Below are 57,671 nucleotides of genomic sequence, written 5' to 3' on the forward strand. Positions count from 1 at the left end.
TTTGACGACGAACTGAAACAAACGGCGCTGGAAGCGGCAAAAGCGGTTACAGAAAAAATGAACGAGTTTAAAACAGCCGACGCACTGGAAGAAATTATTTCCTTAGCGCGCAGGTCGAATAAATATATCGACGAAACTATGCCCTGGGCATTGGCAAAGGATGAAAGCAAAAAGGAACGTTTGGGCGGCGTTTTGTATAATTTGTTAGAGAGCATTCGTTTTATCGGCGTGCTGCTGACGCCCTTTATGCCCGCCACGGCGGACAGCATTTTCGGGCAAATCTGTGCAGAAACTACCGCATGGGACAGCTTAAGCGCCTTTGGCGCCACCGCAGCTGGTAAAACAATTGGCCAGGGGAAACCGCTGTTTAACAGAATTGACGAGGCAAAAAAGCTGAAAGAAATTGAAGCAAGCTTGGCAAAACAGACGGCGCCGGAGCAGGAAAAGAAGCAGGAACCGGAAAAGGGCGAACGCAGCTATATTTCCATTGACGATTTTGCAAAGCTGGAACTGAAAGTGGGCCTGGTGCTCGAGTCGAAACGGGTTGAGGGGGCAGACAAGCTGCTGGTTTCAAAAATTAAGGTGGGCGGCGAGGTGCGCCAAATTGTTTCGGGCATTGCAAAGTTCCGTACCCCTGAGGAGTTTGTTGGCAAAAAGGTCGCTGTGGTAATGAACTTAAAGCCTGTGAAATTCCGTGGCGTTCTGTCTGAGGGAATGATTCTGGCGGCAGGCGGCAGAAACGGCGAGCCGTTTGCGCTGCTAACGCCCGATATGGACATTGAAGACGGAACAGAAATTGGTTAATGAAAAACGTAAGCGGGAAGCCGTTATGATGGCTTCCCCCGATTTTGTTTTTTAATTTTTATTACATATTAAGGGAGGAAACATCTGTTATGAGTAAGTTCTTGGATAGAATCAAAGAACGTGCAAAACAGGACAAAAAAACAATTGTATTGGCAGAAGGGGAAGACATAAGAACCGTCAAAGCTGCCGATATGATTCTGAAAGAAGGCATTGCGGACATTATTCTGTTGGGGGACAAGAAAAAAATTGCAGAATTGGCCACAGGATTAGACCTTTCAAAGGCGCAGATTTTAGATCCCGCCACAGACGAAAGACGGCAGGAATTTGCCGACAAGTTTTATGAAATGAGAAAAGCCAAAGGCATGACGCCGGAAAAGGCGTTCGAAACAATGGCAAACCCGCTTTATTTCGGCGTAATGATGGTAAAGCTCGGCTTAGCAGACGGACAGGTGGCAGGCGCGGTGAACTCTACGTCTAACGTGCTCCGCCCGTGCCTGCAAATTTTAAAAACCGCGCCGGGAACAAAGCTGGTCAGCGCATTTTTTGTTATGGTTGTTCCTGACTGCGAATATGGCCACCATGGAACGTTTATCTATGCAGACAGCGGCCTGAACGAAAACCCAGACGCCGAGGCTGTTTCAGAAATTGCAATTTCATCGGCTGAATCGTTCCAAACATTAATCGAAGCAGACCCGTGCATTGCCATGCTTTCTTATTCTTCTTACGGCAGCGCAAAGAGCGAATTGGTAGATAAAATGCAGCTTGCCACCAAGCTTGCAAAGGAAAAACGCCCAGATTTGGTTTTAGACGGCGAATTACAGGCGGATGCTGCAATTGTGCCGTCGGTGGGCGCCTCGAAAGCACCCGGCTCCCCGGTTGCTGGAAAAGCAAATGTCTTGGTGTTCCCTGACTTAAACGTTGGAAACATTGCATATAAATTAACCCAGAGGCTGGCAAAGGCCGAGGCCTATGGCCCAATTACCCAGGGAATTGCTAAACCGTGCAACGACTTGTCAAGAGGATGCTCGGCTGAAGACATTGTGGGGGTATGTGCCATCACCTGTGTACAGGCTCAGGAGCAGGACAAAAAACAACAAAAATAACACATAATTTTAGTCAGAAAGGTTTGAAATTTAAGAAAATGAAAGTTTTAGTAATCAACGCAGGAAGCTCGTCTTTAAAGTACAAGCTGATTGATATGGATAACGAAAACGTAATGGCAAAGGGCCTGTGCGAGCGCATCGGCTTAGACCAGTCCCGGCTGAAACACACCCCTGGGGATAAAGACACGGTAATCATTGAAAAGGACATGCCGAACCACGGCGTTGCAATTAAACTGGTTTTAGGCGCGCTGACAGACAAAAATCACGGAGTTATCAGCGACATGAGTGAAATTTCGGCAGTAGGTCACAGGGTGGTGCATGGCGGCGAATTTTTCAGCTCAAGCGTTTTAATTACCGATGAGGTGAAAAAGGCTGTTACGGAATGTAACCCCTTGGCGCCTCTGCACAATCCGGCAAACTTAACGGGAATTGCAGCTTGTGAGGAAGCGATGCCCGGCGTACCCAATGTCGGAGTTTTCGACACGGCGTTCCATCAGACCATGCCGCCGGCTTCTTTTATGTACGGAATTCCTTATGAATACTATGAGAAATATAAAATCAGAAAATATGGGTTCCACGGAACCTCCCACAACTATGTTGCCCACAGGGCGGCAGAGCTTTGTGGAAAAACCATCGAGGAACTGAAAATTATTACCTGCCACTTAGGCAACGGCTCGTCCATTGCCGCTGTGAAAAACGGCAAGGTGGTCGACACCTCCATGGGCTTCACACCGTTAGACGGCTTGGTTATGGGTACCCGTTCCGGCTCTATCGACCCGGCCATCATTCCCTTTTTAATGAACAATGAGGGATTGACCATTGAAGAAGTGGACGCCATTTTAAACAAAAAGTCGGGCGTTTTGGGAATTTCCGGCGTAAGCAGCGATTTTCGTGATTTAGACGCCGCAGCGGCAGAGGGCAACAAACGCGCACAGCTCGCTTTAAAAATGTTCCGTCACAGCGTGCAAGGTTATATCGGAAGATATGCGTCTATCATGGGTGGTGTTGACGTTGTTACTTTTGCAGGGGGCGTTGGCGAAAACGGGCCTGATGTTCGTGCAGACGTTTTGGCTGGCCAGGAGTTTATGGGAATTCGAATTGATGCGGAAAAGAACAATGTGAAAGGCGTTGAGGCCGAGATTTCAGCTGACAACGCAAGGGTTAAGGTGTTCGTAATTCCTACAGACGAAGAACTCACTATTGCAAGAGATACAAAGAAAATTATTGAAAACAAATAAGAATAAAAAAACGGCGCCAATTTTTTGGCGTCGGTTTTTTTATCGCAGTTCAATTACTGCACACATGCGGCCGGTTATTCCACCGTCCCCGCGGTGAGAATAGAACACGTCGTTATGACAAAAGGTACAGAGAGGACAGACGGAAATATTATCTAACGGCACGCCGCAAGCCGCCAATGCGTCAACATTCAGTGCATCGGTGTTCACATAATACTTTCCGTTTTTCTGAATGGTGTTGTCTGCCGCAGGCTGGCCGAAAACATTTACAAATTGGTCATATACTTCTTTCCCCACCTCAAAGTGGCACTGTTTAATCGAAGGACCAATGGCGCAAACCATATCTTTCGGGTCGCACCCAAATTCTCTGGTCATTTTTAAAACGGTCTTCTGCGTAATTTTTAAAAGCGTTCCCCGCCAGCCGGAATGGACAGAAGCAATTACTTTTTTTTGTAAATCGACAATTAAAACCGGAGTGCAGTCGGCGTAAAACGTTGCAAGGGCAACGCCGGACTCTGCGGTAATCAGAGCGTCAATCCCCTTTATGTCCGAATTTAGCAAAACGCCCTTGCCGCAGTCAGCTTTTGTAACAATTCGAATTTTGTCGTCATGCACCTGGTTCGACAGCACCATTTTTTCAGTTTGAATGCCAATTGCCTCTGAAAACAGCTGAAAATTACTTAAAACGTTTTGTTTTTCATCTTTTGAGTTAACGCCGAGGTTTAAAGAGGAGTAAGCGCCTTCGCTTACTCCTCCGATTCTCGTACTGAATGCATGGTTTACAAGTCCCGTACGTTCCAGTATTTCATTTTTATAAAACCAGGCGCCGTTTGCAGCACATATTTTATAAAAATTATTTGTCATAAGTATACCCCAAATTCACAGCCTCAATGTTCTTTTCAATGAGCCAGGCCTTCGATTTCGGAACGCTTTTTTCAATGCCGATTTTAATTTCGTCGGTGGTGAACAGCTCGGTTGCTTTCAGCATTCTACCCAAAATCACCATGTTTGCAAGGGTTTCTAAGTGATGTTCCATAGTAAGCTCGGTTGCGGGGATTTTAATCACGTTCACATCGGTGCGCTCAACGTCGCGGTCCACCAAAGAGTCGTCATAAATAATAAAGCCGCCGGGGGCAACTGCGTTTTCAAATTTATCCAGTGAGGGACGGTTTAATGCGATTAACACATCAGGATTGGAAATAACCGGCGAGCCAACAGCTTTCCCGTCTGAAACCACAATGCTGCAGTTACATGTGCCGCCGCGCATTTCAGGTCCGTAGGAGGGGAGCCAAGTCACGTTGCGCTCGGTTTCCAGGCTTGTATAGGCCAAAACCTTGCCGGCAAACAAAATTCCCTGTCCGCCAAATCCTGCTAAAATAATCTGACTGCTTTTCATAGTATATGCATCTCCTTAAAAGTGTAATTTACTCATCAACACGGCTAATATCGGCCCCAAGAGCCTTAAACTTTTCTTCCATTTTTTCATAGCCACGGTCAATATATTGAATGTCTGTAATTTCGGTAACGCCGCTAGCCATCAGGCCTGCTATAACCATTCCAGCGCCGCCGCGAAGATCAGTTGATCTTACAATGGCACCGCTTAAAGCGGGAATGCCCTTAATTACAGCAGTTCTAGCGTTAATGGTTATATCGGCCCCCATGCGAATTAGTTCATCCACATATTGAAACCGGGATTCCCAAACGCTTTCCGTCACAATGCTCGTTCCCTTTGCTGCGGAAAGCAGTGCCACGAACTGGGGCTGCATGTCGGTTGGAAAACCGGGGTAGGGAAGCGTTTTAATATTTACCTGTTTTACGACCTCCGCCCCGCGTACGCGAATGCTGTCGTCATATTCAATTACCTCAGCACCGGTCTCAATGAGTTTCGCGCTGATGGAGTCCATATGCTTCGGAATTACATTTTTCACTAAAATGTCGCCGTTTGTAGCGGCAGCAGCTACCATAAAGGTTCCCGCTTCAATCTGGTCGGGAATAATGGAGTATGTACCGCCGTGAAGCCGTTCTGCACCGTAAACCTTAATCACATCGGTGCCGGCGCCTTTAATTTTAGCGCCCATGGCGTTTAAAAAGTTTGCCACGTCAACAATGTGAGGCTCTTTGGCAACGTTTTCAATAATCGTAACGCCCTTTGCCAGAGTCGCTGCCAGCATAATGTTGATGGTTGCGCCAACGCTTACGACATCAAGATAAATATTGGTGCCCACCAAGCCGTCAGTCTCGGCCAAAATTGCATCGCTGTCAGAGGATTCAAACACCGTAGCGCCCAAAGCCCGAAATCCTTTCAAATGCTGGTCAATGGGGCGGCAGCCAAAATTACACCCGCCGGGCATTGCCACGTCGGCCTTTTTCAGCCTTCCCAAAAGTGCACCCAAAAGGTAATAAGATGCACGCATCCGCCGTACCATTTCGTATGGCGCTGTATATTTATCCACTTTCGAGCAATCAATTCTTATGGTATATTTATCTAAAAATTCTACCGTTGCGCCAAGTTCTTCTAAAATTCCGCAGATAACAGTAACATCTTTAATTGCCGGCACATTTTCAATGGTACAGGGGCCGTCGACCAAAATAGCCGCCGGAATAATCGCGACGGCCGCGTTTTTTGCGCCGCCGATAGTGACCTCGCCGCAAAGCCGCTTGCCCCCTTTTATCACCAGTTTTTCCAAACTTATCAAACCTCCGAAAAAATATTCGATAGAGTCTTTTTTCATTTAAAACTACAGTTTTTATCCCAATTTACCATCATAAAAAAAACCACATAAATACATTATACCATTTTCTGCGCAAAAATCAATGATAATTTCGAATTTATTTTCTAAAAGCAGAATATATATGAAAAAATTGTGCTTTTTTGATTGACAAAATTTGAAAGTAATGATATAATTAAAAAGATTTTTAGGAGGGGTTTATGCACGAAAATGTAAGTTTATGCATTTACCTGTTAACACATGGCTCACGTGTGTGCACTGTTAAAATATTATGTGAGCGGAAAGGTAAAGAGTATTTATGAAAAAATTATTAGCACTGACGGTTGCCGTAATTACGGCATTTTCACTGGTAGCATGCGGAGGAAACAATGCAGGAAATAGCGCCGCAGGCGGCAGTAACGGTAAGGTTTCTTTAAAAATCCTTGACACGGAATATGCTGTTGAAGATTATGCAGTATGCGTGGCAAAAGAAAACACGGCGCTTTTAGAAAGCATTAACAAAGCTCTTGAGGAACTTACAGCCGACGGAACAGCCCAGGCCATTGTTGACAAATATATTTCAGACAAACAGCATGACCTTGTTTTTCAGGCTGATGCTGAAGGAAAAGAAGAAATTCATATGGCTACAAACGCACAGTTCCCGCCTTATGAGTTCTACGACGGTGAGAAAATCGTCGGCATTGATGCTGAAATGGCTAGTGCAATTGCCGACAAGCTGGATAAAAAGCTTGTAATTGACGATATGGAATTTGACGCGATTATTACATCGGTTCAAACGGGTAAATCTGACTTTGGTATGGCTGGCATGACCGTTACAGAGGAAAGACTTGCAAACATCAGTTTTTCTTCCAGTTATGCAACCGGCATCCAGTCGGTCATCGTTCCGGAGAACAGCGAAATTACATCTGTCGACGACCTTTATGCAGAAGGGAAAAACTACCTCGTAGGTACACAGAAGGGTACAACAGGTGATATTTATGCGGAAGATGATTTCGGCGCGGACAGAGTTATGAAATACGCTTCTGGTAACGAAGCGGTTCAGGCGCTGATTACGGGTAAGGTTGACTGCGTAATTATTGACAACGAGCCTGCCAAGGCTTATGTTGCGGCAAACAATAAATAATTTTAGAAGAAATCATGGGGGCGGAGCATCTCCGTCCCCATTTTTCTACCTTTACAAGTTGGGGTGAAAATATGGATCGTTTTATGGCGTGGTTTGCTGATTTTAAAGCAGATTTTATTCTTAATTTTGTAGAAAAACAAAGATGGACGTTTATTACAAGCGGCCTTAAAAATACCCTTATCATTACGTTTTTTTCGCTTATTTTAGGTCTTTTTCTTGGTGCTGTTGTAGCGATTGTAAGATCGAGCTACGACAAGACGTATTCCGAAATGAACAAGGGCATAAAAAAAATACTTTTCTCGATTCTGAACGGAATTTGTAAGATTTACCTTACCGTAATTCGGGGAACGCCTGTGGTTGTTCAGCTGATGATTATGTATTACATAATTTTTGCGTCCTCCAGAAACAGCCTGTTGGTTGCAATTATTGCCTTTGGAATCAATTCCGGTGCTTATGTTGCCGAAATTGTTCGTTCGGGCATAATGTCAATTGACTTGGGGCAGTTTGAGGCTGGGAGAAGCCTTGGATTTAATTACAGAAGCACCATGATTTATATTATCATTCCTCAGGCATTTAAAAATGTGCTTCCTGCACTTGCAAATGAATTTATTGTTTTGCTGAAAGAGACGTCTGTTGCGGGCTATGTTACAATTAGGGATTTGACAATGGGCGGAAATATTATCCGTGCCACAACCTATTCGCCGTTTCTGCCGCTTATTGCCGTAGCCCTAATTTATCTTGTTATGGTTATGTTCTTTACAAAGCTTGTAAGTATCTTAGAGAGGAGGCTGCGTAAGAATGAACGATAATGTCATTATTAAAACGGTAGGACTGTGTAAATATTACGGCGAACATATACATGCTTTAGACGGTGTTTCAACAGAAATCAAGCGGGGCGAGGTTGTGGTAATCATCGGCCCTTCAGGCAGCGGAAAGTCTACCTTTTTAAGGTCATTGAATCTTTTGGAATCTGCCACAGCCGGAAATGTTTATTTTGAAGGAGTCGATATAACAGACCCCAAAGTGAACATTAATATCCATCGTCGGAAAATGGGTATGGTGTTTCAGCAGTTTAACCTGTTTCCCCACATGACTGTTTTAAAAAACCTCACGCTGGCTCCTATAAAGCTTTTGAAAAAAAGCAAAGAGGAAGCGGAAAAAAGGGCAATGGAGCTGTTGGGGCGCGTTGGGCTTTCCGATCGGGCAGAGGCGTTTCCTTCCCAGCTTTCCGGCGGTCAGAAGCAGCGTGTTGCCATTGTCCGCGCCCTGTGTATGGATCCGGACGTAATGCTGTTTGACGAGCCCACATCGGCCTTAGACCCTGAAATGGTAGGCGAGGTGTTAGACGTTATGAAAAAACTCGCCAACGACGGCATGACCATGGCGGTGGTCACGCACGAGATGGGCTTTGCACGGGACGTGGCAGACAGGGTCATCTTCATGTGCGACGGTAAAATTTTAGAAGAAAACACGCCGGACGAATTTTTTACCAACCCGAAAGACGAACGCGCAAGACAGTTTTTAAAAAGCATTTTATAACAAATGTGCATCGGGAAAGGAGAGAGGACCAATGCACAACAGCCAGTTTACTTATTATCCAATGCATATGCATATTCATACCTGTTTTCAGCCTGGATCTTCAATGGCAAACCATTTTTATAACGCAAACAAGCTTGGAATGAAATATATTTGGTTTACAGACCACGACGTTCGCACAGGTATTAAAAAAGCGCCGGTTACAGGATTTTCTTTTGACACCGGCAGCTTAATGAAGGACGAGGGGAACGGCCTTTTTTGCGGCTTTGAAATCACATCGTTCGAAAACACCGCAAAATTTACCCACAATATTTGCACAGAAACCAAAACTTTATTTATGAACGCCTGCGCTGAAAAAAGCCAAAACTGGCAGAGCGCAGGAATTCATTTTGTATCCAGCGGAGCGCGGCATACAGCCGCGCTTTTAATGGATGTGTGCCTAAATTTAAATGTCACAGCAGAAAAAATCAGCCCCGATAGCAGGCTGATTTTTGATATCCGTCTGTCACAGCGGCCGCCTTCGTTAAAACCTGCACATCTTTTATATGTAGCAGGAAGCGCAGATGGGCTATCCGCTCCCCATACCCAGATTCTGCCCCTTAAAATTGCCGGCGGAGAAATTCGCCTGCCAATTTCGGAAGACGTTTCAGACGATGCGGACATTGGCGGAAGGGACAATGTATTCGACACCATTGCCATTGTCTTGCAGGTGAGAAACGGTGCGTGCCTCTCGGTAGCGCTAAAGGATTTTGAAATTAAGGTAAGAAAGTTTTTTGAAGCAGCTCATCAGGAGCAAAAAAGGCTCGCGGCTAAGGTGGGAAATCGCTACGGCGTTACGCCCTTTGTTTCTTTTGAAATCTCCGACGCGGGGGAACATAAAAATTGCTTTTCCACCTGCGTTCCTACCATTGATTATGCAGAACAAAACTTTCAGGTTTCCAACATGGACGCAGTAAAGCATGTAAAGAAGCATGGCGGCATTTTTGCCATCAACCATCCGCTGGCCATTCAAGTGCTGAAACAGCAAAATTTTTCAGAAACACAGAGAAGTAAAACAGTAGCAAAAATGGCGTCGTGCCTTTTGGCAAACCATGCCTATGGGGCACATTTAATTGAAGTAGGCTTTCCCTGCGGGCGAAACGGGTTTTCTTTAGAGGAATATGTCATGCTGTGGGATTTGCTCTCCATGGGCGGGCTGTTTCTTTGCGGATATGGCAGCAGCGATAGCCACAGAAACAACGATGGCTGGTTTAATGGCAACAATTTTGCAACATACCTTGCGGCGCCGCAGAATTTGCCCCATCCTATCGGCGAGGAGGTGTTCACCCGTTCTATGAAACAGGGGATGGCCTATACGGGGAACCCGGTGAAGATAAACGGCGAAGTTCGGTTTGAAACCACAGACGGCTATCAAATGGGAACAATCTTTAAAGCGGAAGAAAGCAGCGAGGTAGAAATAGAATTCTTCATGGAACACACCGAACCCGGCTGGCAGTTCCAGCTCATTGAAAACGGAAAAACTTGTGCGTCTGTAACGCTTGACGGAGGCACATTTACAACAAGGTCTGTTCTGCGGACTGGTCTTACCACCGTGAGCTTTCAGCGGGTGGAAGTTTACGATGAAACCGGAATGTGCATTTTGCTGACAAATCCAATTTACATTGTGAAATCAGACGAAGCGGCGTTTGAAATTCCAAACTGCCGCCTTGCAGAAAGGGAGGGCAGGCAATGAAGTTTTATATCACCCGGCACGGTCAGGTGGCGCCGAAAGAAAACTACGGGGACGCGCAGTTCCCGGCAGGCGATCCTCCACTGACGGAACTGGGCCGCGCGCAGGCGTCGCGGCTGGGAGACTATATGCGCCACATTGGGTTTCACGGCCCGCTTTACACCTCACCCTATGCCAGAACAATGGAAACCGCAGAAATCATTGCGGACAAAACAGGCTCAAAAATTATTCCCACTGCGTTCATGCGGGAAATTTTGAAGTCAGAGTGGGTTCCGGGAACATTTCATGGCATGCGGTTGGAGCAAATTCAAAAACGGTTTCGCCATGTGGACGCAAGCGCAGGTCTTCCTTATCCGTGGTGGAGTCCTCATTCCGATACTGAGGAAGACGTTTTTGTGCGGGTAAGCAAGGGTTTTTTGGAATTGAATCCCCAGGAGGATGCAATGTTCGTGGGACACGGCGCTTCGGCAGGGCATTTAATTCATTTTTTGAACATTCCGAAAAAAAGCGGACGCAATTTGTGCAATTGCAGTCTTTCTATTTTAGACACGGAAGACCCAAAAAACTCTCTGTATTTTGACACGGCGCACCTGCCGTATAAAATGGTGGGCATGAACACCGTTATGCTGTCAGACTTGGACGGGGAGAAAATGAAAATAATTATGAAGCGCGGAATCAATGTGCCAAAAGAGCTTTCCGCTTCCAACTCCTTAAAGCTGCTCCACATTGGGGATACATCGTCCTTTACATATCCATATTATCAAGAACTGATTTTAAAAGTGAAGCCCGACATCATTCTACACACAGGCGATATGGTGGACGAGGTAAAAGCGGGCAGAATGATTGGCACAAGGGAGGAGTATGAAGCCGGATTGATTCAAATTTCAGACATATTAAAAAATTCCGGCGCAAAAGAAATTTACGTTGTGCCCGGAAATAACGATTTGCCGGAACTTATTAAAAAACATGCGCCCTTTGCGAAAGTGCTGGCACCGGACACGCAGCTGAAAATCGGTGGCATTACCTGCACCGTGGCCCACGCCTGGTATGAGGTAAAAATCAAAAGTGAGTGGTATTTTTATGGCCACGGAACGAGCGGAGAGCCGTGGAAGCCGGAACAAAACGACAAAAACGGCGTTTGCCATTTCAACGCAGTTTGGGGACCAAAGGCATTTTTGCTGCCGGAGAGAAAATTATATGAATTCAGCCGTCCGGAGGACTTGGAGCTGTAAAAAAAAAGAAGCCTGCTAGACAGCAGGCTTCTTTTTAATAAAACGTTGCGACCTGTTCTTTTGGCTGAGGCGCGTGCACCAGGCTTTCTGCATAAAGCACCGGCCCTTTCCCCTCATATAGCTTGTGATATTCATACCGCAAAGTGGCGGTAACCAGCATCCAGTCCCGGCTTTTAAACATGGTGCCCTTTGGCACAATGCACAGCATGCCGCCATAGGAAATGTCGTCTGCACAACAGGTCATAATGTGCCGGCCAATGAGGCAAACGTCCTTGGGCAAGGTGTTGTTGTGGGCGATAATGCCCTTAAACTTAACAGTTTTACCCACATATTTTTTTACGTCCTCTGAAACATCGCGGTACCACAGGGCAAAATCCTCGTCTTTAATGGCGATAACCGGTGCGTCCACGTCAAAGGGGAGCGGATCTTCAATCTCGTCATATTCCACATGCCCGTCAGCATATTCAAACGCAATGTTGGCGCGGCGGGAGGTGGCGCGGACAATTTTGTGAAACATCTCTTTATCGGTTTCCTCTGTAGTGCGGTTAAAAATTACGACCTCGCAGCTTTTTAGCTTGTCCACCACGAGAGAGCGCATGTTACTGTTGTAGTTTAAAAACGTTCCAGCGTCTGCAAAAAACATTTCCTGTACAACCGTGCAGGTTTTCGGCAGGTTGTTGTAAAGGGAGTCTAACTGCCACATGCCGTTAAACTCCACGATTACGCGCTCTGGCTTGTGCTTTTTAAACAGGGAAGAAATCCATTTTCCCGTAAGGTCTGATTCATTTTCCACGGATTCAATAAACACGTTTTTCCCTGTAAAGCGGGAGAGGTCAAATTCTTCAATCCCTTCCTCGCAAAGTAAAAGCAGAGTGCGCTCGCCGTCGTTAAACCGTGCGTCCTCCAGTGTTTCCTGAATAAATTTTGTTTTGCCAGCCTCTAAAAAGCCTGTAAAGATATAAACCGGAATTTCCATTGTTACAACACCCTTCTTATTCGTCTAACCCAAAAAGCTTGCGGATTTCGCCGTCTTTTATGCCGGCGCCGATTACGCAAATCCGCCCGGTGATGTCGGCCGCGCCTTCGCGCACATCGGGCGTGCCGGGGACATAATCAAAGTGCAGCCAGTTTCCGTCTTTCTCTGGCACAATGCCTTTTGCACGCAGAATAACGCCAAATTTTTCTTCGTTGTTAAATTGCGACAGCATAGAAACAAGCTCGTCTTTGGAGAACTGTTTTGTAGTTTCTGTTCCAAAGCTTTGGAACACCTCGTCTGCATGATGGTGTCCGTGATGGTGATGCCCATGGCAGTGCTCGTGCTCCTGTTCGTGACCATGACAGCATTCATGCTTCTGCTCCCCGTCGTGGCGGCAATGCTCATGGTGATGTTCATGACTATGCTCGTGGCAATGATCATGTTCGTGGTCATGCTTGTGCGAATGACCGCAAACCGGGCAGGCGTCTTCTTCCTTGAGCTCCTCTAAAACCCGGTTTATGGTTGACGCGCCCTCAATCGCTTCTAAAAACTGTGTGCCGGAAAGCTGGTCCCACGGCGTGGAAACAATTACCGCTTCTGCGTTTTGCTCCCGCAGCAGCTTTACGCACTCGGCAATTTTTTCTTCCTTTGCGCCGCCCGTATGGCTTAAAACAATGCACTTGGCATAACGAATCTGGTCGCAGAAAAATTCACCGAAGTTTTTCATATACATCTTACACCGGTTTACGTCAACAACAGCAGTGTAGCTGTTTAATGCAAGCGCGTGCTCGTGAACGTTTTCAACCGCTTTCATTACGTCGCTGAGCTTGCCCACGCCGGAAGGCTCAATTAAAATTCTGTCCGGCCCATAATCGCGGAGCACTTTTTTCAAAGCCGCGCCAAAGTCACCCACCAGACTGCAGCAAATACATCCGGAGTTCATTTCGGTAATGTTAATTCCAGCGTCTTTTAAAAATCCTCCATCTATTCCAATTTCACCAAATTCATTTTCAATTAAAACTAACTTTTCGCCCTTAAAGCTTTCATCAATCAATTTTTTTATCAGAGTTGTCTTGCCGGCACCTAAAAATCCGGAAAAAATATCGATTTTTGTCATTTTAATAGCTCCTTATCACAATCGTTTTGTTTATTATACCACTTTTTTTTCTTTCTGTAAATAAAATCAAAAAAAGTTATTACTTTTGTAAAATATAATTGTGTAGTTTGTGAATAAACTAATAGAAAGCTTGAAAATGGAAAAAGTTTATGCTAAAATCATATCAAACATATAAAGGAGAGGATTTTATGACAATTTGTGTATATGGAGCGGCAAGCAACAATATAGATCCTTCGTATATAGAAGCGGTGGAAACGCTGGGGGAAAAAATGGCGGAGCGCGGCCACTCTCTGGTTTACGGCGCCGGTGCCGGCGGCTTAATGGGCGCAGTGGCCCGCGGCGTGTATGCCGGCGGTGGCAAAATTATTGGTGTTGCCCCTACTTTTTTTAACGTAGACGGCGTGCTGTTCGAAAACTGCACAGAGCTGATAAGAACGGAAACTATGCGTGAGCGTAAAAAAATTATGGAGGAGACAGCCGACGCATTTATAATGGTGCCCGGCGGCGTGGGAACCTTTGACGAGTTTTTCGAAATTTTAACGCTGAAGCAGCTGAAGCGTCACAACAAGGCAATGGTGGTGTTTAATTTCAGAAAATATTATAATGCAATGGCGGAAATGATGGAAAAAGCAGTTGATGAAGGGTTTGTTGCGCCCGGATGTTTAAAGCTTTATGAAGTTCTTTCAAACCCGGACGAGGTGTTAGATTATATTGAAGGCTACAAGCCGGAAGATTTGGACATTCAGAATTTAAGACATATATAATGGAGGTTAGAAAAATGAACGACTGTTTAAATGTTTTACAAACAAGAAGAAGTGTAAAGAGCTATAAAAGTGATCCGGTGCCTGAGAATATGCTGAAAGAGGTTTTAAAGGCGGGCATTAATGCACCTACTGGAATGAACAGACAGTCGCCGGTAATGGTGGCTGTAACCGATCCTGAAACGGTTCGCTATATCGGGAACCTGAACGCAAAAATCATGGGCGCTTCGACCGACGCGTTTTATGGCGCGCCGGTGGTTATTATTGTGTTTTCCGACACCACCGTGTCCACCTTTAAAGAGGACGGGTGCCTGGTGATGGGTAACTTGTTGAATGCGGCTGCCTCCTTGGGGCTTGGAGCCTGCTGGATCCACCGGGCACGCGAGGTGTTTGAAACGCCGGAGGGCAAAAAGCTAAAAGAAAAGTGGGGGCTGGGCAGCCAGTATATTGGAATTGGCAATTGTATTTTAGGCTATGCAGCGCAAATTCCGGAGGAAAAAACGCATAAGGCAAATTATGTTATATACGATAAATAAGAAAAAAAGGGGTTAGACAGCATGGATTTTAAAGGAAAAAAAGCGGTATTTTTAGGAGACAGCATCACAGAGGGACACGGCACAAGCGGAGCGGAGCACATTTATGTTAATTTGATGAAGCAGCGGTTGGGTCTTTCAGATGTTGTAAACTACGGAATTGGCGGCACGAGAATTGCAAAACAGCAAACACCGTCAGCCGTAGCGCGGCACGATTTAGATTTTGTGTCCCGGGTGGATGAGATGGACGACAATGCAGATTTGGTTGTAGTGTTTGGCGGCACAAACGATTTTGGCCACGGTGACGCGCCGTTCGGAAAACTGTCAGACAAGACGGCAGACACCTTTTGCGGCGCGTGCCATGAGCTGTTTGAAAAGCTGATGAACAAATATCCCCAGGCGCAGATTGTGGTGATGACGCCTCTGCACAGGTCAAATGAAGACAATCCTCGGGGTGGAAACAAACCGGAAGATGTTGCAACGCTTTCTGAATATGTTGATGCCATAAAGGTCATTGCAAAACGTTTTTCCATTCCGGTGCTGGATCTTTTTGCAGTCAGCGGAATTCAGCCGAAGCTTGAAATTATGCGGGAGCACTTCTGTCCTGACGGACTGCACCCCAACGACGCAGGGCACATTCGCATTGCAGACCGGTTAGAGGGCTTTTTGAAAACCTTATAAAAATGCAAAAAAACAACCCGGACCCGCCGGGTTGTTTTTTCCGTTTGGGGCAGTGCTAAGGCCCCAATTAATAGGAGATGAAGTGGAGAATGTTATTATGAATATATAAACAGCGTGCCCTGTGATATACGCCAATTAACTTTAAATTTAAAATTAAAACAGTTGGCGTTTGGCGGCGCTGATATCTTCCTATTACTTATTTTCTATTAACTTATACGAAGCGGGACAAAATAAGTTCCCATTTTTTTTAAACTTTTTTGTAATATTTAATTTTTTTCCTATGTATAATACAGCATGACCAATTTTGGAGGTTTTAACATGGAATATGCTGTGGAAAACAAATTTAAAACCGAAGATGAGCGTACGAGGCAGGAAAAGGTTCAGCAAATTGCGGAGGAAATTATAAAAAAAAGCATTAAGGAGCGTGAATCAAATTGATTCGCGCCGCAGTTTACTGCCGTCTGTCGGACGAAGACCGGAACAAAAAAAGCCGGATGGACGAAAGTGAAAGCATTCAAAACCAAAAATCCCTGCTGCTTACTTATTGCCGGGAGCAGAATTGGGAGGTGGCCGGTGTTTACTGCGACGAGGACATGTCTGGCGCAGACCGGGACCGCCCGCAGTTTAATCAGATGATTTTAGACTGCGAAAAGGGATATATCGACATTGTGCTGTGCAAAACCCAGTCGCGCTTCAGCCGCGACATTGAGGTGGTGGAGCACTACATTCATAACCGCTTTCGCGAGTGGGGCGTGCGGTTTATCGGGTTGTTAGACCATGCGGACACAGAGGACTTCGCCAACAAAAAGTCCCGCCAGATTAACGGGTTGGTAAATGAGTGGTATTTGGAGGATTTGTCGGAAAACATTAAAAAGACCCTACGGCACAAAAAGGAGAACGGTATTTTTACCGGTGCCTTTGCACCCTATGGCTACAAGCTGAACAAAGATGTAAAAGGAAAGCTTTTTGTGGACGAGCCGGCGGCAGAAACAGTGCGGGAGATTTACCGGATGTATGCAGGCGGACACGGATATGTGAAAATTGCTCAGGAGTTAAACCGGCAGGGAATTCCCTGCCCGTCGGAATATAAGCGCCTTTGCGGGAGCAAATTTCAGACCCATGGGGGAAAGCCCACGTCGAAAATCTGGACGGAGTCTGTTATCCGAGAAATTTTAACAAACGAGGTGTATGTCGGGAATCTGGTGCAGGGAAAAACCGCTACCATAAGCTATAAAAACAAGAAACGGAAACGCGTGAACGAACAGGATTTTATCAGAACAAAAAACGCCCACGAGCCGGTAGTGGATATGAACTTGTGGAACGAAGTGAACAAAAAAATCGGTTCCCACAGACGAATGCAGAAGGCAGACGGTAAGCGCCACGTTTTTGCAGGCAGAATTTTCTGCGCCGTCTGCGGCAGCAGTATGTGGAAAATGAGCTACCAGCTAAAAAACGGCAGGTATGAATATTTAAAATGCAAGGCCACAAAATGCGGCGTTTCGGTTTGCACAAACACAAACAGTATCCGGTTCGACGCGGTGTTTGAGGCGGTGGAGATGGAAGTGAAAAAGCTATTTTTAAACAATTATAATCCTGCTAAAATCAACAAAAACAGCCTGATTTGCAATGACAAAAAAACGGAAATGAAAGAAGAAACGCTGATAAAAGAGAATATTTTGAAACAAAATCTTAACATAAAACAGCTTTACAAAGATAAATTAGATGGTATAATAGATAATAAAGTATTCTGCGATATATATGGAGATATAAAAGCCGATATTGTGGCTTTGGAAAAGCGGCTCTCTGTCTTAGAGCAGAAAAAAGACAAAACAGAAGATTTCAACTTTCAGGAATATATTGACAGCTTTCCACGCACAATAACCTTGGATGAATTTGCCGTTTCAAAATTGATTGACAAAGTTTTCATTGGCGAGCCGGAAAATGGCAGCCGAAAGATTACGATTTGTTGGAATTTTTAATTATTCATGGTATTAACACTGTGCAGGACATGGTGCACCAGATGGCGGTGCGGTGGGCAGCGCAGGCGTTTTGGAAAAGGACTTAAACCTTGCTATTGCCCAAAAGCTTCAGCAGTTTTTAGAGCAAGGCGGAACAAACGTAATTGTAACCCGCTCAGACGATAACGGCATTTACGATGTTTCGGGCAACATCAGAAGCAAAAAGAACTCCGACTTGAAAAACCGGGAAAAGCTGATGAAAGAGTCCAGCGCAGATGCGTTTGTCAGCGTACATATGAATAAATTTCCGGACGGACAGTACAGCGGGCCCCAGGTGTTCTTTTCCGGAAACAATGAAAAAAGCGAGGGGCTTGCAAAACAGGTGCAGTCGGCTTTAATTGAGGCGCTTGCGCCGCCGTCTTCTCGGGAAGTGAAAAAGGCAGACGGGAGTATTTACCTTTTAAAGCAGGCAAAACTGCCCGCAATTTTAGTGGAGTGCGGGTTCTTGTCAAACGAAGAAGAACAGAAAAAATTGTTGGACGATTCTTACCAAAAGCAGGTCGCGTGGGCGATTTACTGCGGGATTTTAAAATACTTTAACGAAGAATAAGGAGCTGGTAAAGTTGAAAAACTGGAAAATACGCTATTTAAACGTTTTGCCTGTTTTAGTAATTGCGTTTTTGTTGTGCAAACTGATTTTTACGACCAATATATCCTTGTCAAGCTTGTTTTCCATGCTGTACTCCTGTATTGCATATTTTGTTTACGGGCTGGCATTTGCGTATTTTCTAAATCCTTTGCTGGTGTTTATTGAACGCAATATCGTGAAAAAAACAGACAATCAGAAAAAGAAAAATATTAAGCGCGGCATTTCTATAGCGGTAATTTACGCAGTGGTACTGGGCTTCATCTCCATTTTTGTTATGAATATCGTGCCTACCATAGTCAGCGGTCTGAACGATTTTATTAACGGCCTGCCGGAATATTTAAACAATTTTCAGATTTGGGTGACAGACAGCCTGCGGTCGATTAATCCTGACCTTGCAAAAAACTTTGAGGGCTATATGTCGAATTTTGCAACCAACATTTATAGCTGGGTTGAACGGGAAATGGATATGGCCCATGTGGGCAAAACCGTAACTACCGCAGTTAGCGGTTCGGCGAAAACAGTCATCCGCGTGGTGTTCGGCATTGTCATATCAATTTATTTTCTGTTTGGCAAGGAGGAGCTTACCAAACACTTTAAGCGGTTTATCTATGCGGTGTTCAGCCGCGAGCGGGCTGAAACCATTATGAATTACGGAAAGGCAATTAATAAAATATTTTTTGATTTCATTATCAGCAAGCTCTTGCAGGCGTTTGTCATTTTCATTTTAGGCCTGATTATCTTAGTGCCGTTCGACATCCCGCTGGCACCGCTCATCAGTCTGCTTCTGGCGCTTACCAATATGATACCTTACATTGGCCCGTGGCTGGGCGGAATTCCCAGCGTTCTTCTGGCGCTGGTGTTTAATCCCATAAAGGGTTTAATTGTGCTGTTGTTTATCATTGGAATGCAGATTGTCGACAACTTATTTATCGGCCCGAAAATCATGTCCGACAGGGTGGGCATCAGCCCGCTTCTGGTTATTGCCGGGGTAGCAATCGGCGGCACTTTCGGCGGAATTATCGGCATGTTTATCGGCGTACCCCTGGTTGCGGTGATTAAGCTTGTCTTTTATGACAGCTTTATTGAACAGCGGCTGGGAACGAAGAATATTAACCTGTAAATATAAAAGCGGCAGGCTGTCTGCCGCTTTTGCGCATTGGCGGAGGGGTTATGGAATCAGAATATACAGCAATTCAAATCTGTTGTGACTATATTTTAAATAAATGCGGCGAACGGCCGGAGCTGGCGGTGGTGCTTGGCTCGGGCCTGGGCGGCCTGGCGGATAGGATGGACGGCGTGCAAATTGCATATCAAAACATTCCTGGTATGCCTGTTTCCACTGTTTCCGGTCATGCGGGTAGGTTTGTTTTTGGAACGCTGGGAGGCAAGAAAACGGTTGCAATGCAGGGCAGGGTGCATTTTTATGAGGGATATTCCATGGCCGAGGTGGTTCGCCCAATCAGAGTGATGCGCACCTTAGGTGCGGACAAGCTGATTTTAACCAACGCGGCGGGAGCAGTGAACGAATGCTTTTCACCCGGCGATTTGGTAATGATTTCAGACCATATTTTAAGCTTTGTCCCGTCGCCGTTGATTGGGGAAAACGTAAGCCAGTTAGGAGCGCGGTTTCCTGATATGAGCGCGGTTTATAGCCCGCGGATGAGAAACATAGCTGCAAACTGCGCCGCGGATTTGAAAATTTCATTAAAATCCGGTGTATATGTGCAAACCACCGGCCCCAACTATGAAACGCCTGCCGAAATTAATATGATGAAACAAATGGGGGCAGACATGGTGGGCATGAGTACCGCCTGTGAGGCCGCTGCGGCAAAACACGCCGGAATGGAGGTTTGTGCTGTTTCTGTCATTTCCAATATGGCGGCGGGAATATCGAAGACTGCCCTTTCCCACAGCGAAGTTCAAATGATTACAAACAAAGCGTCAAAGCCATTTCAGGCGCTGATATGCAAGCTTGCGGAGATGATTTAAATGTTAAAGGAACTGATTGATACGTACCAAAATATTGTTTTTTTCGGCGGCGCGGGCGTGTCCACAGAAAGCGGAATTCCAGACTTTCGCAGCGTAGATGGGCTTTATAATGAAATTTATGATTATCCGCCGGAAACCATTATTTCACACTCCTTTTTTGTGAAGAATCCGAAAGAGTTTTTTCGGTTTTATAAAAACAAAATGATTTATCCAAACGCCGTGCCCAATGTAACGCACAAAGCACTGGCGCACTTAGAGCAGCAGGGTAAGGTGAAAGCGGTGGTTACGCAGAACATTGACGGTTTGCACCAAATGGCCGGCAGCAAGTGCGTTTATGAGCTACACGGTTCCGTGCACAGAAATTATTGCATGAACTGCGGCAAATTTTTCGGCTTAGACGCCGTTTTAGAAGCAGACGGCGTGCCCAAATGCAGCTGCGGCGGAACGATTAAGCCTGACGTTGTGCTGTATGAGGAGGGGTTAGACGGCAAAACAGTGTCCGGTGCGATTGCGGCTATACAAAATGCGGATTTATTGGTGGTGGGCGGCACGTCCCTTACGGTATATCCTGCGGCAGGCATGAACGATTATTTTCGCGGAGACAAGCTGATTTTAATTAATAAAACTGTAACGCCCTTTGACAGCAGGGCAGACATTGTGATCAACGAGAGTTTAGGCTCTGTTTTTAAAGAAATTTTGGAGGGAGACAAATGACAAAGATTTTTGTAGTGGGAGACAGCATTTCTATGCACTACAACGACGATTTAAAACGGTTCTTGTCGGGTTATGCCATGCTAAAGAGAAAGGGCGAGGGCGAAAAACCAGGTGATTTGGACTATGAATCGAAGGTAAATGGCGGCGACAGCGCCTGCGTTTTGGGATATTTACAGGCAACGCCGGACATTGACGCAGACATTTTTATTGTAAACTGCGGCCTGCATGACATTAAATTTTATCATGAGGTTGGACACCTCCAGGTAGAGCCGGAGGACTACAGAAAAAACTTAAAACAAATTGTGGCGCATATCCAAAAGCTGGGAAAACAAATGGTTTGGGTCATGTCCACCACAGTAGATGATGAAATACATAAAAAGAACTGTTCCGTTTTCTTTCGGAAAAATGAGGACATTAAGCAATACAACCACATTGCAAAAGAGGTTATGGAGCAGATGGGCGTTCCGATTATCGACCTTTACGATTTTACCGAAAAGTTAGGGGACGGCGTGTTCTGTGACCATGTACACTTTAAACCCCATGTCCGCACACTTCATGCGGCGTTTATTGCAGGTCAGGTAATTGGCCTGTTCGGCCTTAAAAAGACCAATGAACTATCATAATATTACAGAGGGAATTTTTATTTCCCGCCCAAACCGGTTTATTGCAAAGGTTGAAATAAACGGACAAACCGAAACCGTTCATGTGAAGAACACCGGCAGGTGCAAGGAGCTTTTAATAGAAGGCGCTAAAGTGTTTTTGGAACGAAGCGGCAACCCCAACCGCAAAACGCAGTTCGATTTGGTAGCGGTGCAGAAAGGCGATTTGCTCATTAACATGGACGCACAGGCCCCAAACAAAATTTTTGCAGAGTGGGCCGAAACGCACATTGACGGTCTGACGCTGGTGAAGCCTGAGGTAACACATGGCGACTCCAGATTCGATTTTTACATGGAAGCCGGACTGAAGCGCACATTTGTGGAAGTAAAGGGCGTAACGCTGGAACAAGACGGTGTGGTGATGTTTCCCGATGCGCCCACAGAGCGTGGGCTAAAGCATTTGCGCGGCCTTGAAAAATGTGTTGCAGAAGGATTTGACGCGCTTGTTGTGTTTATTGTTCAGATGGAGCGGGCAGCCTATTTTTGTGCCAACGCAAAAACCCACCTGGCCTTTGCCGAGGAGCTTTCGCGGGCAAAGCAGGCAGGCGTTCGTGTTCTGGCGCTGAACTGTTGTGTAAAACCCGACGAAATTATGGCGTTGGGGGAAATTGAGACCAAAATTTGAGAAGAAAATGATTTTTTGTGAAATTTTTGAAAAAAACAGTTGCAAATGAAAAAGAAATGTGCTATAATCATAGCGTTGTATTTCAAAATGAGATTCGTATGATTAGCATTTTGAAATGATGATTTGGTTTATTTACTTGGTTGAAAGAGGTGAAATACATGAAAGAGGGAATCCATCCGGAATATAAGCAGACCACAATTAAATGTGCCTGCGGCGAAGTGATTGAAACAGGCTCGACAAAAGAGAACATCACCGTCGAAATTTGTTCAAAATGCCATCCGTTCTTTACAGGAAAACAGAAGCTTGTTGATACGGGCGGCCGTGTTGAAAAGTTTAGAAAGAGATTTGGTATGAAATCCGAATAATTGGTAGAATTTCAGCTTGTTTGGAGGTGTGGTAGGCTATGTGGCTTACGATTGTTCGTATAATCCATTTGATATTGTCATTAATTTTAATCGTGGTTGTCTTGCTGCAGTCGGGAAAAGCACAGGGGCTTTCCGGTGCGATTGCAGGCGGTTCTGAAACGTTTTTTGGTAAGAACAAAGGCAGAACGATTGATGCGATATTAGAAAAGTGGACATCGGTTGTTGCTATCGCGTTTTTAGTAACCTCTGTTGCGCTGTTTTTCTTATCTTAAAGACCGATGTGCAAATTGTGATATGCGCGATTGATTTAAGCCATTTCCCTCGGAAATGGCTTTTATTTTTTTTGATTAGAAACGTTACATTTAACAAATTATAAATAGAGGAGGTGAACGGTTTGACACAAAAAGAAAAGATTTTAGGCTTTATGAAAGAAAATATGAAAATTCCCATGACTGCGGAAGAAATGGCGGTAATGCTCAGTGTTCCGAAACAGAACATGACGGAATTTTTCAATATCATGGAGGAATTAGAACGGGAAGGCAGAATCGTGAAAACAAAGAAAAAGCGGTATGCCACCGGCGCGCTTTTAGGACTTGTAACCGGTAAATTTATTGGTAACGAGCGGGGTTTCGGCTTTGTTGAGCCTGAGGAAAACGGTGGGGCGGACAACTTTGGCGACGTGTTCATCGGCGCCGAAAACACCGACGGCGCGCTTCACGGCGACATCGTCATGGCGAAAATTATTACAAAGCCGGACGGAGACAGGCGGCGCGAAGGTGAAATTGTAAAAATCGTTCAGTCGGCAGAACATAAAATTGTCGGCAGATTTACAAGAAACGGAACCACTGGATTTGTGGTTCCTGTTTACAGAAGATACGCCACGGACTTTTATATTGAACCGGGCAACCGGAATGGCGCACAAGACGGAGACATGGTTGTGGCGGAACTTTTAAAGCGGGGGAGCGGAAAGAAAAACCCCGAGGCAAAAATCATTTCTGTGATTGGAAACATCAACACGCCGGGCATAGACATTCTGTCTGTCATTGAAAGCCGCAGCGTTCCCTACGAGTTTGACGAAGATATTTTAAACGCCGCAAAGCATGCGGCAAAAACGGTCTCGCCGAAAGACACAGAGGGAAGGCTCGATTTAAGGTCGGAACAAATTATCACCATTGACGGCGACGATGCAAAGGATTTAGACGATGCAGTCCACGTAAAGAAACTGGAAAACGGCAGGTTTGAGCTTGGCGTTCATATTGCGGACGTAGGAAACTATGTGCCGGTCGGCGGCAAAATCGACCGCGAAGCTTATCTGCGCGGCACCAGCGTCTACCTTGCAGATCGGGTGATTCCCATGCTGCCAGAGGTGCTGTCAAACGGCATTTGCAGCCTAAATGAAGGGGAAGACCGACTGACGCTGTCCGTCATTATGGAGATTGACAAAAACGGCGTGGTGGTGGACCACAAAATTTACGAAAGCGTGATTTGCTCAAGCAAGCGCATGACCTACACAGATGTTACGGCAATTGTGGAAGGTGATGAGGAAAAGCGGGAACGGTCTTCTGACTTGGTAGAGATGATCGGCCGCATGGCGGAGCTTCGGGCCATCCTGCGCAAAAAGCGCGTGTCGAGAGGCAGCATCGACTTTAATTTCGACGAAGCACGAATTGTATTGGACGAAAACGGTAAACCCATTGACATTGTAAAACGAGAGCGGGGCGTTTCGAACAGCATGATTGAGGAGTTTATGCTCGTCTGCAACGAAACGGTGGCAGAGCACATGTTTTGGCTGAATATCCCCTTTGTTTACCGGGTGCATGAAGAACCCGATCCGGATACGATGAAAGAATTTGCAAAGTTTATTGCGCCGCTGGGATATAGCATTAAACATTCCAATGGAAAGGTTCACCCCAGGGAGCTGGCCGCGCTGATCCGCAGCCTTACGGGTAAACGGGAAGAAATGATTATCAGCAGCGTTGCCCTGCGTTCTTTAATGAAAGCGCGCTACAGCAATGAAAACTTAGGGCATTTTGGTCTTGCGGCGAAATATTACTGCCACTTTACATCCCCGATCCGGCGGTATCCTGATCTCTGCATTCACAGGATTATAAAAGATCACTTAAATGGCAGGCTAAACGTTAAAAAGCTTGCGGCGTTCACGGCAGAGGCTGCAAAACAGTCCAGCGACCGCGAGCTTGAGGCGGTTGATTTAGAGCGCACCATTGAGGATATGAAAAAGGCGGAATTTATGCACGACCGCGTTGGCGACGTTTATCCCGCAGTTATCACCAGCATTACACCCTTTGGCATGTTTGCCGCATTGGAAAACACCATTGAAGGCTTAATCCGCCTGGCAGACTTAAACGACGACTATTATATCTATGACGAAAAAAGCAGATCAATTTCCGGTGAGCATAATGGAAAAACCTTTCTGGTGGGCGAAACAATTGAAATCCGTGTGGCCCGGGCAGATCCGCAGTCGGGCAAAATTGATTTTGTATTAAATACTCAGGAAACCAACCAGAACAGCCGTCGGAAAGCGTTTTTAAAAAAGCACCGGGAACAGGTAAAAACGAAAAAGAATACGAAAATAAAGACCGCAAAATATTTAAAAAAGCGACAGAAAAAACACTAATGTGAACTTTCTTTTAATGTTTTCGGGCTTTCTAAAATAAAACTTGCATAAATCGCGGGTCTGGTGTATAATTATAGTATCAAGAACTTAGAAGGCAGGTGTATATTCATGGATTTAGACACAACACAGATGTTTCAGTTCGGAGCAAACCGAGACGATTTTATTAAAAACATCGTAATGGAAGTTTACTCTGCGCTTTTAGAAAAAGGATACAACCCAATCAGCCAAATGGTGGGATATATTCTGTCAGGTGATCCGACGTATATTACCGGCCATAAAAACGCCCGCGCGTTGGTTATGAAGGTTGAGCGGGACGAAATTTTAGAAGCGCTTGTAAAATATTACGTGGAAAACAATTAACGAACTCATAGGGCTGTGCCAACTGGCACAGCCCTTTTCGCACAGGTGAATTTAAATGAAAGAAAAAATTAAGGCGTTTGCCAAAACGCTGCAAATAGAATTTACTGGCATTGCCCCGGCAGAACCGATGAATGAGCTAAGAGAAATTCTGCAGGATAGGCGGCGCACCTTTGGCCTGCCCGCCTTTGAAGAACCGGATTTGGAGAAGCGCACGGTGCCGGAGCGAACGCTGCCCGGAGCAAAGAGCATTGTTGTGTGCCTGTTTCCTTATCACAGCGAACATTGCGCAGTGCAAAACCTCGCAAAATTTGCCCAAATTCCAGACTACCACACGGTAGTTATGGAGCGGCTGAAAAAATTGTGCGGATTTATCAAAGGGCTGTTCCCAAAAGCCAATCTTGCTCCCTTTGTGGACACCGGACCGTTGGCGGACAAGTATTTGGCATTTCAGGCCGGGCTGGGCTTTTTTGGGAAAAACACGCTCTTGATAAACGAAATATACGGCTCTTATGTGTTTGTCGGTTATATCGTTACCAATTTACCCCTTGAACCCGACACTCCGTCTGACAAAACCTGTATGGGCTGCGGCAAATGCTTAGCGCTTTGCCCGGGGCGCGCACTTTCCGGCGGCGGACTAAACACGTTTCGGTGCGTTTCTTATATCACCCAGCTAAAAGAAGCAGATGCGAAGCAAAAAAAGATTCTATCCGCACAGCAATCCGTCTATGGCTGTGACGTTTGTCAGGAAGTTTGCCCCCATAATCAGGACATACCGCAAACGCCCATTGACGAATGGAAGCAGCCGAAACTGACCAGCCTGGAACAGGAGAAAATTTCGGCCATGAGCAAACGGGAATTTAAACGTATTTACAAAGAATATCCCTTTTCATGGCGCGGGAAAGACGCCCTTTTGAAGAATTTTGAGAAATAAGCTTGACAAGCCCATCTGTTTTAATATAATATATTATATTATTGAAACAAATATGGGTTGAAATTTTTGGAGGTTTCTAAATGAAGAACATTGACAAAACGATGGAAAAAATCGTGGCGCTGTGTAAGGGCAGAGGATTTGTATATCCCGGCTCGGATATTTACGGCGGCCTTGCAAACGCGTGGGACTATGGTCCTTTAGGCGTGGAGCTGAAAAACAACGTAAAACGTGCCTGGTGGAAAAAGTTTATTCAGGAAAGCCCTTATAATGTGGGACTGGACGCGGCTATTTTAATGAACCCTAAAACCTGGGTGGCTTCCGGCCATGTGGGCGGTTTCTCTGACCCGCTGATGGACTGCAAGGAGTGCAAAGCGCGCTATCGTGCCGATAAACTGATTGAAGACTTTATGTTTGAAAAAGGCGAACCGCAAGTGGTGGACGGCTGGTCAGACGAAAAGATGCTTTCCTTTATCACTGAAAACAACATCGTTTGTCCCAAATGCGGAAAGAAAAATTTTACCGATATCCGCAAATTTAATCTGATGTTCAAAACCTTTCAGGGTGTTACAGAAGACAGTTCTTCTGAAATATTCCTGCGTCCCGAAACTGCGCAGGGTATTTTTGTAAACTTTAAAAATGTGCAGCGCACAACCAGAAAAAAAGTTCCTTTCGGAATCGGACAGGTGGGCAAGTCGTTCCGCAACGAAATTACACCCGGCAACTTTATTTTCAGAACAAGGGAATTTGAGCAGATGGAGCTGGAATTCTTCTGCAAGCCCGGCGAGGATTTAGAGTGGTTTGCCTATTGGAAAGACTTTTGTAAAAACTGGCTGATGTCTTTAGGCGTAAAGGAAGAAAATATTAAAATGCGCGACCACAGCCCTGAAGAGCTTTCCCACTACAGCAACGCCACCACCGACATTGAGTTTATGTTCCCCTTTGGCTGGGGCGAGCTGTGGGGCATTGCAGACAGAACCGATTTTGACTTAAAGCAGCATGCAACCCATTCCGGCGAAAACTTTGAGTATACCGACCCTGTTACAAACGAAAAATATGTTCCATACTGTATTGAACCCTCGTTGGGAGCAGACCGCGTGACGCTGGCCTTTTTGGTTGACGCCTATGACGAGGAAGAGGGCGAGAAGGAAACAAGAACCGTGCTTCGGCTTCATCCGGCTCTCTCTCCTGTGAAAATTGCAGTTCTTCCGCTTTCGAAAAAGCTGTCCGACGGCGCTATGGAGCTTTATGGAATGCTTTCTAAAAAGTATATGTGCGACTATGACGATGCTGGAAGCATCGGCAAGCGTTACAGAAGACAGGACGAAATTGGAACACCTTTCTGTGTGACATATGATTTTGATTCCTTAGAAAAGGGCACCGTTACCGTTCGCGATCGGGACACTATGGAACAGGTAACGCTTCCGATTGACGGAATTGACGCTTATTTTGCGGATAAATTTGACTTTTAAGTATCTATTATTGATAAAAATACAGTATATAATATAAGAAAATATACAAATTATTCACAAAATTTGTTTTTATTTATTGACATTGGGTAAAATATTTAGTATTCTAAATATTAGATAGTCTCAGGGAATATCTTTTAAGGAGCTGGAATTTTTATGTTATCAAAAACAATTGTTGTACAAAACCAGGTAGGTCTGCACGCAAGACCGGCTACATTTTTTATACAAAAATCCAACGAGTTTAAATCGAGCATTTGGGTGGAAAAAGACGACCGCCGCGTAAATGCGAAAAGCCTTTTGGGCGTTTTGTCCTTAGGCATTACCAAGGGTATGGAAATAACGATTATTACAGACGGTACAGACGAAAAAGAAGCGATTGAAGCACTTGAGAAATTGATAGAATCGAATTTCAGCGACTAAAAAAAGAGCTTGCAATCAAGGGATATGTGATTTTATCGCATATCCCTTCCTTTTTTTCATAAAACTATATACAGCGCACAGACCGGCGTTAAGGGGGCTTAATATGGTTGACAAGGAACTGCTGAAAAATTTACCGGGCGACCCGGGCGTTTATATTATGAAAGACAAAACCGGCAAGGTTATTTATGTGGGCAAGGCAAAGGTATTGAAAAACCGCGTTCGGCAATATTTTCAAAACACAGAGCGGCACGCGCCCAAGGTGGCGGCTATGGTTTCTCATGTGGACACGTTTGAATATATTTTAACCGACAGCGAATTGGAAGCCCTGATTTTAGAATGTAACCTGATTAAAAAATACCGCCCCTATTACAACATTTTGTTGAAGGATGACAAGAACTACCCCTATATTAAAGTTACCACAAATGAGGAGTATCCGCGCATTCGGTTTGTGCGTCGGATGCAAAAGGACGGGGCAAAATATTTTGGGCCATATTCCGGCGGGACAGCCGTCCGCGAGGCCATGGATTTAGCCTGCAAGCTGTTTCAAATTCCTACCTGTGAAATTAATTTGCCGAAAGATTTGGGGAAAAAGCGGGCGTGTATCAACGCGCAGATTGGAAGATGCTGTGCACCCTGCGAAATTCCCATCAGCAAAGAGGAATATAACGAACGGATTAAGGAGGCCTGTTTATTTTTAGGCGGCGGCGCAACAGAGCTTTTGGAAAAACTGACGGAGGAGATGAACGCCGCGGCGGAGAACCTGGAATTTGAGCGCGCGGCCTCGCTGCGTGACAAAATTGGCGGCATCCGTCAGATGGAGAAAAAACAGAAAATTGTTTCAGACCGGCATGCCGACGAGGACGTAATTGGGTTTTATAGTCAGGAAAACAGGACGTTTGTAGAGGTGTTTTTCATTCGTTCCGGCCGGCTCATGGGACGGCGTGACACGGTGATGACCAACACCGCAGGAATGACAGAGGGGGAAACCGCCTCCAGCTTTTTAAAGCAGTTTTACCAGGATGCAGATTTTGTGCCGCAGAATATTTATGTTCAATATGAATGTGAAGACGAAGAACTTCTGTCCTCATGGCTTTCCGAGATTTCCGGCCGCAGTGTAAAAATTCACACACCTCAGCGGGGAGAAAAAAAGGCGTTGGTGGAAATGGCCAACAAAAACGCCAAGCAGGCGGCCTTGAATTTTATGCTGAAAAATGCCGAGGGCAGGAAGGGTGTAAAACGGCTGATCTTAGATTTAAAGGAAGAACTGGGGCTTACGTCCCCGCCTTACCGAATTGAGTCTTACGACATCTCCAACACTGCCGGGGAAGATAATGTAGGCTCCATGGTTGTTTTTGTAAACGGGGAGCCTGCAAAACGCTATTACAGAAGATTTAAAATTGAAACCGCCATGGGAGGAGACGATTATCACAGCATGGCGGAAATGATTTTGCGCCGCTTAAAACATGCCCGTGAGGAAGAAAAACAAATTGAAACGGGGGAGCTTTTGAAAGAAAAAGCAAAATTTCTGCCGCTGCCCGACTGCATCTTTTTAGACGGCGGAAAAGGGCACCTTTCTGTTATTTCAGAACTTTTGGAACTGACGGACACCGACATTCCGCTTTTTGCAATGGTGAAAGATGACAAGCACCGAACCGCTGCCCTCTTAAAATCTGACGGCAGCCGTGTGGGCCTAAAACCACGGTCAGAGGAGTTTCGTCTGGTGTCGGCAATACAGGAGGAGGTGCACCGCTTTGCCATTGAATATCACCGCAATTTGCGGGGCAAACGCATGAAGGGCTCCGCGCTGGAAGCAATAGACGGGGTGGGGCGTAAAACGGCGGAAAAGCTGCTTATGCATTTTAAATCTATTGCCGCCGTAAAAAAAGCTGAAATTGAGGAGCTTAAAAAAGCAGGTGTCAGCCGAACAACGGCGGAGAATATTTACAGCCACTTCAGAAAATAAAACTTGCTATTTTTTTTTAGACAGTATATAATATTTTTAATAACTGTGTATAGGAGCTGATTGGTATGCGAATCGCTGTAGACGCCTTTGGCGGCGACAATGCGCCCGACGAGATTGTAAAAGGCAGCGTTCAGGCGGTTTTAAACTTAAACTGTGAAATTATTTTGGTTGGAGACGAAACCATTTTAAAAAATAAACTGGCACAAGCCGGATATAGCGGCAGCAAAATTACCATTCAACATGCGTCTGAAGTGATTGACGGGGAGGACGCTCCCGTAGATGCAGTACGGCATAAGAAAGATTCTTCCATGATGGTAGCGCTTTCGCTTTGCAAAAACGGTGAAGCCGACGCTGTGGTGAGCGCGGGGAACACCGGTGCATATTTTGCCGGGGCGTTTCGTGTGCTTGGGCGCATTAAGGGCATTCGCCGCCCAGCACTGACAGCCTTTATACCTACGGTTAATAGCACCAAAAACGTTATGATGGACGTGGGGGCAAATGCGGACTGCAAGCCTGAAAATTTAGAGCAGTTCGCCCAGATGGGCTCGTTGTATGCGGAAAAAATTCTGGGAATTCAAAATCCAAAAGTATATCTGGTGAATATCGGCACCGAGGAGCATAAGGGCAATGAGCTTTCACAGAAAGCCCATGCTCTGATGAAAGAAAACAAAAACATTAACTTTTGTGGCAATATTGAGTCGAGGGAACTGACAGCGGGCTTTGCCGACGTAATTATCTGTGACGGGTTCACGGGCAACATTATCCTAAAGGCAATTGAGGGCACCGCCTCGGCGCTGTTTGGTCTGATTAAAAAAAGCTTTATGAAAACGCTGGCCACAAAAATTTCTGCACTGATGATGAAACCGCATATTAAGGAACTGAAGTCCATGCTGGACTATTCGGAATATGGCGGCGTGCCGCTTTTGGGAATTGACGGCGTTGTGATTAAGGCTCACGGAAGCTCAGACGCAAAGGCCTTTGAAAACGCAGTCAGAAGCGCGGTTGTTTTTTCAGAAACCGGTTTAAACGCCGATTTAAAGGCGCTTTACGCACAACAGCAAGATCAGGATGCAGCAAAAATGTGAACTTATCCTACTTTTCTACATATTATATAATTGGACCAACCATAAATTTTTAAAATTTTATAAAAATCCTATTGACAACTTCATAGGTTTGATATATAAATAACTAAGAGGAATCATATGTCACGGCTTGGAGGTGAAAGCAATGGAATTTGAAAAGGTGCGCGATATTATTGTGGAACAGCTGGGCGTTGATGCCAGCGCTGTAAAGCCTGATACGGCATTTATTGACGATTTGGGAGCCGACTCGTTAGACGTTGTTGAACTGATTATGGCGCTTGAGGAAGCTTTTGATATGGAAATCCCTGATACGGAAGCAGAGAAAATTATCACTGTAAACGATGCAGTTGATTATATTAAAAACAACCAGTAAGAAGATGGGAGGGGCTGTTTTGCAGTCTCTCCCCCAAAAAGCATGGAACGTATAAATCTGTTTCCTACAGCTTTGTAAGAAGCGAATTTATGCGTTTATTTTCGTTTTAGACAAAAAAGTGCTTTTATTTTAGCACAAAACGCCATTCGGGCGGCACGGCAGGCTATGCCTGCTTTTTGTTTTGAAAGGAAGGGAATATGAACGCTTTAAAAGAATTTCAGGAAATTATCGGTTATAAATTTACCAATTGCGAATACTTAAAGGTTGCGCTGACGCACAGCTCCTACGCCAACGAAAACAGGTCAAAACACATTCCGTTTAACGAGCGGCTGGAGTTTTTGGGCGACTCGGTGCTGGGACTTGTCGTCAGCCGCTATATATTTGAGAACTTTCCCAAGCTGCCGGAGGGAAAACTGACAAAAATGCGGGCCGCCGTGGTTTGCGAACGTTCCCTGTGGGAGTGCGCCGTGAACATTGATTTGGGCAATTACCTGATTTTAGGACACGGCGAGGAACACACAGGCGGAAGAACGCGCATGTCTATTTTGGCCGACGCGTTTGAAGCGCTCATTGCTGCAATTTATTTGGACAGCAGCTTAGAAACCGTGCGGGAATGGATTTTGGGCCAGCTTTATGAAACCATTTTAGACGCGTCGAGAGGCAAGATGTTTAAAGATTATAAAACCGATTTTCAGGAGGTCGTTCAGAAAAACGGCGACGTAGAAATTAAATATGAGGTGCAGAGCGAGTCTGGGCCGGACCATGACAAACTGTTTGTGGTGAACGTCTATTTAAACGGGACGCTAATGGGCACGGGCGAGGGCACCAGCAAGAAAAAAGCGGAGCAAAAGGCGGCACAGAACGCGTTAATTAAAACAAGAGCGGACAAGCAAAAGTGATGAAGCATAAAACAATCCCGATTTTTGTGCCGCACATGGGCTGCCCTAACGACTGCTCTTTCTGCAACCAGCGGAAAATTACCGGGCACAGCGAAACGGTAACGCCCCAAAAAGCGGACGAAATTATTAACGACTCTTTAAAAACTGTGCCGAAAGGGGCAAATGTTGAAATTGGCTTTTTCGGCGGAAGCTTCACAGGAATTGAAAAGGAGCTGCAGCGGCAGCTGCTTTCGGTGGCATACGGTTATGTGAAAGAGGGCAGCGTAACGTCTGTCAGGCTGTCTACCCGGCCGGATTATATTGATGCAGAAACCGTTTCCATGCTAAAAGCCTACGGTGTGACAACGGTTGAGCTGGGCGCCCAGTCTATGGACAACAGGGTGCTTGCAGCAAACCACAGGGGGCACACCAGTCAAGACACCGTCCGTGCTTCTGAGCTTATCATTTCGGGCGGCTTAAAGCTGGGACTTCAAATGATGACGGGGCTTTTTGAAGACACGGTGGAAAAAAGCCGCGAAACGGCAAAACAAATCATTGACCTTACCCCCTCCTGCGTGCGGATATATCCCACTTTGGTGTTAAAGGGTACCTATCTTGCAAAGCTCTATGAAGCGGGGAAGTATGTGCCCCAGAGCCTGGAGGAGGCGGTTGTGCTCTGCGCCGGTTTAAAGCAGATGTTTGACCAAAATAACATTGCAGTGATCCGTATGGGGCTCATGTCGTCAGACAATATCCGTCCCGAAAACGACGTGATTGCCGGGCCTTATCACCCGGCATTCGGCGAGCTGGTGCAAAGCGAACTTAATTTTTGCAGATTAAAGGAAGCGGTGCACCAGGACTGCTTAATTGCCGTAAATCCTCGTTCGCTTTCTGCATTTGTGGGGAACAACAAAGCAAATATAAAAAAAATGAAGCAATTGGGCTATACCATAAAATTTGTGCAGGACGAAACCGTCTTGCCGCAGGAATTTAAACTAGTCACAGGAAAGGCGGCGGAACATGCGTCTTAAAGGAATAAAAATCAACGGCTTTAAATCGTTTGCCGATAAAATATCGCTGAGCTTCTCAAACGGAATTACCGCAATTGTCGGTCCCAACGGCAGCGGAAAAAGCAATATTTCTGACGCGGTTCGCTGGGTTTTGGGCGAACAGAGCGCAAAAATGCTTCGCGGAGCAAAAATGGAAGATGTTATTTTCAGCGGCACGCAAAAGAGAAACCCCATGGGATTTGCGGAGGTTACGCTGATTTTGGACAATTCAGACAGAACTTTCCACATTGAATTCGACGAGGTAGAGGTCACCAGAAAGGTGTTTTTGTCCGGCGAAAGTCAATACATGATTAACAAGTCTGCCTGCCGTTTAAAAGACATTCACGAAATTTTTATGGACACAGGTCTGGGCCGCGACGGCTATTCCATGGTGGGACAGGGAAAAATTGAGGAAATTTTATCCTCAAAATCGGACGACAGAAGACAGATTTTTGAAGAGGCCGCCGGCATTTCAAAATATCGGTACAGAAAGGAAGAGGCGCAGCGCAAGCTCGTCCGCACCAACGAAAATTTAGACCGCGTTTACGACATTATTGCGGAGCTTGAGGGCCGGGTGGAGCCTTTAAAAATTCAGTCGGAAAAGGCAAAAAAATATTTGACCTTTAAAGAGGAACTGAAAACCTATGAGGTTAACGACGCGCTTCGGATTATTGAGGGCGCGAACGATGTAATCGGCGGGCTGGACGAAAAGCTGGGCGTTGTTACAAAACAGCTGGAGGAAGCAAAAAATGCGGCTGACAATGCGGAGCGCACCCAGGCAGAATTCTACCAGGCGGCGCGGGACAGAGAGGAGTCGGCCCAGGAAACATCCCGTAAAACCCGGGAGCTTTCTGAGAGCATCTCTATTAAAAAAGGCGAAATTGATATTTTAAAAAACACCATTGCAGGAAATGAGACGCTGACGGAGCGCATTCAAAACGAACTGAAAGAAATTATGGGAAAAAAAGAAGCGTTTTTAACCCAGAGAAGCGGCACAGAGCAGGAAGCCGGAGAAAAAGGAAAAACGCTTTTACAAATTGAGGAAGAAATCGACCGATTAACAGAGCTGAGTGTCTTAGCTGAAGGCGGCGCCGGGGAACAAAACAGTGAAATTGAAGAACTGAACAGCTTTGTAGCCGTGCAGATTGAGCGGCTGAGCGAGCTGAAAATAGCCCTTTCCAATCAGAAAATTACACGGGAAAGCTATCTTGCACGGAAAGAAACCATAGAGAGCGAGGCGAGCGACCGCAGCGGCGAGCGCCAGAGCATTTTTGATAAAAACAAAGAGATTGAAGCAGAAATTCAGCGCAAAGCAGCCTTTGGGGAAAAAACTGAACAGGAGCTGGAAATGCTGCGCGAAACACGGCAACGGCAAGAAAACAACATGAGCCTGATGCGGCAGGAGCGCAGCAGCCTGACCATTTCCTTGAGCGAAAAACGGTCTCGCAGAAAGCTTTTGGAAACCATGGAACAGAGCTTCGAGGGGTATGCAAAATCGGTTAAAACCGTTTTGCGGGAGCATGAAAACGGTGTGCTTCGTACGGCTCAAATCTACGGCCCTGTTTCAAAACTGATAAAAGTGCCTGCAAACTATAACACCGCCATTGAAATTGCCTTGGGCGGCGCGGTTCAAAACATCGTGGTGAAATCAGAAAACGACGCAAAGCAGGCCATTGCGTGCTTAAAATCAAAAAACGCAGGCCGGGCAACGTTTTTGCCCCTGTCTTCGTTAAAATATAAGGAGCCGGAAACAAAGCTTGCAGGAGAAGACGGCTTTTTGGGCATGGCCTGCGACCTTGTAACCTGCGAAAAACAGTTTTTGCCCGTGGTGAAATTTTTGTTGGCAAAAACGGCGGTTATCGACAATATTGACCATGCCATTGCCATATCTAAAAAGTTTAAGAACACCCACCGCTTAGTAACCTTAGAGGGCGAATTGCTAAATGTGGGCGGTTCCTTGTCCGGCGGAAGCTTTTATCGCCAGGCGTCGCTGATGGGGCGCGAAAATGAAATAAAATCCTTAGCCGAAGAGATTCCAAAGCTTGCACGGCAAATTGAAACGCTTGAAGACGAGGAAAAGGCACTTAATGCCGCCATTGCAAAAACTGCGGAGGAGATGAAAAAAACCGCAGAGGCGATTTCCGACAACAGCGGTGGGATTTTAATTTTAGAGCGTGATAAATCTCACAACGAGCTTTTGTTGAACCAAATTGACACGGCAAGGCGGCGTGTGGAAGAAGAGCTGCAGAGCTTAGATGCAAAAATTGCAGAAACCGTTTCGCATCAGGCAGAAATTGAACAGGAAATTGTCGAAAAAGAACAGTTAATTTCTGAAAAACACGATGAGATTCAGCAAAAAGAGTCCGGCGTGGCCGAGGCCATTGCAAAAAAACAGGAGATTTCGGAACAGATTACCCAGCAAAATATTTTGCGGTCTGGCGTAGCGAAGGATTTAGAGGTCATTTCTGCAAGGCTGTCTCAGCTTGCTGAGGAGATTTCCTCCTGTGAAACCAATGCGGCTTTGCACGAAAGCGAAATTGAAGATATTAACAAGAAGAACAAAAGCTTACTTTTGGAAATTGAGCAGAAGCAGCAAGAAACAGAGGCTGGCGCGGCAGAGGTTGCACGTTTGGACGAAGAAAACACAAAGCTTCAAACGGAGAAAAAGGATTTTGACGAAAAAGACAGGGCGCTGCTTGCCGAAATAAAAGCGTTAAGGGAAGATGTGTTTACCCTAACAGACGAGCAGGGCAGACTTTCGCAAAGAAAGGTAAAAGCGGAAACAGAGCTGGAAAACACCATTAACAACCTTTGGGAGGAATATGAGCTTACATACTCTGATGCGTTGCCATATAAAAAGGAACTCGGCACACCTCAGGAGGTTTCAAAGGAAATTTCGTCTTTAAAGCGCAAAATCAGCGGCCTAGGCAACGTAAATGTGGATGCAATTGAAGAATATAAAGCCGTTTCTGAACGGTATGAATTTTTAAGCGGACAGCGGGATGATTTGCTGAAAGCACAAAAAGACCTGACTGGCATTATCACCGACATGACAAAGGTGATGCGGACAGAGTTTGAAGAAAAGTTTCGTGAAATTGCAGGTTATTTTAAAGGGACGTTTACAGAGTTGTTTGGCGGCGGAACTGCGGCGCTCACCTTAGAAGACCCGGATAATATTTTAGAAAGCGGCATTAACATTGACGTGCAGCCTCCGGGGAAAAAGCTGCAAAGCCTTTCCCTTTTGTCCGGCGGGGAGCGGGCGCTTTCTGCCATTGCGCTGTTGTTTGCCATTCTGAAAACCCGCCCTACGCCCTTTTGCTTTTTAGACGAAATTGAGGCGGCTTTAGACGATGTAAATGTTTATCGCTTTGCAGACTATATTAAGCGCTACAGCGGCAACACGCAGTTTATTGTTGTAACCCACAGGCGCGGCACCATGGAAGCCGCCGATGTAATTTACGGTGTTACCATGCAGGAAAAAGGCGTTTCAAAGTTGCTTACGCTTCATTTAGATGAAATTGCAGAGTAAAATATTTGCATTTTGGGAAAAATTGTGATATAATAATTAAAATTGTTTGTATTTTTGTCCCCTGTGAAAGGTTGTGAAAAACATGATTATTGCACCCCGCGGCACACACGATATTTTGCCGTCTGAAAGCTACCGATGGCATTTGATAGAAGATAAAATTAAAGAGATTTGTTTGGAGTTTGGCTATAAGGAAATCAGAACGCCCATGTTTGAAAGCACCGAGCTATTCGAGCGCGGCGTGGGCGACACCACAGATGTGGTGCAAAAAGAGATGTATACGTTTTTGGACAAGGGCGGCCGGAGCGTAACGCTGCGGCCCGAAGGCACCTCGCCCATTGTAAGGAGCTTTGTGGAAAGCTCGCTGTATGCACAGCCCCAGCCTACGAAGCTGTATTATCTCTACCCCTGTTTCCGCTATGAAAAGCCACAGGCCGGCCGCCTGCGGGAGTTTCACCAGTTTGGCGTGGAAGTGATGGGGGCGGACACCGCAGCGGTGGACGCTGAGGTCATTTCCCTTGCAATGCAGGTGTTTTCCCGTTTAAACGTTACGGGAATTGAACTGAACATTAACAGTATTGGCTGTCCCAAGTGCAGAGCAGCCTATAACGAGAAGCTAAAAGCGTTTTTTAAACCCCATTTAGGCGAGCTGTGCGAAACCTGCCGCCAGCGGTATGAAAAAAACCCGCTTCGCATTTTAGATTGCAAGGTGAAATCGTGCAAAGCAATTTACAACCACGCGCCGGTTCTTTTGGACAACATTTGTGAGGACTGTGCGGCACATTTCGAGCAGTTAAAGCGCTATCTTGAAGTGATGGAAATTCCATATCAGATTGACGCCACAATTGTGCGTGGGCTGGATTACTACACAAAAACCGTGTTTGAAATTATCTCGAAAAACAAGGGTTCCGAGGGCACCATCTGCGGAGGCGGACGGTATAACGGGCTGATTGCCGAAATCGGCGGCCCTGAAATGACGGGCGTTGGCTTTGCCATGGGCTTAGAGCGGCTCTTGCTGGTTTTAGAAAGCCTTGACCTGATTCCGGAGAACCTGGAACGGCCGGATATTTTTATTGCAAACGTTGGGGACCAGGCAGATTTGTTTGTGCAAAAACTGGTTTACGGCCTGCGAAACGCCGGCATCAGTGCCGAGCGGGACTATTTGTCGCGCAGTGTGAAAGCCCAGATGAAATATGCCAATAAAACCGGCGCGCAGTTTTCGGCGGTGATTGGTGATGATGACATTGTAGCGAAAAGCGTGTCTGTGAAAAATATGCAGACCGGAGAAACAGATAACGTGCCGTTTGATCATTTGGCAGAATTTATTAAGACGAATACAATGACAAGATAAAATAAATGGAGGAACGAATAAGCATGGAGACAATGGTTGGACTAAAGCGCACCCACCGCTGCGGTGAGCTGACGCTTGAAGATGTAGGCAAGAAAGTAACCGTAATGGGCTGGGTTCAGGTTTACCGTAACTTAGGCGGCGTAATTTTTATTGATTTGCGCGACCGCTCGGGAATTTTGCAGCTTGTGGCACGGATTGAAGACGGCGAAGAGGTGTTTCAAAAGGCAGACATGGTGCGCAGTGAATATGTGCTGGCCGCTGTGGGCGAGGTTGTAAAGCGTGATGAAGACACCGTAAACGATAAAATTAAAACGGGAAAAATTGAAATCAGAATGAGCGAACTGCGCATTTTGTCCAAAGCGGAAACGCCCCCGATTTACATTGAAGAAAACAGCAATGTAAGGGAAGAGGTCCGTTTAAAATACAGATACCTGGATTTAAGAAGGCCCGATATGCAGCGCTTAATGGAACTGCGTCACAACGTGTGTAAAATTGCCCGCAGCTATTATGACGAAAACGGCTTTTTGGAAATTGAAACGCCTATGCTGCAAAAGTCCACACCAGAGGGCGCGAGGGACTATTTGGTGCCCAGCCGTGTTCACCCCGGCTCGTTTTACGCGCTGCCGCAGTCTCCCCAGCTTTATAAACAGCTTTTAATGCTTTCGGGAATGGATCGGTATTATCAGATTGTGAAATGCTTCCGCGACGAGGATTTAAGGGCAGACCGTCAGCCGGAATTCACCCAGATTGACCTGGAAATGTCTTTTGTAAACGAAGACGATGTAATGTCAATCAACGAGGGAATGATGAAACAGCTGTTTAAAGAACTGAAGGGCATTGACTTAAAAACGCCTTTTAGAAGAATTCCTTATCAGGAGGCAATGGACCGGTTTGGATCCGACAAGCCTGACACACGGTTTGGTTTAGAACTGAAAGACATTTCAGACATTGTGGCAAACAGTGAATTTAAAGTGTTCACCGACGTTGTGAAAAAGGGCGGCAGCGTTCGCGCTATTAACTGCAAGGGCGGAGACGCAAAGTTTTCCCGCCGCGATTTAGACGGGTTGGTAGACTTTGTGAAAACCTACCGCGCCAAAGGCCTCGCCTGGATTGTAATTGGCGAGAACGAATTAAAATCTCCCATTACAAAATTCTTCTCTCAGGAGCAGATTGACGGCATGCTTTCCCGTATGGAGGCAGAGGTTGGCGACATCATTATGATTGTGGCCGACAAAAATGAAATTGTTTATGACGCGCTGGGAGCGCTTCGTTTAGAGCTTGCAAAACGGTTTGACCTGATTGATAAAAATTCCTGCGACCTTTTGTGGGTAACAGATTTTCCGTTATTTGAGTACAGCGAAGAGGAAAAACGGTTTGTTGCAAAACACCATCCGTTCACCATGCCGAAAGACGAAGACATTCCGCTTTTAGACACAGACCCGGCAAAAGTCCGTGCAAAAGCATATGACATGGTGTATAACGGAACAGAGGTTGGCGGCGGCAGCCTGCGTATTTTTAACACCGAGCTTCAGCAGAAAATGTTTGAAAAGCTTGGCTTCACCAAAGAGGAAGCATGGGAACGGTTTGGATTTTTAATGGGTGCCTTCCAGTATGGCACCCCCCCCCACGGCGGCATGGCCTATGGTTTAGACCGGCTGGTAATGCTGCTTGCCGGACGTGATTCCATCCGCGATGTTATTGCTTTCCCGAAAGTGAAAGATGCGTCGGAGCTTATGTCCGAGGCGCCGGGAACTGTGGACGAAAAACAGCTTGCTGAGCTTCACATTAAGCTGGATCTGCCGGAAGAAAAAAATTAAAATTAACGGTTTGTTCACAAACACAATAACATGATATGATACAATATATGCGGAAATGTTCTATTTGGATAGGATATTTCCGCATATGAAATTCAGGAGGTCATTTTATGATCGAAATCAAAAACTTGGTGAAAAAATACGGCGAGAATAAGGCCGTCGACCATATTTCCTTCACGGTGAAGCAAGGCGAAATTTTAGGACTGCTTGGACCGAACGGTGCAGGAAAATCCACAACCATGAATATTTTAACAGGCTATTTGTCCGCTACCAGCGGCGAGGTATTAATTGACGGCCTGGACATTTTGGACAATCCGGTGGAAACGAAAAAGAAAATCGGATACTTACCGGAAATGCCGCCGCTCTACACAGACATGACGGTGCGCGAGTACTTAAACTTCGTTTACGACCTGAAAAAGGCCGGCGGAACAGACAGAAAAAAGCACCTTGCAGAAATTATGAACGCAGTGAAAATTACCGACGTGGCAGACAGGCTCATTGCAAACCTCTCGAAAGGGTATAAACAAAGGGTTGGTCTGGCACAGGCAATGGTGGGAAACCCAGAAGTTTTAATTTTGGACGAGCCTACCGTGGGTCTTGACCCCATGCAGATTATCGAAATCCGCGATGTGATCAGAAAACTTGGAAAACACCACACGGTCATTTTGTCCTCCCACATTTTGCAGGAGGTGCAGGCGGTGTGCGAGCGTGTTGTCATTATTAACAAAGGCAAAATCGCCGCAATTGACAGCCCGGACAATTTGGCAAAAACGCTGTCAAACGAAAACAAATTCAGTCTGCGGGTCGCCGGCGACGAGCGGTCGGTTTTAGATATTATTGGCGCTGTCCACGGCGTAAAATATGTAAAATCTTTAGGCCGGAAAGAGAAAAGCTCAATCGACTTTTTGGTTGAGGCAGAGCCGGATGTTGACGTTCGTCCGCTGATTTTTAACGGCCTGGCAAAAGCAAACCTGCCCATTTTATCCATGCAGGCTGTGGACTTGTCATTAGAGGACATTTTCCTGGAGGTGACCGCAAAGGACAGAAATATTGCCTCCTTTGCAGACATTGACGAAAGCAGCATTGAAATTGTTGCCGCAAAGAAAGAAACAAACAAGGAGGATGACAGCGATGAAAGCAATCTTTAAACGGGAGTTTGAGTCCTACTTTAAGTCGCCTCTGGGCTACATCTTTTTGGGCCTGTTTCTGGCATTTTCCTCCCTGGTATTTTTCGGAACCAATATTCATTTTGGAACTACAATCATGACGAAATATTTCATGAGCAACTGCTACATTTTCATTGTGGCTGTTCCGCTGTTAACCATGAAAATGTTTTCGGAAGAACGTAAACTCAAAACCGACCAGCTTCTGCTCACGTCTCCGGTTAAAGTGTCGGAAATTGTGTTCGGAAAATTTTTGTCCGGCCTTGCAGTTTTGGCAATTGCCGTGGGCGCAACGCTGCTTTATTTAGTGTTCATGAAGCTTTATGGTAACCCGGCGGTGGCGCAGTCTTTGGTGGGATATTTCGGTGTTTTGCTCTATGGCGCAATGCTTACCGCAATTGGAATGTTCATTTCATCGCTTACGCAAAGCCAGGTAATTGCCGCGGTTGCGACCTTAGCGCTTGTTGGCGTGCTCTCCTTTGCAGGAAGCATCAGGGTTGATTTTACCACTCTGTTTAACGGTGCATTTGCCTTTTTGGGAACATTTTTAAACGGTGTTTTGAATTTTCTAAATATTAACGCACGGTTTTCCGACTTTGCCGCCGGAACACTGAACATTGTTCCGCTGGTGTATTTTTTGAGTATTACCGCACTGTTTATTCTGCTCACCATTCGGGTGATTGAGAAAAGGCGCTGGAGGTAGGAAAATGAAAAATAATAAACAAATAAAATACCTAATTAACTCCTCTGTTATCATAGTTGGCGCCGTTCTCGTGACGGTTTTGTTAAACGCGGTTTTAGTGGCGTTTGACAGCAAAATCCCGCTGAAAGTAAGCCTGACCCGAGATGAAATCTATGAGCTGACCGACGAAACAAAAGAAATTGTTGACCGAGTGACGGATGACACAAAAATTGTGGTGCTGTATAACGGCCAGACCACAGAAGATATGATGCTTCTCACAGACATTATTGAAAAATATACCCAGAGAAACGACAAAATTAAAATGGAAACCGTGGACTTTGCCAACAACCCCACAGATTTGGCGCCTTATTCTGAGGCGATTAAGTCCATTTCCAACCCCCACTATGCCATGATTTTTGCCCAGGGTGACCAGTTCGACACGGCGGAAGCTTCGTCTTACATTTCCACCGAGGGCACCAGCAATATTGAGCGCATTATCACGAACAAGCTGGCCTCGTTTGTGGACGGGTTTAAAATTTCTTCCATTACCATGACCACAGGCCACGGTGAAAAAACAAATTCCGGATTTGAGTCCGTTTTAAAAATGTATAACTATAACATAAAGTCTGTCGACCTGCTAAAAGAAGACCTTCCGGCAGACGAAAAAACACTGGTGGTCATTAATTCTCCCACAGGCGACTTTTCTGCAGAAGAAATTGACAAATTAGACGCCTTTTTAGACCGGGGCGGCAACGTACAAATTTATTTTGACCCGCTGGCGTCAAATGCAGAGCTTCCCAGGCTGGAAAGCTATCTTGCCAACGAGTGGGCAATTAAGCGGAACCATGGCGTTGTGGTTGACATGTCGAACAAATTGGAGTCTGCCCAGGAGACTGCCGCGAAATACGGCATTATGGCTTTGGCAGAGCTTACCGACAGCGAAATTGTTTCGCCAATTAAAACCAGCAAACGAAGCGTGCTTTATTCTGCGTCGAACAGCCTTGAAATTGCAGGAGACAAGCCGGGAACGGTAGAGATTACCCCGGTTTTAAAAACCACAAATAACGCATATTTAAAAGACGTAGCAACCATTGGCGAAAATCAAACATCAGACGATAAAAGCGGCACGTTTGATATTTTAGTTGCCGCTACCCGCAAAGCATATACCTTAAACGAAGAAGAATTCACAGGCAAGCTTTTGGTCAGCGGCTCCGGTTATACCATGGACACGCTCATCGGCGACACAAGGTTTGCAAATGAGGACTTGCTGCTAAACTCCATCAACTGGATGCGCGGGAGCGAAGCGGGCATTACAGTGCGCGCAAAAGAGCTTCCTCAGGGCAGTTTAACCATGCCGAACTCTCAGTTCTGGCCGTGGTTCATTGTGCTGGTGGTGTTCATTCCCGTCGGCATTTGCGTATGGGGCTTAGTCGTATGGATGAAAAGACGGTATAAATAGAACTTTCATTAAAATGGAGGGAGAAGAGAGTGATTCAAACAGAGCAGATTCGGCAGCCTAAAAGATATGAGCCGGGCTTTACAGTTTCAAAGGAAAAGTTAAACTACGCCTTAAACGAGGCATTGAAAAAAATAGATGGAAATCTAAAAACATTCCGCACAATGTTCCCGTCCCACGCCAGCGAAAACAATGTTTATTTTCCCATGGAAAACAACGATGGCTGGAACGAAGGGTTTTGGAGCGGAATTCTCTGGCTGGCCCATGAGCTTACCGGGAAGGAAACGTACAAGGAAACCGCGCTTGCTCAAATTCCCACCTACACCAAACGGATTACGGAAAAGCTGGGAGTGAACCACCACGATATGGGATTTTTATTCACCCCCTCTTGTGTGGCGGCATATAAGCTGACTGGAAGTGGCGAGGCCAAAAATACGGCTCTGCTTGCCGCAAAACACTTGGCGAGCAGATATTGTGAAAAGGGAAAATTTATTCAGGCCTGGGGCAACGTGGGTGAGGAGGACTCCTACCGTTTAATCATCGACTGTATGCTGAATATTCCCCTTTTATATTGGGCGGCTGAAGTGACGGGCGATGCCTCTTACGATGAAATGGCTATCAATCACTTTAACACCACAGCGGACAATATTATTAGAAGCAACGGGTCTACATATCACACGTTTTATTTTGACAAAGAAACCGGAGCGCCCAAGTGCGGCGCGACGCACCAGGGCTTTTCCGACGACTCAACCTGGTCCCGCGGGCAGGCCTGGGGCATTTACGGGCTGATGCTGACGCATATGTATAAAAAGAACAGAAAGGCAGAGGAGCTGTTTGTGCCGGTTGCCAACTATTATTTAAACAGACTGCCCGACGACTATGTGGCCTATTGGGATTTATATTTTACCGAAGGCAGCGAGCCGCGGGACAGCTCGTCGGCAGCAATCGCGGCCTGTGGACTGCTTGAGGCGGCAGAGGTGTTAAATGATGAAAGACAGCGTGCAACCTATCTGAGTGCGGCAAACCACATTATGAATTCGTTAATAGACGACTACCTGACGAAAGACATTCCGGAATCAAACGGCCTTTTGCTGCACGCTACCTATTCCAAACCGCACAACGGCGGGGTGGACGAGTGCAACATCTGGGGCGATTATTTCTACATGGAAGCTCTGGCGAGAATGATTACGAAGAACAAAATAAAAGCATATTGGTAAAGGACGGGGCTTAAAAGGCTCTATTAAAAAGGCTGTGCGGTTAACGCACGGCCTTTTTTGTTCTGCGGTAGTTGTTTGGAGTGTCATGTTCCGATGCACGGAATTTACGAAAGAAATAACTCTGATTGGAAAATCCCACCATTTCGGAAATTTTAGAAATTGGAATATCCGTTTCTTTCAGCATATATTTCGCAATTGTAAGACGTTTTTGTGTAACAAGTCCGCAGAATGTGGTGTGGAACAATTTTTTTATCACACGTTCTGTTTGGCGGCAACTTAAATGCAGAAGCGCCGCGATATCGCAAAGCTTTAATGGCGCATGATAGTTACTGTTTAAAAACTCTTCAATGATAATAATGCTGTGGCTGTCAGACCAGTTTTTTGTTCCATCGGTTTTGTTAACATGATTTTGTCTTGCAATGTGCGTCAGTGCAAGCAGAAGCAGAGGTTCAACAGTATCGTCCGGCAAGCTGTTGTGAAAGTTGCGGATTGCAGGCTCTATGTAGGAATGATAAATATCCGGAGCGTTTACAATGTAATAGTCCTTTATGGAGCTGAAAAACGAGGAAAATTCAGAAAAAAGGGAGCCGGCGGTACAGTTTTCCTCTGCGGCGGAAAAGAGAAAACGAAAGCTTCTTTTTAAAGAGGACGTATCTGCGAAAACAAAATGGACACAGTTGGGCGGAATAATCAGGATATCCCCAGGCAAAAGTGTTACATCATGTTCCTGAATGAAAAGACGAACACGGCCCGAAACGACGAAAAAAATTTCGAAAACGGAGTGGGAATGGTAGATGCGGCTGTGAGCAACCCCTTCGGAAAAACCCCGCTGGAGCATATATTCACATTTTAAGCCGTCTTTTTCGGAACACAGAATATAAAACTCATGATCGGACTGAAAGTTTCTCATTGCACAAAAACGACACGAACAAGAAACACATGTCGCATCCCTTTCTTGAATATTCGTTATATTTATTATAATATAACAATATAAAAAAAGCAACAAGAAAGGATTTTTAACATGAACATAAAAGAAAAAGTTGCAAAATGCCTGCCAATCTGCGGGACGCATATAAACTTGTCAGACCCAACAGTAACGGAGATGGAAGCACAGCTAGGATATGACTTTTTATGGGTGGATATGGAACACACAAGGCTCTCCTGCGACCAGGTGCATGCGCATCTGCTGGCCGCCCGGGCCGGGGGCACGCCCTTATTTGTGCGCGTTCCTGTAAACGACCTTACCGCAACCAAACAAGTGCTGGAAATGGGGATCGATGGCATTGTATTTCCGATGGCGGAAAATTGCACCCATGTAAAGGAACTTTTGTCGTGGACGCTGTATCCGCCATACGGCAAGCGTGGCTGCGGTCCGCGGGGCGCTGTTCGTTACGGGCTCGATAGTGACACGGAATACTACGGTGCGGGACATTTAAACAGCCTTTGCAGGTTTATTCAAATTGAACAGAAAAGCGCAGCGGAGGAGGCTGAGGAAATTGCGAAATTGCCGTATCTTGACGGTTGCGTACTTGGCATGCACGACCTTTCCGGTTCCATTGGGGATCTGGGCAACATTTTTGGCAAACAAACTCTGACGCTTGCCAAAAAGAGCATTGCCGCCTTTGCCAAACAGAAAAAAACAGTGGGTGTGTCTACCTTTTCAACTGCACCAAAGACATTAAAGCGCTATCACGAAATGGGAATTAACATGATTTCAACCGGGGCAGACTATGAATATATTTTAAAAAATGCAGCTGAGACGCTGAAAACGATGAAGCGTTTGCAGGGAGGGGATATACAATGAAAGGCAGCAACAAATTGCATCACAGACCATATATACCGCTCAATCGCATGGATGAAGCGGATAAACCATACATTTGCCGCCTCGCGCCGTTTGCAGACGGGTTTGAACTGGAATTTTTGGCGAAGGGAGCGGAAAATCAGGTTTTATACAGAAAGCGCGGCGAAAGCGAATGGGAAAGCGTGAAAGCGAAGAATAGGTGTATGCGCATTGAACATTTAGAGCAGAACACCGATTATGAATGCAAGGTAACTGAAGAAAATGCGGCGGAAAGTAAAATCCGTTTGGTGCGCACCGGAGCTGTTCCCGAGGGCGCTGTTGTAATCAATTATCTTCACCCGGAAGACAAAGCCTACAGTTTCAGTGGGCGGTATCTTTGCAGTCCGTCCCTGGCACGGCTAGAAGACGGAACCATTGTTGCCGGAATGGATTTGTTTGGAACAGCAATGGGGCAAAACCTAACCCTGCTGTTTCGTTCAACGGATAACGGAAAAACCTGGCGCTACCTTACCGATTTATACCCCTTTTATTGGGGTTCGCTTTTTTGTCACAGGGGAAGACTGTATATATTAGGGCTTTCCACAGAATATGGAAACCTCCAGATTGCCGCGTCAGACGACGGGGGCAAACAATGGTCTGCGCCCGTTACCATATTTTATGGTTCCAGTAAGCTTTGCGACAATGGGGGAATGCACCGCGCGCCAATGCAAATGGTGCCCTTTCAGGGCAGGCTTTACACCACATGTGAATATGGAAGCTGGGATATGGGTTCGCATTTGCCTGCGGTTCTTTCAATTAATGAAAATGAAGATTTGATGGTTCCGGAAAACTGGTTGTGCACGGGCTTTTTGCCCTTTGAAGGAAAATGGAGAGAAGAAGCGCAAACGCAGGGCGACACAATGGAGGGAAATATTATCCTTGCGCCGGACCAAACAATGTATAATTATTTGCGTTGGGATACAGGTAAGGCGCTAAAGCTAAAGGTAGATGCCGAACATCCTGATGCACCGTTAGAATTTCACAGTATTGCAACAATGCCGGTAACAAATTCTATGTTTCGGCTTTTTAGCCAAGACGGCATTTATTATTTGATTTCAAACATAAAAGAAGATGGACAAAAATGTGATTGCTGGAGCTGCCGGAATGTTTTGGCTGTTTTTCGTTCCGAAGACCTTGAAAACTGGGAACATGTCCGCAACATTGTGAACAGAAAAGATGACGACCCGCAGCTGGTTGGGTTTCAATATCCAGCATATCTGTTTGATGAAAACGGTCTTTCGGTTTCTGTGCGTTCGGCCTTTAACAAAGCACATTCTTTTCACGACTCAAATTATATTTTGTATTTTAATTTAGGAGCTATTTAAAAAACGGATTGAAGCCATACGATAAGTATGGCTTCAATCCGTTTTGTTCATTAAAGCGTTACACCGTCTTTGAAAATAGAGATTTCCTCATAGCCGTGTTCCTCATTTTTTGTCAGCGTACCGCTGGCAACTTCAAAACAGAAATCTAAAAGCGAATTGGTCAAATCCTCCATAGAAACACCGTCAACAAGCGGTGCGGCGTTAAAATCAATCCAGCGGGATTTTTTATCGAACAGAGTCTGGTTGGTGGAAATTTTTACAGTAGGAACTGCGCTGCCAACCGGCGTGCCCCGGCCTGTTGTAAACAAAATCATGTGTACGCCTGCCGCCATTAAGTTGGTGATAGCCACAATGTCGTTGCCCGGCCCGTTTAAGAGATTTAAGCCGCTTTTTTGCAGTGTGTCGCCAAAGTTTAAAACGTCCACCACTGTGGACTTTCCGCCTTTCTGCACACAGCCTAACGACTTTTCTTCCAAAGTTGTAATGCCGCCGGCTTTGTTTCCTGGGGATGGGTTTTCATAAATTACCTGGTTGTGCCGGGTAAAATAATTTTTAAATTCGTTAATCAGGTTCACTGTTTTTTGAAAAACAGCTTCATTTTCAGCCCGCTCCATCAAAAGTGTTTCCGCGCCGAACATTTCGGGAACCTCGGTTAAAACCGTTGTTCCCCCCATGGAAATCAGCTTGTCGGAAAAGCTTCCCACCAGCGGATTTGCCGTAATGCCGGAAAGTCCATCGCTGCCGCCGCACTTTAAGCCCACTTTGAGTTTGCTGACCGAAACAGGCGTGCGTTGCGTTTTTGCCGCATAGGCTTTCAGTTCGTTAATCAGCCGAATTCCTTCGGAGATTTCGTCATCAAAGTCCTGAGCATTTAAAAATTTCACGCGGTTGGGGTTAATTTCACCCAACACTTTTTTCATTTCGTCAATGTTGTTGTTTTCACAGCCAAGCCCTAATACCAAAACACCGCCTGCGTTGGGGTGGTGCACCATGCCGCTTAATATTTTTTGCGTTACCGACTGGTCGTCTCCCAACTGGGAACAGCCAAAGGGATGCGGGAAGTGCTTTGCGCCTGTTTTTCTTGCCAGCTCTTCTGCCACCTTGTTCACACAGCCTACGGTGTTCACAATCCAAATATCGTTTCTAATTCCCACATCGCCGTTTTCACGCTGGTAACCCAAAAAGGTTCGGTCTGAAGTCACTTTGGGAATGTCTGGTTTGTTGGGGCGGTATGTATAGGACAAATTGCCGGAAAGGTTCGTCTTTAAATTATGGCTGTGCACATGGTCTCCTTTTTTTATGTCCAACGTTGCGTGACCAATGGGAAAGCCGTATTTTATAATATTTTCGCCTTTTTTTATGTCACGGAGGGCATACTTATGGCCAGATTTTAAATCAACCTCCACATTGTCCAAGGGATTAATGATCATATTTCGATACCTCGTCGTAAAGGAAGGACAAATCCTCGCCCCAATAATCTGTTTTTTTCAAAATAGCCTGAGTGTCCGCATTTTTCATAAACTCCACAACATCAGCGCTGTCGTTTGCCATGTCGGTTTTATAAAACCGAATCAGCGCGCCGAACGCCGTTAACAAATGCGCCGGCATTTTGTCAAACCGTTTGATGTACTCTAAGATGGACGGCAAAACACGAACCTTAAACTTGCTGACGGAATTTAAAGCAATGGAGGAGAGCTTGTGCACAATGAACGGATTTGCAAACCGCTCCAGCACATTTTCTGCATAGTCTTTCAGCTCTTGCTCCAGCAGATCCAGTGTGGGAATAATCTCGTCAAAAATGCAGGCGCGAAGATAGGCGTTTAACGCGCTGTTGTCCACACATTCCTTCACGGTGTCAAACCCTTTCAGCATGGCATAGGGCACTAAAGAGGTGTGGGCGCCGTTTAAAATGCGCACCTTTCTTGTGCGGTATTTGAAAAGCTCGTCTTTTGTCCAGATAACGTTCAGGCCGATTTCATGAAAGGGCAGCTCAGACTGAAAGCTTGTGTCGCCCTCTATCACCCAAAGATGGAACAATTCTGAGGTGTCGAGCATAGCATCCTCATATTCCAAGTCAGTTTTCTCACCCTTCGGATAGCCGGTTACAATTCTGTCCACCAAAGTGTTAAAAAAGTGGTTTTCGGTGTTAATCCAGGTGATAAATTCCTCTCCCAATCCCCAGTCGCGGGCATATTTCAGCACAATTTCCTTCAGGGTTTCACCATTTTTGTCAATGAGCTCACAGGGAATAATTAAAAATCCGTCTAAATGCGCTTTAAACCGTTCATAAAGCAAAGCTGTGAGCTTGGCAGGGTAGCTGGAGGGCGGCGTGTCGGTCAGCTTATCCTCCGGCACATAGGCAATGCCCGCCTCCGTGGTATTGGAAAAAATAAACCGGAAATCCGGATTTTTTGCCAGCTCTAAGTATTTGTTATAATCCTCATAGGGTTTAACCGTTCGGGAAATGATATCTACAATCTGTTTTTCGACTTTCGGTTTCCCATTTTCTAATCCACGCATAATGTGGGTATAAACGCAGTTTTGCTCTTCCAAAGCATCACACATGCCTTGTTCAATGGGCTGCACAACCACAACGCTGCCGTTGAAATCGGTCTGGTCGTTTAGCTTTTGCAGCATCCAGTCCACAAATCCTCTTAAAAATCCGCCCTCGCCGAACTGAATCACCCGCTCGGGGCGAATTGGTTTTAAAACAACTTCGCTGATATTTTTCATATTTTGCTCCTATCCTATCTGATACATGGTGAGATATTTTTTTGTATTGTGAATCATTCTGTCAAACATCTCTTTGGCAGTTTTTGCGTCAAGCGTTACCAGCGGGTCATTTAGAAATGCACGGAACGCATGGTTTAAATCTCCGGTTAACGCCGATTTCATAATACTTTCGTGGTTATAAATGTGGCGTGAAAACAGCGCCAAAAGTTCAGAAGGAATGTCGCTGCACAAAACGGGGCGCACTTCGTCGGCACTGAAATATGCGTTGGTTTCCACAATGCTTCCCAAGGGGAGCTGGGGAACCTGGCCGCGATTTATGATGTTTACATTGGTCACAAAGTTTCCAAGCCCTAACAGCGCTTTCATTTGCAAAACGCCTTCCTCGCCGGAGGGAGTAACATCAATCTGTTCTTCACCTGATAAATATTTGCGGCTTTTCTCCAGCCGTTCCTTTAAATCCTTCTTACGCCAGTCCACCGTGGTAAGGCCAAATTTCCACGCTTTCACAGTTTCCGGGTCTTTTAAATATTCTTTTCCATAGCAGAACTCAGCTAAATGCCTGTCGCCGGCAGCGGCAATGCTGCCATACCGCTTAAACAAGTCAAACTTAACGCGGTGTGCACAGGAGAAGGTGTTATTCATCCAGTTGGTTTTTGAAGCTTCGTCAAAAAAGCCTGTATCGTAATATTTATCAACAAACTTGTCGTACATGGGGAACAGGTCCATACCGTTATACGACGCTTTATCAAAAAACGTAAAGTGGTTAATGCCGATTACGTTATAGGTAAGGTCCTGGCGCTTAACGCCGTCAATTCCCTCCATATCTTTCAGCATCTCACAGAGAAAGCTTGCTGTTCCGAACACTTCGTGGCAACAGCCAAATGCCTTAATTTCAGGAAATTTTGTATATAAAGCCTTCACACAGAGGCTCATGGGATTTGTGTAGTTAATGACCCAAGCATTGGGGGAATATGCCTGAATGGCCTCCGCAATTTCAAACATCATCGGAATCGTGCGCAAAGCGCGGACAATGCCACCCGGCCCGGCCGTGTCACCAACAGACTGATAAATTCCATATTCTTCGGGCAGATGCACGTCAGACGCCATCTCGTCAAAGGTACCAGGCATAATGGAAATTACAACAAAATCGGCACCGGTAAGCGCACCGTCAATGGTTTCATATGCTTTATAATCCCATTTTCCAACAACATCTTCCCGTTGTTTTAAATTGTTCCCAATGGTTTCGTTATGTTTTGCCGCTTCAAAATCAATGTCATAAAGTGCCACCTGGCCTGCAATCTCTTTTTCCGTTGCCAAATCGCGCATGAGCTGCCAGGCCCAGCCTCTTGAACCGCCGCCAATATAGGCGATTTTAATGTTTTTTAAATCCTTGCTGCCTTTCATTCCATAGCCTCCAATTTAATTTTTATCATTTTCATTATAATACACTGACAAACGGAATTGCAACTACTATTTTTGCTTAATTCAAATGAAATCGCCGCTTAAAAGGACACATTTTGCTTTACTTTTAAACGGTAATATGTTATAATAGAAAAAACATGAATTTTGGGGAAAGGGGAAACTGTTATGCAGCGTTATCAAAAAAACTTGTTGTCCGACAACAAGAATTTTGCAATTGAATATGTTGAGCGCCCCCACACCCAGGAAACTATGTATTGCGGACACTGCCATATTCACTATGAAATTTATGTTCAGATGGGCGGCAGACGATGCTATTTTTTAAAAAACAGCGTATATGAAATTGAAACCGGCGATGTGGTTTTCATTGCGCCCGGCTTGGTGCACAAAACATCTAACATTGATAAAAATCCTCATTCCAGGCTGTTGATTGAGTTTGACGAGAAATATTTAGACGATTTAAACGCATTTTTAGGCGGCATTGATATCCGGAAGAAGTTTTCACAGCTTTTGTCAAACGGATATATTATTTTCAGAAACGAAGAACACAAAGACGAAATTTTAAAAGCCTGCCGCCTATTGGTGAAAAGCGATGAAAGCGAAGACACCTTTGACAAATTAAAATGCCGCCTTTCTGTGGGAGGGCTGATTTTAGACATTTTGAGCAGCATAGACGAAACGAACAAGGCGAGCGAAGTCAGCAGCCGGTATAAAATTTCTGAAATTTTAAATTATATTAACGACAATTATAACAAAAACCTTTCTTTAAAGGAAACGAGTGAAAAATTTTATTTGAGCTACTACTATTTGTCACGGCTGTTTAAAGAGGTAACGGGCTTTACCTTTGTGGCATATGTTAACATTATCCGGGTAAATAAAGCAAAATTGTTAATTGATGAGACGGACGAAAAGCTGGAGGCTATTTCTGAAATTGTCGGCTTTGGCAGCCAAAAACAATTTGTCCGGGTTTTCAAAACGCTATATGGAATTTCTCCAAGCAAATATAGGTCGATTGCAAAGCGCAGAAGACAAAGCTAAAAATATGGCAGAAAGGAGCGCGCCAAGGCAGTTTGGCGCAAGAAATGACAATGAAAGTGAAAAACATGGGACAGGAACATCAGAGTACATACTTAAAACGATATGCATTTACAAAGAAAAAATTGTTAAATGGTTTTATCACAGGAGGGCTATCGCTCATCCTTGCCATTGTGGGGGCACTGTTTAAAAATACGGTGGTTATCTGTATTTTCAGCGCGGTTTCGCTGATTTTATCCGGCGGGGAAACGGTGTCGAGGTTGATTAAATCCGCAAAAAAAGGCAAGTTTGACGACGGTGTGTTTGTTCTGTTGGCAGTGTTGGTGCCGTTCTTTTTGGGCAGGTTTTCCATTGCGGCAATGGCCATGGCGATTTATAAGCTGTCAAGCGTTTTAATTTTATTCGTTTCCGGCCGTCTAGGAAAATCGTTTCAGGAAATTGCAGACGTTTTGCCCCAGTATGCTAATTTGGTTGACAACGGTTCAAATATCAGAAAGGTTTACAGTGAATCGTTAACCAATGGAGCGAAAATTATGGTGAAAACCGGTGAAACTGTTCCTGTAGACTGTGTGATTTCCGATGGGTTTTCTGATTTTGATACGTCAAACGTCTATGAATCGGAAAAAAACGTGTCTCTGTCGTCGGGCGACAAGGTTTTAGCAGGATTTATTAACACCGGAACCTCTGTTACCTGTGAGGCGGTTTGTGACTATGATGAGTCTTTGGTGATGGATTTAAACCGTCTGGCATCGATGGCGGAAACAAAAAGCACAAAGGGAGAACAACGGTTTTTGACCATTGCCAGATGGTATCCGCTGGCGGTTTTGGCTGTGGCGGTTGCGGCGCTTTTAATCGGAGGCTTTGCAAAAGGCGCGTGGACGCTTGCCATGCTCAGAGTGAGCGTGCTTTTTATTGTGGCAACCACGAGTTCTTACATCATAGCGGTGCCGTTGTTGAGCTCCTGTGCCGTGTGGAATTTAAAGAAAAAGGGCCTGGCGTTAGCCACCGGCGATTTAATAGACGAAATTGCAGACATCAATTGCGTGGCGTTTGAGAAAAACGGCATTTTAACTGACGGGATCTTTAAAATTAAAGACATATACACCGCCGAAGGCATTTCAGAAGAGGATTTTTTGATGATAGCTGCAAACTGCATTGGCGGCAGGCAGCATCCTATCTCTAAAATTTTAACAAAATATATGAATCAATACATTCCTGCGGAAAACGTGATTGAGTTTCCCGGAAAAGGCGTGGAATGCACGATTATGGGCAAATCGTTCCTATGCGGCTCGGAAACATTTATGGCAGAATGCAGTATTGACGTTTCGGAGCTTACCGGATATTCAATTTATGTTTCCATTGACGGCGTGATTATGGGCGCCATGCTGATTCAGGATTTGATTAAGCCAAATTCCGGCGAAACGCTTCGGAAACTCAGGCAGACGGGCGTTGAAAAAATTGTGATGTTTTCCTCTGAACGGAAAGAAACTGCAGAGCTGGCCTACATCGACTGCGGCGCAGACGAGTATTACGCAGACCTTTCGCCCTACGGGCGCGTAGAAGCCATTCAAAATTTGCAAAAAGACGATGAGGTAACGTTGGCCTATGTGGGCGACCGCGTTATGGGGGAACAGGCCTTGGATGCTGCGAATGTAGGACTTACGCTCATCAGCAAGACAGACAGCGGCTTAGAATATGCAAAAGCAGTTCTGCTGGGAGACTTGGAAACGCTCGCTGAGGCCATTGAAATTTCAAGACTCACTTGTGGAAAAATTGAATTGCATTTTTATTGTGCATCTGCCGTAAAAATTATTTTGGCACTTTTGGGTCTGTTCGGCGCCATTAACATTGCCGCTGCAATTGTCATTGAAGCGTTGCTTACTTTGGTAGCTTTGTTTTCCGCAAAGGATTTAATAAAAAAATAAAGGGGCAAGTGAATGAGAAAAAATCTGCTGTTACTGATTTCTATTTTGTGCGTAGTTTTCACCGTAAATCAAACGTTTGTGTTTGCACAGGACCCCATAGAACAAAACGCACGCATCATTTTCATGGAGGAAAAGGGAATTGGCCAAGAAGTCCCGGCTCCAGACAAGGCTGTTATTTTCGAGACCGTAAATGGCCTTGAAACGAATTACGATGCAATGCTTTCGTATTTATACCAAGAGACTTTAAATACGTCTGACGAAATTGACCTTGAACAATATACCTGTACGGTTGACAATTTTAAAAAGCTGGTGGATGATTTTATCTATCAATATCCGTGTTCGTTCATTGACAAAACGAAGCCTTACCAGTACACATATTACATTGTGGGGAGCACGGAATATTTAAAAAGTATATCATTTTCCTACCTGTTTACCCCGGCTGACGCGCAGAAAGCTAAGGAGAAGGTGGATGAAAAAGCAGACGAAATTTTGTCCAAATTAAATAATCGAATGACAGATGTTGAAAAGCTTTTAATTATCCATGACGAGGTTGTGGACAATGCAAGGTATGACACGGATAGCCTCAATTTGGAAACTTTGCCGGGGAAAACGTTTAGCATTTATGGAAACCTTATTGAGGGCCTTTCCGTCTGCCAGGGCTATGCAGAGTCAATTTCCTACCTATTGTCGCAGGCGGGAATTTTACATAAATCCTGTGTATCCAGCCGGTTAAACCACATTTGGAATTATGTAAATGCAGACGGCCTGTGGTATCATTTAGATGCCACGTGGGACGACCCAACAAATATTGCAATTGTGGGACACGATTACTTTTTAACCAGTGATGAAACGCAGATTGCCTTGAAAAACACAGACGATTTTGCAATGTATGGTTTAGATGCCGAGCTTCCGGTTTGCAGCAGCAAGCAGTTTGAAAGTGGTTATGTGTTTAATGGTGCACAAAGCAAGTTTTCGTTTCAAAACGGCCTGTTTCAAACCGTACAGAAAGTGAATGAACAGGGTGTGAAAACCAATTGGAACTATACATTTGGTAGACTGAAAAAAACAGCGGTTTCTTTTGCGCAAACCGTTGTAAATCCCGACAAGAAAACAGACAATGTAACGCTTAGACTGAAAAATAATGTTGGCACTATTGAAAACCCGCTTTTTTTTATTGCATATTACGATAATCTGGGCAAAATGACAAAAGTGGAAACATGCTCCGCTGCGTCTGTTTCCGGCGCAGGCGGCTTAAAGGTTATAACAATTTCGGCAGACATTATAAGCTTAAAAGAGGGGTATGCAAAACTGTTTTTGTGGAATGGCACAACCTTTTCACCATATACATCAGCAGCGGCAGACATTACAATAAACAATTAACAAACAAGCCGGCGGATTTTTACAAAATTCCGCCGGCTTGTATTTGTTATCTTCTAAAATCTGCCACTGCATCTAACACCGAGCCAACTGTTTTAAACATTTGGTTTTTATATCTCATAAGCTTCTTTCTGCTGTGCGAGCTGGTGCAGCAAGGTGCAATGGCAACTGCTGCGGCAGAGCCTAGAACGGCGCCGACAGCAACTGCGCCAATAAATACTTTCCCTTTCACTTCAATCAGACCTTTCCGTTTTTAATGTGTTTTCCACAATCTTATTATGCGATAAAAACCCAAAAGCAATCGCAAATATGGCGAAAAAGTCATATGTAAATTGTGTAAGCATTCACATTTTTTCGTTATTTTAGAAATTTCAGGAATTCTTTTATAGTTTCAAAAATAAAGTCTGGCTTAACGCTGCTTTCCTCATAATCTTTAATGGTGGCTTCGCCGCTTAACATCAGTGCCGTGTCAATTCCGGCGTTAACACCGCAGGCGATATCAGTATAAAGCCGGTCACCAAGCAAAATGGTATCGCTTTTTTGAAAGCCAGTTCGCTCCAAGGCCAAAAGCGCCATTTCCGGCTCCGGTTTTCCAATAAATTTCGGCATGCGTTTTGTAGCGTTAAAAAGCGCCTGTGCTACCGACCCGCAGTCCGGCACATATCCATACCATGTGGGACAGACAAAATCCGGGTTGGCGGCAATATAGGGCACACCGCGGCCCAGAAGAATGCAGGCGTCTTCTAATTTTTGATAGGTAAGCTCGGTGTCGTAGCCCATTACCAGGCAGTCGATGTCGTCAGAGAGCGTGTCGGTTACGTTTAGACCTGCGTCAGCTAATTCCTCTTGAAACGATTTTGTGCCAAAAACATAGTGCTTTTTGTTCGCATAATGTTTTTTTAAATAGAGGGCTGTGGCAAAAACAGAGGTTAAAAAATCCTCTTTTTCAGACGCAATACCAAGACTTTTTAGTTTTTCCACATACTTATCCGCACTATTCGATGAATTATTTGTTAAAAACAAATACCGGCCGCCAATGGATTTTACATAATCCAGAAAGTCTAAGGTGCCGTCAAAGAGCTGGTGGTCTAAATAAATGGTACCGTCCATGTCCAGCAAAAACAGTTTTTTTT

52 protein-coding genes and 1 pseudogene (2 of these 53 running past the window's edge) are annotated in these 57,671 nt (G+C 45.3%); 42 read left to right on the plus strand and 11 right to left on the minus strand.

All coding sequences use genetic code 11. From position 1 onward, the window contains the following. The 3 genes from metG to WIG73_RS10665 form a co-directional block, all read left to right on the plus strand. Positions 1 to 804, plus strand: the 3' portion of a protein-coding gene (gene metG, locus WIG73_RS10655) for a methionine--tRNA ligase (protein WP_337400519.1). It extends 1,146 nt beyond the left edge of the window; the window shows 804 of its 1,950 coding nt (coding positions 1,147-1,950); the start codon falls outside the window, past its left edge; its stop codon occupies positions 802 to 804. A gap of 89 nt (positions 805 to 893) precedes the next feature. Further along, entirely contained in the window at positions 894 to 1,907 is a 1,014-nt protein-coding gene (gene pta / locus WIG73_RS10660) for a phosphate acetyltransferase (protein WP_177680439.1), read from the plus strand. 38 nt (positions 1,908 to 1,945) lie between these two features. After that, positions 1,946 to 3,145: an acetate kinase gene (locus WIG73_RS10665; RefSeq protein ID WP_337400521.1), complete on the plus strand. Its 1,200-nt coding sequence runs from the start codon at positions 1,946 to 1,948 to the stop codon at positions 3,143 to 3,145. A gap of 39 nt (positions 3,146 to 3,184) precedes the next feature. Here WIG73_RS10665 and pgeF read toward each other — a convergent pair whose 3' ends face one another. Genes pgeF through WIG73_RS10680 form a run of 3 tightly spaced genes read right to left on the minus strand, consistent with a single transcriptional unit; the run spans position 3,185 to position 5,829 of the window. After that, positions 3,185 to 4,006: a peptidoglycan editing factor PgeF gene (gene pgeF / locus WIG73_RS10670; protein WP_337400522.1), complete on the minus strand. Its 822-nt coding sequence runs from the start codon at positions 4,004 to 4,006 to the stop codon at positions 3,185 to 3,187. Next, a complete protein-coding gene (locus tag WIG73_RS10675; RefSeq protein WP_249310729.1) occupies positions 3,996 to 4,538 on the minus strand; it encodes a 2-oxoacid:acceptor oxidoreductase family protein in 543 nt (180 codons plus the stop codon). Before WIG73_RS10675 ends, pgeF begins: the two co-directional genes overlap by 11 nt. Positions 4,539 to 4,566: 28 nt before the next feature. Next, complete coding sequence (locus WIG73_RS10680; RefSeq protein WP_337400523.1) at positions 4,567 to 5,829, minus strand: UDP-N-acetylglucosamine 1-carboxyvinyltransferase; 1,263 nt, start codon at positions 5,827 to 5,829, stop codon at positions 4,567 to 4,569. A 340-nt stretch (positions 5,830 to 6,169) separates the two neighbouring features. On the opposite strand from WIG73_RS10680, the gene WIG73_RS10685 reads away from it, so the two are divergent. The 5 genes from WIG73_RS10685 (at position 6,170) to WIG73_RS10705 (ending at position 11,491) form a co-directional block, all read left to right on the plus strand. After that, positions 6,170 to 6,994 carry a transporter substrate-binding domain-containing protein gene (locus tag WIG73_RS10685; RefSeq protein ID WP_337400524.1) on the plus strand — a complete coding sequence of 275 codons (825 nt, stop codon included), beginning with the start codon at positions 6,170 to 6,172 and terminating at the stop codon, positions 6,992 to 6,994. A 71-nt stretch (positions 6,995 to 7,065) separates the two neighbouring features. Then, positions 7,066 to 7,803 carry an amino acid ABC transporter permease gene (locus WIG73_RS10690; protein ID WP_249310721.1) on the plus strand — a complete coding sequence of 246 codons (738 nt, stop codon included), beginning with the start codon at positions 7,066 to 7,068 and terminating at the stop codon, positions 7,801 to 7,803. Next, the gene (locus tag WIG73_RS10695) at positions 7,793 to 8,533 is read left to right on the plus strand and encodes an amino acid ABC transporter ATP-binding protein (protein WP_177680301.1); all 741 of its coding nucleotides are present in this window, start codon (positions 7,793 to 7,795) and stop codon (positions 8,531 to 8,533) included. The genes WIG73_RS10690 and WIG73_RS10695 overlap by 11 nt, the downstream gene beginning before the upstream one ends. A gap of 31 nt (positions 8,534 to 8,564) precedes the next feature. Further along, positions 8,565 to 10,262 carry a hypothetical protein gene (locus WIG73_RS10700; protein WP_337400526.1) on the plus strand — a complete coding sequence of 566 codons (1,698 nt, stop codon included), beginning with the start codon at positions 8,565 to 8,567 and terminating at the stop codon, positions 10,260 to 10,262. Further along, the gene (locus tag WIG73_RS10705) at positions 10,259 to 11,491 is read left to right on the plus strand and encodes a histidine phosphatase family protein (RefSeq protein ID WP_337400527.1); all 1,233 of its coding nucleotides are present in this window, start codon (positions 10,259 to 10,261) and stop codon (positions 11,489 to 11,491) included. Before WIG73_RS10700 ends, WIG73_RS10705 begins: the two co-directional genes overlap by 4 nt. A gap of 34 nt (positions 11,492 to 11,525) precedes the next feature. On the opposite strand, the gene WIG73_RS10710 is transcribed toward WIG73_RS10705, so the two are convergent. After that, positions 11,526 to 12,467: a GTP-binding protein gene (locus WIG73_RS10710; protein WP_249310714.1), complete on the minus strand. Its 942-nt coding sequence runs from the start codon at positions 12,465 to 12,467 to the stop codon at positions 11,526 to 11,528. 16 nt (positions 12,468 to 12,483) lie between these two features. Further along, on the minus strand, positions 12,484 to 13,584 hold the full coding sequence (locus WIG73_RS10715; protein ID WP_337400528.1) for a GTP-binding protein: 1,101 nt from the start codon (positions 13,582 to 13,584) through the stop codon (positions 12,484 to 12,486). 188 nt (positions 13,585 to 13,772) lie between these two features. On the opposite strand from WIG73_RS10715, the gene WIG73_RS10720 reads away from it, so the two are divergent. The 29 genes and pseudogenes from WIG73_RS10720 to WIG73_RS10860 all read left to right on the plus strand — a co-directional run bounded on the left by WIG73_RS10720 (position 13,773) and on the right by WIG73_RS10860 (position 44,884). Continuing rightward, positions 13,773 to 14,348 (plus strand): TIGR00730 family Rossman fold protein, encoded by a 576-nt coding sequence (locus WIG73_RS10720; protein ID WP_337400529.1) that lies wholly within the window; start codon positions 13,773 to 13,775, stop codon positions 14,346 to 14,348. Between the two features lie 14 nt (positions 14,349 to 14,362). Next, on the plus strand, positions 14,363 to 14,881 hold the full coding sequence (locus WIG73_RS10725) for a nitroreductase (protein WP_249310706.1): 519 nt from the start codon (positions 14,363 to 14,365) through the stop codon (positions 14,879 to 14,881). A 21-nt stretch (positions 14,882 to 14,902) separates the two neighbouring features. Beyond that, positions 14,903 to 15,559 (plus strand): SGNH/GDSL hydrolase family protein, encoded by a 657-nt coding sequence (locus WIG73_RS10730; protein WP_337400530.1) that lies wholly within the window; start codon positions 14,903 to 14,905, stop codon positions 15,557 to 15,559. A gap of 434 nt (positions 15,560 to 15,993) precedes the next feature. After that, complete coding sequence (locus tag WIG73_RS10735; protein WP_337400531.1) at positions 15,994 to 17,538, plus strand: recombinase family protein; 1,545 nt, start codon at positions 15,994 to 15,996, stop codon at positions 17,536 to 17,538. 34 nt (positions 17,539 to 17,572) lie between these two features. After that, positions 17,573 to 18,127 (plus strand): annotated as a pseudogene (locus tag WIG73_RS10740) (N-acetylmuramoyl-L-alanine amidase); the annotation flags it as partial. 13 nt (positions 18,128 to 18,140) lie between these two features. Beyond that, positions 18,141 to 19,286, plus strand: coding sequence for an AI-2E family transporter (locus WIG73_RS10745; RefSeq protein ID WP_249310695.1), 1,146 nt, complete (start codon positions 18,141 to 18,143; stop codon positions 19,284 to 19,286). A 50-nt stretch (positions 19,287 to 19,336) separates the two neighbouring features. Next, complete coding sequence (locus WIG73_RS10750) at positions 19,337 to 20,155, plus strand: purine-nucleoside phosphorylase (protein ID WP_337400532.1); 819 nt, start codon at positions 19,337 to 19,339, stop codon at positions 20,153 to 20,155. Continuing rightward, complete coding sequence (locus tag WIG73_RS10755; protein WP_337400533.1) at positions 20,156 to 20,869, plus strand: NAD-dependent protein deacylase; 714 nt, start codon at positions 20,156 to 20,158, stop codon at positions 20,867 to 20,869. After that, positions 20,866 to 21,492: a GDSL-type esterase/lipase family protein gene (locus WIG73_RS10760; protein WP_337400534.1), complete on the plus strand. Its 627-nt coding sequence runs from the start codon at positions 20,866 to 20,868 to the stop codon at positions 21,490 to 21,492. Before WIG73_RS10755 ends, WIG73_RS10760 begins: the two co-directional genes overlap by 4 nt. After that, entirely contained in the window at positions 21,479 to 22,153 is a 675-nt protein-coding gene (gene sfsA / locus WIG73_RS10765; protein ID WP_249310684.1) for a DNA/RNA nuclease SfsA, read from the plus strand. The genes WIG73_RS10760 and sfsA overlap by 14 nt, the downstream gene beginning before the upstream one ends. 158 nt (positions 22,154 to 22,311) lie before the next feature. After that, a complete protein-coding gene (gene rpmE / locus WIG73_RS10770) occupies positions 22,312 to 22,518 on the plus strand; it encodes a 50S ribosomal protein L31 (RefSeq protein WP_177680930.1) in 207 nt (68 codons plus the stop codon). Positions 22,519 to 22,556: 38 nt separating this feature from the next. After that, positions 22,557 to 22,790 carry a preprotein translocase subunit SecG gene (gene secG / locus WIG73_RS10775; protein ID WP_177680933.1) on the plus strand — a complete coding sequence of 78 codons (234 nt, stop codon included), beginning with the start codon at positions 22,557 to 22,559 and terminating at the stop codon, positions 22,788 to 22,790. Positions 22,791 to 22,912: 122 nt separating this feature from the next. Further along, positions 22,913 to 25,153, plus strand: a complete 2,241-nt coding sequence (rnr, locus tag WIG73_RS10780; protein WP_337400535.1) for a ribonuclease R — start codon at positions 22,913 to 22,915, stop codon at positions 25,151 to 25,153. 108 nt (positions 25,154 to 25,261) lie between these two features. Continuing rightward, positions 25,262 to 25,513 carry an IreB family regulatory phosphoprotein gene (locus tag WIG73_RS10785; RefSeq protein ID WP_177677751.1) on the plus strand — a complete coding sequence of 84 codons (252 nt, stop codon included), beginning with the start codon at positions 25,262 to 25,264 and terminating at the stop codon, positions 25,511 to 25,513. Positions 25,514 to 25,568: 55 nt separating this feature from the next. Further along, on the plus strand, positions 25,569 to 26,444 hold the full coding sequence (gene queG, locus WIG73_RS10790) for a tRNA epoxyqueuosine(34) reductase QueG (RefSeq protein WP_337400537.1): 876 nt from the start codon (positions 25,569 to 25,571) through the stop codon (positions 26,442 to 26,444). A gap of 80 nt (positions 26,445 to 26,524) precedes the next feature. Then, entirely contained in the window at positions 26,525 to 27,913 is a 1,389-nt protein-coding gene (locus tag WIG73_RS10795; RefSeq protein WP_337400539.1) for a glycine--tRNA ligase, read from the plus strand. 153 nt (positions 27,914 to 28,066) lie between these two features. Beyond that, positions 28,067 to 28,330, plus strand: coding sequence for an HPr family phosphocarrier protein (locus tag WIG73_RS10800; protein ID WP_249310676.1), 264 nt, complete (start codon positions 28,067 to 28,069; stop codon positions 28,328 to 28,330). A gap of 103 nt (positions 28,331 to 28,433) precedes the next feature. Further along, on the plus strand, positions 28,434 to 30,293 hold the full coding sequence (gene uvrC, locus WIG73_RS10805; protein WP_337400540.1) for an excinuclease ABC subunit UvrC: 1,860 nt from the start codon (positions 28,434 to 28,436) through the stop codon (positions 30,291 to 30,293). Positions 30,294 to 30,358: 65 nt separating this feature from the next. Continuing rightward, positions 30,359 to 31,378, plus strand: a complete 1,020-nt coding sequence (gene plsX, locus WIG73_RS10810) for a phosphate acyltransferase PlsX (protein WP_337400541.1) — start codon at positions 30,359 to 30,361, stop codon at positions 31,376 to 31,378. A gap of 142 nt (positions 31,379 to 31,520) precedes the next feature. Continuing rightward, positions 31,521 to 31,748, plus strand: coding sequence for an acyl carrier protein (acpP, locus tag WIG73_RS10815; RefSeq protein WP_177677953.1), 228 nt, complete (start codon positions 31,521 to 31,523; stop codon positions 31,746 to 31,748). A gap of 197 nt (positions 31,749 to 31,945) precedes the next feature. Then, positions 31,946 to 32,647, plus strand: a complete 702-nt coding sequence (gene rnc / locus WIG73_RS10820) for a ribonuclease III (protein ID WP_249310666.1) — start codon at positions 31,946 to 31,948, stop codon at positions 32,645 to 32,647. Then, positions 32,647 to 33,657: a radical SAM protein gene (locus WIG73_RS10825; RefSeq protein WP_337400614.1), complete on the plus strand. Its 1,011-nt coding sequence runs from the start codon at positions 32,647 to 32,649 to the stop codon at positions 33,655 to 33,657. Before rnc ends, WIG73_RS10825 begins: the two co-directional genes overlap by 1 nt. Next, positions 33,647 to 37,204, plus strand: coding sequence for a chromosome segregation protein SMC (gene smc, locus WIG73_RS10830; protein ID WP_337400542.1), 3,558 nt, complete (start codon positions 33,647 to 33,649; stop codon positions 37,202 to 37,204). The genes WIG73_RS10825 and smc overlap by 11 nt, the downstream gene beginning before the upstream one ends. 82 nt (positions 37,205 to 37,286) lie before the next feature. Then, a complete protein-coding gene (gene hisS / locus WIG73_RS10835) occupies positions 37,287 to 38,552 on the plus strand; it encodes a histidine--tRNA ligase (RefSeq protein ID WP_337400543.1) in 1,266 nt (421 codons plus the stop codon). A 23-nt stretch (positions 38,553 to 38,575) separates the two neighbouring features. Then, a complete protein-coding gene (gene aspS, locus WIG73_RS10840) occupies positions 38,576 to 40,369 on the plus strand; it encodes an aspartate--tRNA ligase (protein WP_337400544.1) in 1,794 nt (597 codons plus the stop codon). A gap of 107 nt (positions 40,370 to 40,476) precedes the next feature. Next, entirely contained in the window at positions 40,477 to 41,514 is a 1,038-nt protein-coding gene (locus tag WIG73_RS10845; protein WP_177679737.1) for an ATP-binding cassette domain-containing protein, read from the plus strand. Continuing rightward, complete coding sequence (locus WIG73_RS10850) at positions 41,498 to 42,232, plus strand: ABC transporter permease subunit (RefSeq protein WP_337400545.1); 735 nt, start codon at positions 41,498 to 41,500, stop codon at positions 42,230 to 42,232. The genes WIG73_RS10845 and WIG73_RS10850 overlap by 17 nt, the downstream gene beginning before the upstream one ends. A 4-nt stretch (positions 42,233 to 42,236) precedes the next feature. Beyond that, the gene (locus tag WIG73_RS10855; protein ID WP_337400546.1) at positions 42,237 to 43,670 is read left to right on the plus strand and encodes a Gldg family protein; all 1,434 of its coding nucleotides are present in this window, start codon (positions 42,237 to 42,239) and stop codon (positions 43,668 to 43,670) included. 29 nt (positions 43,671 to 43,699) lie between these two features. Further along, positions 43,700 to 44,884: a glycoside hydrolase family 88 protein gene (locus tag WIG73_RS10860; RefSeq protein WP_337400547.1), complete on the plus strand. Its 1,185-nt coding sequence runs from the start codon at positions 43,700 to 43,702 to the stop codon at positions 44,882 to 44,884. A gap of 40 nt (positions 44,885 to 44,924) precedes the next feature. Here WIG73_RS10860 and WIG73_RS10865 read toward each other — a convergent pair whose 3' ends face one another. Then, positions 44,925 to 45,794, minus strand: coding sequence for an AraC family transcriptional regulator (locus WIG73_RS10865; RefSeq protein WP_337400549.1), 870 nt, complete (start codon positions 45,792 to 45,794; stop codon positions 44,925 to 44,927). 111 nt (positions 45,795 to 45,905) lie between these two features. On the opposite strand from WIG73_RS10865, the gene WIG73_RS10870 reads away from it, so the two are divergent. Both WIG73_RS10870 and WIG73_RS10875 read left to right on the plus strand, forming a co-directional pair. Next, a complete protein-coding gene (locus WIG73_RS10870) occupies positions 45,906 to 46,688 on the plus strand; it encodes an aldolase/citrate lyase family protein (RefSeq protein ID WP_337400551.1) in 783 nt (260 codons plus the stop codon). Beyond that, positions 46,685 to 48,049 (plus strand): sialidase family protein, encoded by a 1,365-nt coding sequence (locus WIG73_RS10875; protein WP_337400552.1) that lies wholly within the window; start codon positions 46,685 to 46,687, stop codon positions 48,047 to 48,049. Before WIG73_RS10870 ends, WIG73_RS10875 begins: the two co-directional genes overlap by 4 nt. A gap of 50 nt (positions 48,050 to 48,099) precedes the next feature. Here the strand turns inward: WIG73_RS10875 and WIG73_RS10880 are convergent, their stop codons facing one another. Genes WIG73_RS10880 through WIG73_RS10890 form a run of 3 tightly spaced genes read right to left on the minus strand, consistent with a single transcriptional unit; the run spans position 48,100 to position 52,186 of the window. Beyond that, entirely contained in the window at positions 48,100 to 49,479 is a 1,380-nt protein-coding gene (locus WIG73_RS10880; protein WP_337400553.1) for an altronate dehydratase family protein, read from the minus strand. Continuing rightward, a complete protein-coding gene (locus WIG73_RS10885) occupies positions 49,469 to 50,782 on the minus strand; it encodes a tagaturonate reductase (protein WP_337400554.1) in 1,314 nt (437 codons plus the stop codon). The genes WIG73_RS10880 and WIG73_RS10885 overlap by 11 nt, the downstream gene beginning before the upstream one ends. Before the next feature lie 9 nt (positions 50,783 to 50,791). Further along, the gene (locus tag WIG73_RS10890) at positions 50,792 to 52,186 is read right to left on the minus strand and encodes an alpha-glucosidase/alpha-galactosidase (protein WP_337400555.1); all 1,395 of its coding nucleotides are present in this window, start codon (positions 52,184 to 52,186) and stop codon (positions 50,792 to 50,794) included. Positions 52,187 to 52,369: 183 nt separating this feature from the next. On the opposite strand from WIG73_RS10890, the gene WIG73_RS10895 reads away from it, so the two are divergent. From WIG73_RS10895 to WIG73_RS10905, 3 genes are read left to right on the plus strand one after another with little or no spacing between them, the layout of a single operon-like run. After that, the gene (locus tag WIG73_RS10895) at positions 52,370 to 53,239 is read left to right on the plus strand and encodes an AraC family transcriptional regulator (RefSeq protein WP_177679743.1); all 870 of its coding nucleotides are present in this window, start codon (positions 52,370 to 52,372) and stop codon (positions 53,237 to 53,239) included. A 44-nt stretch (positions 53,240 to 53,283) separates the two neighbouring features. Continuing rightward, positions 53,284 to 55,161 carry an HAD-IC family P-type ATPase gene (locus WIG73_RS10900; protein WP_337400556.1) on the plus strand — a complete coding sequence of 626 codons (1,878 nt, stop codon included), beginning with the start codon at positions 53,284 to 53,286 and terminating at the stop codon, positions 55,159 to 55,161. A gap of 12 nt (positions 55,162 to 55,173) precedes the next feature. Continuing rightward, positions 55,174 to 56,541, plus strand: a complete 1,368-nt coding sequence (locus WIG73_RS10905; protein WP_337400557.1) for a hypothetical protein — start codon at positions 55,174 to 55,176, stop codon at positions 56,539 to 56,541. Positions 56,542 to 56,587: 46 nt separating this feature from the next. Here the strand turns inward: WIG73_RS10905 and WIG73_RS10910 are convergent, their stop codons facing one another. Together WIG73_RS10910 and WIG73_RS10915 are read right to left on the minus strand one after the other, a co-directional pair. Continuing rightward, complete coding sequence (locus tag WIG73_RS10910; RefSeq protein WP_177680210.1) at positions 56,588 to 56,770, minus strand: hypothetical protein; 183 nt, start codon at positions 56,768 to 56,770, stop codon at positions 56,588 to 56,590. A 125-nt stretch (positions 56,771 to 56,895) separates the two neighbouring features. Continuing rightward, on the minus strand, positions 56,896 to 57,671 hold the 3' portion of the coding sequence (locus WIG73_RS10915) for an HAD-IIA family hydrolase (protein WP_337400558.1). The gene runs 49 nt beyond the window's last position; the window shows 776 of its 825 coding nt (coding positions 50-825); its start codon lies beyond the right edge, outside the window; the stop codon is at positions 56,896 to 56,898.

It is taken from the genome of Congzhengia sp. (assembly GCF_037235575.1).
Classification (GTDB): Bacteria; Bacillota; Clostridia; order UBA1381; family UBA9506; genus Congzhengia; species Congzhengia minquanensis.

Coding starts and splice junctions, on each gene's coding strand:
- pta (WP_177680439.1), top strand. CDS start 894: ATGAGTAAGTTCTTGGATAGAATCAAAGAACGTGCAAAACAGGACAAA.
- WIG73_RS10665 (WP_337400521.1), top strand. CDS start 1,946: ATGAAAGTTTTAGTAATCAACGCAGGAAGCTCGTCTTTAAAGTACAAG.
- pgeF (WP_337400522.1), bottom strand. CDS start 4,006: ATGACAAATAATTTTTATAAAATATGTGCTGCAAACGGCGCCTGGTTT.
- WIG73_RS10675 (WP_249310729.1), bottom strand. CDS start 4,538: ATGAAAAGCAGTCAGATTATTTTAGCAGGATTTGGCGGACAGGGAATT.
- WIG73_RS10685 (WP_337400524.1), top strand. CDS start 6,170: ATGAAAAAATTATTAGCACTGACGGTTGCCGTAATTACGGCATTTTCA.
- WIG73_RS10690 (WP_249310721.1), top strand. CDS start 7,066: ATGGATCGTTTTATGGCGTGGTTTGCTGATTTTAAAGCAGATTTTATT.
- WIG73_RS10695 (WP_177680301.1), top strand. CDS start 7,793: ATGAACGATAATGTCATTATTAAAACGGTAGGACTGTGTAAATATTAC.
- WIG73_RS10700 (WP_337400526.1), top strand. CDS start 8,565: ATGCACAACAGCCAGTTTACTTATTATCCAATGCATATGCATATTCAT.
- WIG73_RS10705 (WP_337400527.1), top strand. CDS start 10,259: ATGAAGTTTTATATCACCCGGCACGGTCAGGTGGCGCCGAAAGAAAAC.
- WIG73_RS10710 (WP_249310714.1), bottom strand. CDS start 12,467: ATGGAAATTCCGGTTTATATCTTTACAGGCTTTTTAGAGGCTGGCAAA.
- WIG73_RS10715 (WP_337400528.1), bottom strand. CDS start 13,584: ATGACAAAAATCGATATTTTTTCCGGATTTTTAGGTGCCGGCAAGACA.
- WIG73_RS10720 (WP_337400529.1), top strand. CDS start 13,773: ATGACAATTTGTGTATATGGAGCGGCAAGCAACAATATAGATCCTTCG.
- WIG73_RS10725 (WP_249310706.1), top strand. CDS start 14,363: ATGAACGACTGTTTAAATGTTTTACAAACAAGAAGAAGTGTAAAGAGC.
- WIG73_RS10730 (WP_337400530.1), top strand. CDS start 14,903: ATGGATTTTAAAGGAAAAAAAGCGGTATTTTTAGGAGACAGCATCACA.
- WIG73_RS10750 (WP_337400532.1), top strand. CDS start 19,337: ATGGAATCAGAATATACAGCAATTCAAATCTGTTGTGACTATATTTTA.
- WIG73_RS10755 (WP_337400533.1), top strand. CDS start 20,156: ATGTTAAAGGAACTGATTGATACGTACCAAAATATTGTTTTTTTCGGC.
- WIG73_RS10760 (WP_337400534.1), top strand. CDS start 20,866: ATGACAAAGATTTTTGTAGTGGGAGACAGCATTTCTATGCACTACAAC.
- sfsA (WP_249310684.1), top strand. CDS start 21,479: ATGAACTATCATAATATTACAGAGGGAATTTTTATTTCCCGCCCAAAC.
- rpmE (WP_177680930.1), top strand. CDS start 22,312: ATGAAAGAGGGAATCCATCCGGAATATAAGCAGACCACAATTAAATGT.
- secG (WP_177680933.1), top strand. CDS start 22,557: ATGTGGCTTACGATTGTTCGTATAATCCATTTGATATTGTCATTAATT.
- WIG73_RS10785 (WP_177677751.1), top strand. CDS start 25,262: ATGGATTTAGACACAACACAGATGTTTCAGTTCGGAGCAAACCGAGAC.
- queG (WP_337400537.1), top strand. CDS start 25,569: ATGAAAGAAAAAATTAAGGCGTTTGCCAAAACGCTGCAAATAGAATTT.
- WIG73_RS10795 (WP_337400539.1), top strand. CDS start 26,525: ATGAAGAACATTGACAAAACGATGGAAAAAATCGTGGCGCTGTGTAAG.
- WIG73_RS10800 (WP_249310676.1), top strand. CDS start 28,067: ATGTTATCAAAAACAATTGTTGTACAAAACCAGGTAGGTCTGCACGCA.
- uvrC (WP_337400540.1), top strand. CDS start 28,434: ATGGTTGACAAGGAACTGCTGAAAAATTTACCGGGCGACCCGGGCGTT.
- plsX (WP_337400541.1), top strand. CDS start 30,359: ATGCGAATCGCTGTAGACGCCTTTGGCGGCGACAATGCGCCCGACGAG.
- acpP (WP_177677953.1), top strand. CDS start 31,521: ATGGAATTTGAAAAGGTGCGCGATATTATTGTGGAACAGCTGGGCGTT.
- rnc (WP_249310666.1), top strand. CDS start 31,946: ATGAACGCTTTAAAAGAATTTCAGGAAATTATCGGTTATAAATTTACC.
- WIG73_RS10825 (WP_337400614.1), top strand. CDS start 32,647: ATGAAGCATAAAACAATCCCGATTTTTGTGCCGCACATGGGCTGCCCT.
- smc (WP_337400542.1), top strand. CDS start 33,647: ATGCGTCTTAAAGGAATAAAAATCAACGGCTTTAAATCGTTTGCCGAT.
- hisS (WP_337400543.1), top strand. CDS start 37,287: ATGATTATTGCACCCCGCGGCACACACGATATTTTGCCGTCTGAAAGC.
- aspS (WP_337400544.1), top strand. CDS start 38,576: ATGGAGACAATGGTTGGACTAAAGCGCACCCACCGCTGCGGTGAGCTG.
- WIG73_RS10845 (WP_177679737.1), top strand. CDS start 40,477: ATGATCGAAATCAAAAACTTGGTGAAAAAATACGGCGAGAATAAGGCC.
- WIG73_RS10850 (WP_337400545.1), top strand. CDS start 41,498: ATGAAAGCAATCTTTAAACGGGAGTTTGAGTCCTACTTTAAGTCGCCT.
- WIG73_RS10855 (WP_337400546.1), top strand. CDS start 42,237: ATGAAAAATAATAAACAAATAAAATACCTAATTAACTCCTCTGTTATC.
- WIG73_RS10865 (WP_337400549.1), bottom strand. CDS start 45,794: ATGAGAAACTTTCAGTCCGATCATGAGTTTTATATTCTGTGTTCCGAA.
- WIG73_RS10870 (WP_337400551.1), top strand. CDS start 45,906: ATGAACATAAAAGAAAAAGTTGCAAAATGCCTGCCAATCTGCGGGACG.
- WIG73_RS10875 (WP_337400552.1), top strand. CDS start 46,685: ATGAAAGGCAGCAACAAATTGCATCACAGACCATATATACCGCTCAAT.
- WIG73_RS10880 (WP_337400553.1), bottom strand. CDS start 49,479: ATGATCATTAATCCCTTGGACAATGTGGAGGTTGATTTAAAATCTGGC.
- WIG73_RS10885 (WP_337400554.1), bottom strand. CDS start 50,782: ATGAAAAATATCAGCGAAGTTGTTTTAAAACCAATTCGCCCCGAGCGG.
- WIG73_RS10890 (WP_337400555.1), bottom strand. CDS start 52,186: ATGAAAGGCAGCAAGGATTTAAAAAACATTAAAATCGCCTATATTGGC.
- WIG73_RS10895 (WP_177679743.1), top strand. CDS start 52,370: ATGCAGCGTTATCAAAAAAACTTGTTGTCCGACAACAAGAATTTTGCA.
- WIG73_RS10900 (WP_337400556.1), top strand. CDS start 53,284: ATGACAATGAAAGTGAAAAACATGGGACAGGAACATCAGAGTACATAC.
- WIG73_RS10905 (WP_337400557.1), top strand. CDS start 55,174: ATGAGAAAAAATCTGCTGTTACTGATTTCTATTTTGTGCGTAGTTTTC.